The organism is Tranquillimonas alkanivorans, from assembly GCF_900115595.1.
GTDB classification, from domain to species: domain Bacteria; phylum Pseudomonadota; class Alphaproteobacteria; order Rhodobacterales; family Rhodobacteraceae; genus Tranquillimonas; species Tranquillimonas alkanivorans.
The window spans coordinates 51020-106614 of sequence record NZ_FOXA01000012.1 but is presented as its reverse complement, the minus strand read 5'-3'; the positions used below and the strand labels follow the sequence as shown (position 1 = coordinate 106614).

At 69.8% G+C, this 55595-nt stretch carries 52 protein-coding genes, 1 tRNA gene, 1 pseudogene and 1 riboswitch (2 of these 55 running past the window's edge); of the genes and pseudogenes, 27 read left to right on the top strand and 27 right to left on the bottom strand.

The features are described from left to right. Nucleotides 1-922, top strand: the final stretch of a protein-coding gene (locus BM162_RS14715; RefSeq protein ID WP_093423515.1) for an acyl-CoA synthetase. It extends 962 nt beyond the left edge of the window; only the last 922 of its 1884 coding nucleotides appear in the window; the start codon falls outside the window, past its left edge; it ends in the stop codon at nucleotides 920-922. Between the two features lie 57 nt (nucleotides 923-979). After that, nucleotides 980-1930: a YihY/virulence factor BrkB family protein gene (locus tag BM162_RS14710; protein ID WP_093423512.1), complete on the top strand. Its 951-nt coding sequence runs from the start codon at nucleotides 980-982 to the stop codon at nucleotides 1928-1930. Nucleotides 1931-1932: 2 nt separating this feature from the next. Here BM162_RS14710 and BM162_RS14705 read toward each other — a convergent pair whose 3' ends face one another. Beyond that, the gene (locus BM162_RS14705; protein ID WP_093423509.1) at nucleotides 1933-2703 is read right to left on the bottom strand and encodes a shikimate dehydrogenase family protein; all 771 of its coding nucleotides are present in this window, start codon (nucleotides 2701-2703) and stop codon (nucleotides 1933-1935) included. Between the two features lie 78 nt (nucleotides 2704-2781). Between BM162_RS14705 and BM162_RS14700 the strand changes: the two genes are divergently transcribed. From BM162_RS14700 to BM162_RS14680, 5 genes are read left to right on the top strand one after another with little or no spacing between them, the layout of a single operon-like run. Further along, entirely contained in the window at nucleotides 2782-3453 is a 672-nt protein-coding gene (locus BM162_RS14700) for a GntR family transcriptional regulator (protein ID WP_093423506.1), read from the top strand. 42 nt (nucleotides 3454-3495) lie between these two features. Next, on the top strand, nucleotides 3496-4512 hold the full coding sequence (locus BM162_RS14695; protein WP_093423504.1) for an ABC transporter substrate-binding protein: 1017 nt from the start codon (nucleotides 3496-3498) through the stop codon (nucleotides 4510-4512). 55 nt (nucleotides 4513-4567) lie between these two features. Beyond that, complete coding sequence (locus BM162_RS14690; protein WP_093423501.1) at nucleotides 4568-5335, top strand: ABC transporter ATP-binding protein; 768 nt, start codon at nucleotides 4568-4570, stop codon at nucleotides 5333-5335. Beyond that, the gene (locus BM162_RS14685; protein ID WP_093423498.1) at nucleotides 5328-6149 is read left to right on the top strand and encodes an ABC transporter permease; all 822 of its coding nucleotides are present in this window, start codon (nucleotides 5328-5330) and stop codon (nucleotides 6147-6149) included. The genes BM162_RS14690 and BM162_RS14685 overlap by 8 nt, the downstream gene beginning before the upstream one ends. Next, nucleotides 6146-7402, top strand: a complete 1257-nt coding sequence (locus BM162_RS14680; protein ID WP_093423605.1) for an FAD-dependent oxidoreductase — start codon at nucleotides 6146-6148, stop codon at nucleotides 7400-7402. The genes BM162_RS14685 and BM162_RS14680 overlap by 4 nt, the downstream gene beginning before the upstream one ends. 7 nt (nucleotides 7403-7409) lie before the next feature. Here the strand turns inward: BM162_RS14680 and BM162_RS14675 are convergent, their stop codons facing one another. Beyond that, nucleotides 7410-8018, bottom strand: coding sequence for an exopolysaccharide biosynthesis protein (locus BM162_RS14675; RefSeq protein WP_093423495.1), 609 nt, complete (start codon nucleotides 8016-8018; stop codon nucleotides 7410-7412). 84 nt (nucleotides 8019-8102) lie between these two features. After that, nucleotides 8103-8600 (bottom strand): MarR family winged helix-turn-helix transcriptional regulator, encoded by a 498-nt coding sequence (locus tag BM162_RS14670; RefSeq protein ID WP_218153100.1) that lies wholly within the window; start codon nucleotides 8598-8600, stop codon nucleotides 8103-8105. Between the two features lie 48 nt (nucleotides 8601-8648). Here BM162_RS14670 and BM162_RS14665 point away from each other — a divergent pair, with 48 nt between their 5' ends. The 3 genes from BM162_RS14665 (at nucleotide 8649) to BM162_RS14655 (ending at nucleotide 11469) form a co-directional block, all read left to right on the top strand. Continuing rightward, complete coding sequence (locus tag BM162_RS14665) at nucleotides 8649-9599, top strand: MBL fold metallo-hydrolase (RefSeq protein ID WP_093423492.1); 951 nt, start codon at nucleotides 8649-8651, stop codon at nucleotides 9597-9599. Nucleotides 9600-9673: 74 nt separating this feature from the next. After that, complete coding sequence (locus tag BM162_RS14660) at nucleotides 9674-11281, top strand: FAD-dependent oxidoreductase (protein ID WP_093423489.1); 1608 nt, start codon at nucleotides 9674-9676, stop codon at nucleotides 11279-11281. Further along, a complete protein-coding gene (locus tag BM162_RS14655; RefSeq protein ID WP_093423487.1) occupies nucleotides 11278-11469 on the top strand; it encodes a DUF2783 domain-containing protein in 192 nt (63 codons plus the stop codon). Before BM162_RS14660 ends, BM162_RS14655 begins: the two co-directional genes overlap by 4 nt. Nucleotides 11470-11477: 8 nt before the next feature. On the opposite strand, the gene BM162_RS22845 is transcribed toward BM162_RS14655, so the two are convergent. The 7 genes from BM162_RS22845 to gcvT all read right to left on the bottom strand — a co-directional run bounded on the left by BM162_RS22845 (nucleotide 11478) and on the right by gcvT (nucleotide 17350). Then, nucleotides 11478-11621: a hypothetical protein gene (locus tag BM162_RS22845; RefSeq protein ID WP_177215172.1), complete on the bottom strand. Its 144-nt coding sequence runs from the start codon at nucleotides 11619-11621 to the stop codon at nucleotides 11478-11480. A gap of 47 nt (nucleotides 11622-11668) precedes the next feature. Beyond that, on the bottom strand, nucleotides 11669-11827 hold the full coding sequence (locus BM162_RS22840; protein WP_177215171.1) for a hypothetical protein: 159 nt from the start codon (nucleotides 11825-11827) through the stop codon (nucleotides 11669-11671). A 139-nt stretch (nucleotides 11828-11966) separates the two neighbouring features. After that, nucleotides 11967-12042: transfer RNA gene (locus BM162_RS14650), tRNA-Ala, on the bottom strand. 35 nt (nucleotides 12043-12077) lie between these two features. Next, nucleotides 12078-12899, bottom strand: coding sequence for an EAL domain-containing protein (locus BM162_RS14645; RefSeq protein ID WP_093423484.1), 822 nt, complete (start codon nucleotides 12897-12899; stop codon nucleotides 12078-12080). Between the two features lie 86 nt (nucleotides 12900-12985). After that, on the bottom strand, nucleotides 12986-15835 hold the full coding sequence (gene gcvP / locus BM162_RS14640; RefSeq protein ID WP_093423482.1) for an aminomethyl-transferring glycine dehydrogenase: 2850 nt from the start codon (nucleotides 15833-15835) through the stop codon (nucleotides 12986-12988). A gap of 7 nt (nucleotides 15836-15842) precedes the next feature. Beyond that, nucleotides 15843-16202: a glycine cleavage system protein GcvH gene (gene gcvH, locus BM162_RS14635; RefSeq protein WP_093423479.1), complete on the bottom strand. Its 360-nt coding sequence runs from the start codon at nucleotides 16200-16202 to the stop codon at nucleotides 15843-15845. Between the two features lie 17 nt (nucleotides 16203-16219). Beyond that, the gene (gene gcvT / locus BM162_RS14630; RefSeq protein ID WP_093423476.1) at nucleotides 16220-17350 is read right to left on the bottom strand and encodes a glycine cleavage system aminomethyltransferase GcvT; all 1131 of its coding nucleotides are present in this window, start codon (nucleotides 17348-17350) and stop codon (nucleotides 16220-16222) included. 138 nt (nucleotides 17351-17488) lie between these two features. Next, nucleotides 17489-17577: riboswitch (glycine riboswitch) on the bottom strand. Nucleotides 17578-17652: 75 nt separating this feature from the next. On the opposite strand from gcvT, the gene BM162_RS14625 reads away from it, so the two are divergent. Both BM162_RS14625 and BM162_RS14620 read left to right on the top strand, forming a co-directional pair. Further along, complete coding sequence (locus BM162_RS14625; RefSeq protein ID WP_093423474.1) at nucleotides 17653-18213, top strand: gamma-glutamylcyclotransferase; 561 nt, start codon at nucleotides 17653-17655, stop codon at nucleotides 18211-18213. 153 nt (nucleotides 18214-18366) lie between these two features. Beyond that, nucleotides 18367-18570, top strand: a complete 204-nt coding sequence (locus BM162_RS14620; RefSeq protein ID WP_093423470.1) for a YgaP family membrane protein — start codon at nucleotides 18367-18369, stop codon at nucleotides 18568-18570. A 34-nt stretch (nucleotides 18571-18604) separates the two neighbouring features. Here BM162_RS14620 and gltX read toward each other — a convergent pair whose 3' ends face one another. Continuing rightward, nucleotides 18605-19927: a glutamate--tRNA ligase gene (gene gltX / locus BM162_RS14615; RefSeq protein ID WP_093423467.1), complete on the bottom strand. Its 1323-nt coding sequence runs from the start codon at nucleotides 19925-19927 to the stop codon at nucleotides 18605-18607. A gap of 61 nt (nucleotides 19928-19988) precedes the next feature. Here gltX and BM162_RS14610 point away from each other — a divergent pair, with 61 nt between their 5' ends. Beyond that, a complete protein-coding gene (locus tag BM162_RS14610; protein WP_093423465.1) occupies nucleotides 19989-20399 on the top strand; it encodes a metallopeptidase family protein in 411 nt (136 codons plus the stop codon). A gap of 80 nt (nucleotides 20400-20479) precedes the next feature. Continuing rightward, nucleotides 20480-21415 carry an MBL fold metallo-hydrolase gene (locus BM162_RS14605; protein ID WP_093423462.1) on the top strand — a complete coding sequence of 312 codons (936 nt, stop codon included), beginning with the start codon at nucleotides 20480-20482 and terminating at the stop codon, nucleotides 21413-21415. A 15-nt stretch (nucleotides 21416-21430) separates the two neighbouring features. Here BM162_RS14605 and BM162_RS14600 read toward each other — a convergent pair whose 3' ends face one another. Continuing rightward, on the bottom strand, nucleotides 21431-21982 hold the full coding sequence (locus BM162_RS14600) for a 2OG-Fe(II) oxygenase (protein WP_093423460.1): 552 nt from the start codon (nucleotides 21980-21982) through the stop codon (nucleotides 21431-21433). Nucleotides 21983-22146: 164 nt separating this feature from the next. Here BM162_RS14600 and BM162_RS14595 point away from each other — a divergent pair, with 164 nt between their 5' ends. Further along, nucleotides 22147-23097 (top strand): 1-phosphofructokinase family hexose kinase, encoded by a 951-nt coding sequence (locus BM162_RS14595; protein WP_093423457.1) that lies wholly within the window; start codon nucleotides 22147-22149, stop codon nucleotides 23095-23097. A gap of 36 nt (nucleotides 23098-23133) precedes the next feature. Here the strand turns inward: BM162_RS14595 and wrbA are convergent, their stop codons facing one another. Further along, nucleotides 23134-23727 (bottom strand): NAD(P)H:quinone oxidoreductase, encoded by a 594-nt coding sequence (gene wrbA / locus BM162_RS14590; protein ID WP_093423455.1) that lies wholly within the window; start codon nucleotides 23725-23727, stop codon nucleotides 23134-23136. A gap of 108 nt (nucleotides 23728-23835) precedes the next feature. On the opposite strand from wrbA, the gene BM162_RS14585 reads away from it, so the two are divergent. The 4 genes from BM162_RS14585 (at nucleotide 23836) to BM162_RS14570 (ending at nucleotide 27056) form a co-directional block, all read left to right on the top strand. Further along, complete coding sequence (locus BM162_RS14585; protein ID WP_177215170.1) at nucleotides 23836-24363, top strand: cupin; 528 nt, start codon at nucleotides 23836-23838, stop codon at nucleotides 24361-24363. A gap of 502 nt (nucleotides 24364-24865) precedes the next feature. Beyond that, nucleotides 24866-26281 carry an MORN repeat-containing protein gene (locus BM162_RS14580; RefSeq protein WP_093423598.1) on the top strand — a complete coding sequence of 472 codons (1416 nt, stop codon included), beginning with the start codon at nucleotides 24866-24868 and terminating at the stop codon, nucleotides 26279-26281. Nucleotides 26282-26286: 5 nt separating this feature from the next. Then, nucleotides 26287-26643, top strand: coding sequence for an antibiotic biosynthesis monooxygenase family protein (locus BM162_RS14575; RefSeq protein WP_093423452.1), 357 nt, complete (start codon nucleotides 26287-26289; stop codon nucleotides 26641-26643). Between the two features lie 146 nt (nucleotides 26644-26789). After that, complete coding sequence (locus BM162_RS14570) at nucleotides 26790-27056, top strand: hypothetical protein (protein ID WP_093423450.1); 267 nt, start codon at nucleotides 26790-26792, stop codon at nucleotides 27054-27056. Here the strand turns inward: BM162_RS14570 and BM162_RS14565 are convergent, their stop codons facing one another. From BM162_RS14565 to BM162_RS14555, 3 genes are read right to left on the bottom strand one after another with little or no spacing between them, the layout of a single operon-like run. Continuing rightward, the gene (locus tag BM162_RS14565; RefSeq protein WP_093423595.1) at nucleotides 27057-28583 is read right to left on the bottom strand and encodes a cryptochrome/photolyase family protein; all 1527 of its coding nucleotides are present in this window, start codon (nucleotides 28581-28583) and stop codon (nucleotides 27057-27059) included. Further along, a complete protein-coding gene (locus tag BM162_RS14560) occupies nucleotides 28577-29245 on the bottom strand; it encodes an SDR family NAD(P)-dependent oxidoreductase (RefSeq protein ID WP_093423447.1) in 669 nt (222 codons plus the stop codon). The genes BM162_RS14565 and BM162_RS14560 overlap by 7 nt, the downstream gene beginning before the upstream one ends. Then, nucleotides 29235-29939 carry an SDR family oxidoreductase gene (locus BM162_RS14555; RefSeq protein WP_093423443.1) on the bottom strand — a complete coding sequence of 235 codons (705 nt, stop codon included), beginning with the start codon at nucleotides 29937-29939 and terminating at the stop codon, nucleotides 29235-29237. Before BM162_RS14555 ends, BM162_RS14560 begins: the two co-directional genes overlap by 11 nt. A gap of 117 nt (nucleotides 29940-30056) precedes the next feature. On the opposite strand from BM162_RS14555, the gene BM162_RS14550 reads away from it, so the two are divergent. Continuing rightward, complete coding sequence (locus BM162_RS14550; RefSeq protein ID WP_093423440.1) at nucleotides 30057-30548, top strand: EF-hand domain-containing protein; 492 nt, start codon at nucleotides 30057-30059, stop codon at nucleotides 30546-30548. Nucleotides 30549-30660: 112 nt separating this feature from the next. Further along, entirely contained in the window at nucleotides 30661-31647 is a 987-nt protein-coding gene (locus BM162_RS14545; protein ID WP_093423438.1) for an NAD(P)-dependent alcohol dehydrogenase, read from the top strand. 4 nt (nucleotides 31648-31651) lie between these two features. Here the strand turns inward: BM162_RS14545 and BM162_RS14540 are convergent. From BM162_RS14540 to rpe, 4 genes and pseudogenes are all read right to left on the bottom strand, one after another. After that, nucleotides 31652-35220, bottom strand: a pseudogene (locus BM162_RS14540) (hydantoinase B/oxoprolinase family protein). A 138-nt stretch (nucleotides 35221-35358) separates the two neighbouring features. Continuing rightward, nucleotides 35359-35556: a hypothetical protein gene (locus BM162_RS14535; RefSeq protein ID WP_093423435.1), complete on the bottom strand. Its 198-nt coding sequence runs from the start codon at nucleotides 35554-35556 to the stop codon at nucleotides 35359-35361. A gap of 38 nt (nucleotides 35557-35594) precedes the next feature. Further along, on the bottom strand, nucleotides 35595-36854 hold the full coding sequence (locus tag BM162_RS14530; RefSeq protein WP_093423433.1) for a glycerate kinase type-2 family protein: 1260 nt from the start codon (nucleotides 36852-36854) through the stop codon (nucleotides 35595-35597). A gap of 39 nt (nucleotides 36855-36893) precedes the next feature. After that, nucleotides 36894-37586, bottom strand: a complete 693-nt coding sequence (gene rpe / locus BM162_RS14525; protein WP_093423430.1) for a ribulose-phosphate 3-epimerase — start codon at nucleotides 37584-37586, stop codon at nucleotides 36894-36896. Between the two features lie 200 nt (nucleotides 37587-37786). Here rpe and deoC point away from each other — a divergent pair, with 200 nt between their 5' ends. Genes deoC through BM162_RS14510 form a run of 3 tightly spaced genes read left to right on the top strand, consistent with a single transcriptional unit; the run spans nucleotide 37787 to nucleotide 42036 of the window. Beyond that, on the top strand, nucleotides 37787-38752 hold the full coding sequence (gene deoC / locus BM162_RS14520) for a deoxyribose-phosphate aldolase (RefSeq protein WP_245759280.1): 966 nt from the start codon (nucleotides 37787-37789) through the stop codon (nucleotides 38750-38752). Nucleotides 38753-38804: 52 nt separating this feature from the next. After that, the gene (locus tag BM162_RS14515) at nucleotides 38805-41153 is read left to right on the top strand and encodes an aldehyde dehydrogenase family protein (RefSeq protein ID WP_093423427.1); all 2349 of its coding nucleotides are present in this window, start codon (nucleotides 38805-38807) and stop codon (nucleotides 41151-41153) included. Nucleotides 41154-41190: 37 nt separating this feature from the next. Further along, a complete protein-coding gene (locus BM162_RS14510) occupies nucleotides 41191-42036 on the top strand; it encodes a class I SAM-dependent methyltransferase (protein ID WP_093423425.1) in 846 nt (281 codons plus the stop codon). On the opposite strand, the gene BM162_RS14505 is transcribed toward BM162_RS14510, so the two are convergent. Continuing rightward, nucleotides 42033-43448 (bottom strand): dihydrolipoyl dehydrogenase, encoded by a 1416-nt coding sequence (locus tag BM162_RS14505; protein WP_093423422.1) that lies wholly within the window; start codon nucleotides 43446-43448, stop codon nucleotides 42033-42035. The two genes, BM162_RS14510 and BM162_RS14505, sit on opposite strands and share 4 nt — an antisense overlap. Nucleotides 43449-43519: 71 nt before the next feature. Next, entirely contained in the window at nucleotides 43520-45907 is a 2388-nt protein-coding gene (ppsA, locus tag BM162_RS14500) for a phosphoenolpyruvate synthase (protein ID WP_093423420.1), read from the bottom strand. A gap of 131 nt (nucleotides 45908-46038) precedes the next feature. Between ppsA and BM162_RS14495 the strand changes: the two genes are divergently transcribed. The 3 genes from BM162_RS14495 to BM162_RS14485 all read left to right on the top strand — a co-directional run bounded on the left by BM162_RS14495 (nucleotide 46039) and on the right by BM162_RS14485 (nucleotide 50302). Continuing rightward, nucleotides 46039-46401 carry a hypothetical protein gene (locus BM162_RS14495; protein ID WP_093423417.1) on the top strand — a complete coding sequence of 121 codons (363 nt, stop codon included), beginning with the start codon at nucleotides 46039-46041 and terminating at the stop codon, nucleotides 46399-46401. 41 nt (nucleotides 46402-46442) lie between these two features. Next, on the top strand, nucleotides 46443-49184 hold the full coding sequence (locus BM162_RS14490; protein ID WP_093423414.1) for a cation-transporting P-type ATPase: 2742 nt from the start codon (nucleotides 46443-46445) through the stop codon (nucleotides 49182-49184). 101 nt (nucleotides 49185-49285) lie between these two features. Continuing rightward, nucleotides 49286-50302 (top strand): hypothetical protein, encoded by a 1017-nt coding sequence (locus BM162_RS14485; protein ID WP_093423412.1) that lies wholly within the window; start codon nucleotides 49286-49288, stop codon nucleotides 50300-50302. A 3-nt stretch (nucleotides 50303-50305) separates the two neighbouring features. Here the strand turns inward: BM162_RS14485 and BM162_RS14480 are convergent, their stop codons facing one another. The 5 genes from BM162_RS14480 to BM162_RS14460 all read right to left on the bottom strand — a co-directional run. Continuing rightward, complete coding sequence (locus BM162_RS14480; protein WP_093423409.1) at nucleotides 50306-51565, bottom strand: SPOR domain-containing protein; 1260 nt, start codon at nucleotides 51563-51565, stop codon at nucleotides 50306-50308. 69 nt (nucleotides 51566-51634) lie between these two features. Further along, nucleotides 51635-52267 carry a uracil phosphoribosyltransferase gene (upp, locus tag BM162_RS14475; RefSeq protein ID WP_093423406.1) on the bottom strand — a complete coding sequence of 211 codons (633 nt, stop codon included), beginning with the start codon at nucleotides 52265-52267 and terminating at the stop codon, nucleotides 51635-51637. Beyond that, nucleotides 52264-53253 (bottom strand): adenosine deaminase, encoded by a 990-nt coding sequence (locus BM162_RS14470; protein ID WP_093423404.1) that lies wholly within the window; start codon nucleotides 53251-53253, stop codon nucleotides 52264-52266. Before BM162_RS14470 ends, upp begins: the two co-directional genes overlap by 4 nt. Then, nucleotides 53250-54446 (bottom strand): phosphopentomutase, encoded by a 1197-nt coding sequence (locus BM162_RS23270; protein WP_093423401.1) that lies wholly within the window; start codon nucleotides 54444-54446, stop codon nucleotides 53250-53252. Before BM162_RS23270 ends, BM162_RS14470 begins: the two co-directional genes overlap by 4 nt. Then, nucleotides 54446-55595, bottom strand: the 3' portion of a protein-coding gene (locus BM162_RS14460) for a thymidine phosphorylase (RefSeq protein ID WP_093423399.1). 158 nt of this gene lie beyond the right edge of the window; 1150 of the gene's 1308 nt are visible here — the last part of the coding sequence; its start codon lies beyond the right edge, outside the window; the stop codon is at nucleotides 54446-54448. The genes BM162_RS23270 and BM162_RS14460 overlap by 1 nt, the downstream gene beginning before the upstream one ends.

Below are 55595 nucleotides of genomic sequence, written 5' to 3'. Positions count from 1 at the left end.
CGCGCTGATGCAGCGCAAGGTGGACGCCGACATCTCGTCGCTCAAGCTGGCGTTCTGCGGCTCGTCCCCGCTGCCGCTCGAGCTTTACAAGCGGTTCGAGTCCGCCGCCGGCGTCACCATCTGCGAGGGCTACGGCCTGACCGAGGCGACCTGCCTCGTCTCGATCAACCCGCCGGGCGGGACGAAGAAGGTCGGCTCGATCGGCATCCCGTTTCCGTACACGCACGTCAAGATCCTCAAGCACACGCCCGAGGGCCCGCAAGAGATGCCGGCCGACACCGTGGGCGAGATCTGCGTCGACAGCCCCGGCGTCTTCGAGGGCTCGACCTATACCGAGGCGGACAAGAACCACGACCTGTTCCACCACGATGTCTACCTGCGCACCGGCGATCTGGGCCGCATCGACGAGGACGGGTACCTGTGGATCACCGGCCGGGCGAAGGACCTGATCATCCGGGGCGGCCACAACATCGACCCTGCCGAGATCGAAGAGGCGCTGGCCGGCCACGACGCCGTCGCCTTCGTCGGCGCCATCGGCCAGCCCGACGCCTTCGCGGGCGAACTGCCCTGCGCCTATGTCGAACTCGTCGAGGGCGCCGAGGTGACCGAGGCCGACCTCCTGGCCTATGCCCGCGACCACATTCACGAGCGCGCGGCCTATCCCAAGCACCTCGAGATCCTGCCCGAACTGCCCAAGACCGCCGTAGGCAAGATCTTCAAGCCCGCGCTGCGCAAGCTCGCCATCGCGCGCATCTACGACCACGCGCTGGAACAGGCGGGCCACGCCGCGAAGGTCGAAGAGGTGTACGAAGACAAGAAGCGCGGCCTGGTCGCCCGCCTGCGCAAGACCGGCGAAGTCGACGTGAAGGCGGTCGAGAAGACGCTGGGCGAATTCACCCGCCCCTGGGAATGGGCGCAGTAAGCATCTGACGGAACCCGCGCCGCGTCCTCCCGGTTCTTCCGCCAAAGGAGGACCGAGATGACCGAGGCCACCGACCGGGGCCGCCACGCCGAGCGGCCCCGCGACATTCCCAAGCCGGGCTGGCGCGAGATCCTGAAGCGCACCATGAGCGAAGTGACCGCCGACCACGTCTTGATCGTGTCGGCGGGCGTCGCGTTCTTCGGCCTGCTCGCCATCTTCCCCGGCATCGCCGCGCTCGTGTCGATCGCGGGCATGATCCTCGACCCCGCCACGGTCGAGCAGCAGGTCGCCCAGCTGTCCGGCGTGCTGCCCGAAGACGCGGCAAGCATCCTTCAGGATCAGGCGGCCAAGGTCGCCTCGGGCCAGGGCGCCGCGGGGCTCGCGGCCGTCGTGGGGCTCCTGCTGACCCTCTATAGCGCGTCGAAGGGCACCAAGTCGCTGATGGAGGGGATGAACATCGCGTACGACGAGGACGAGAAGCGCAACCTCATCAAGCTCAACGTCGTGGCGCTGGTGTTGACGCTGGGCCTGATCCTGGGCTTCGCCGTGGCGCTGGCGGTCACCGTCGCGGCCCCGGCCCTGCTGGGGTCGATGGGCCTCTCCTCGGGCGTGCAGACGGCGGTGAACTGGCTGCGCTGGCCGCTTCTGGGGGTGTTCGCCATCCTCGGGCTCGCCGTCCTTTACCGCTATGGCCCCTCGCGCGCAGATCCGAAATGGCGCTGGGTCACGCCCGGCGCGGTGATCGCCACGATCCTGTGGGTCGCGGGCTCGATCCTGTTTTCAGTCTATGTGCGCAACTTCGGCAGCTACAACGCGACCTACGGCGCGCTCGGCGGGGTGATCATCCTGCTGATGTGGTTCTGGCTGTCGTCGTTCATCGTGCTTCTGGGAGCCGAGTTGAACTCCGAGATGGAGCATCAGACCGCCCGCGACAGCACCACCGGCAAGCCCCGGCCCCGCGGCGAACGCGGCGCGGTCAAGGCAGACACGCTGCCGCGAAAGGACTGACGTCACTCCAGCCCCAGGAACGCCCGCATCAGCGCCGCCTGGTGCGCCGCCATCTCGCGCCCGGGCACGGCGATGCAGCCGTGGGCACGGGCGAGGTGCAGCAAGGGCGTCTCCTCCGGCTCGGTCACGCAATCGGCCACGGCGGGGGCGGTCGCGACGATCTCTTCGGGGAATGGCGAGGCGCTGCCGGCAGGCGCGGCGTTGACCAGCACGTCGCCCGGCTGAGCGCGGCCCAGCTCGATCTCGACGCCCAGGTACCCCAGCCGCTCGGCCAGCCGCACCGCCGCCGGCGCGTGCAGGTCGAACAGCCGAAGCCGCCGCGCCCCTTGGCGGGCCGCCTGTACGGCGATCGAGGCGCCCGCCGCCCCCGCACCGCAAATCGCGACCGAGGCCGCGGCCAGATCGCAGCCCGCCGCCTTCAGCGCCGCCACCATGCCCCGCCCGTCGAACATCGCACAGGCGAGCGTGCCGTCGGGCCGTTTCGCCACCGTGTTCGCCACGCCCAGCACGTGCACCTCGTCGTCCAGATGATCGCACAGCCCGGGCAGCGCCGCCTTGTGCGGCACGGTAGTCAGGAAACCGGGCACGTTCCGGGCATGCCGCACCCATTCGACGAACGACACCAGCCCCGCCGCCGGCAGGTGCACCGGCACGCAGACCGCGTCGATCCCCTGCCCCTGGAAATGCGCATTCCACAGCGGCGGCGTGGCCGCCTGCGCCACCGGATCGCCGATCATCGGCACCACGACCTGCGTTGTCCGGCCTGATATCATGCGTATACGTCCCTTGACTTGTTTCGTTGCGCATTTCACAAAATGTGTAACGTTTTGGCAATGGGGTCACGCAGCGCCATGTTTTCGCGCAAGGGACAAGACGACCGCTCGATCGTGGCGCTCATCGCGGGCGCCGTGCGGCGCGACATCTCGTTCGGCGACCTGCCTCCCGACGCCAAGCTGAAGATCGAGGAGCTGCGCCGCCGCTACGGCGGCTCGAACCACTCGGTGCGCGAGGCGCTGACGCAGCTGACGGCCGAGGGGCTGGTCGAGGCGAACGCGCAGCGCGGCTTCCGCGTCTCCTCGGCGACCGAGGAGGACCTGCGCGACATCATCCGCATGCGCGCCGAGCTCGACCCGATCGGCCTGCGCTGGTCGATGGAGCGCGGCGACGTCGCGTGGGAAGGCCGGCTTATGGCCGCCGGACACGCCGCCGACCGCGCCACCGAGCAGGTACTGGCCGAGCCCGAGGTGTCGGCGCTGGCCTGGGACGAGGCCGGCCGCGCCTTCCACGCCGCGCTGATGGAGGCCTGCGGCTCGCCCCGGCTGATTGCCGTCACCGCCCGGCTCTACGACCAGTCGCGCCGCTTTCGCCTCGCCAACCTGCGCGAGGGGCTGTGTGACCCCCGCGCGGTGGCGCATCGGCAGAAGGCGCTGCTGACGGCGATCCTCGACCACGACCAACATGCGGCGACCGACCACCTCGTCGCCGACATCGAAAGCGATCTGGCGCGCGCCGGAGTTCGCTGAACCGCCCCCACCGGGGCCAATGCTCAGAAAGGGAGGACACCGATGAGCACCTTCACCAGACGCGGCGCCATGGCGCTGATGGGCGCAACGGCCGCAACGCCGTTCATCGCCCGCACCGCCCGGGCCCAGACCCCGATCAACGTGGGCGCGCTGCGCTTCACCAGCCACGCGCCGTCCTTCATCGCGGCCGAGCGCGGGTACTTCGCCGATGCCGGCCTCGACGTGAACTTCGAGTTCTTTCAGGCGGCCCAGCCCATGGCTATCGCCATTGCCTCGGGCGACGCGGATTACGGCGTGACCGCGGTCACCGGCGGCCTGATCTCGCTGGCCCAGAAGGGCGCGGCCAAGGTCATCGGCGGCGGCCTGTCGGAAGAGCCGGGCATCGACGGGCAGAAGATCCTCGCCTCGAACGACGCCTACGAGGCCGGGCTGACCGACCCCTCGAAGCTCGACGGCAAGACCTACGGCATCACGCAGGCGGGTTCCTCCTTCCACTACATGGGCTCGAAGATCGCCCAGGCCGAAGGCGCCGAGGTCTCGTTCAAGCCGCTCCAGAAGGTTCCCGCCGTCATCGGCGCGATCAAGACCGGCCAGATCGACGCCTGGTCCATCGTGCCCCACATCGCCAAGCCGCTGGCGAATGCGGGGGCGGTCAAGATCATCGGCGACGTCTCGGACTACCTGCCGAACTACCAGGTCACGACCGTCTTCACCTCGGCCGACAACGCGGCGAACAAGCGCGAGCAGACGGCGGCCTTCCTCGAGGCGTTTTCGCGCGGGGCGGCGGACTTCAACGCCGCGCTCGTGGACAACACCGCCGACGAGGCCGAGCGCGACGCGATCATCGAACTGATCGCCGGCTACGTCTATCCCGACCGCTCGGTCGAAGAGGCGCGCCCGTCCATCGTCAACGGCGCGATGCGCATAAACGCGAACGCGGCCCTCAACCGCGCCTCGGTGCAGGACCAGCTCGACTGGTTCAAGTCCGAGGGGCTGGTCGGCGGCGACGTGGCATATGACACGCTCGTGGACGAAAGCTACGTCGACGTCATCTCCTAAGACCGCAAGCTCCGGGGCGCGGCCCGTCCGCGCCCCGCCGACACCAAGGATTCCCATGGACCTCAGGCTCGAGTCGATCTCCCATCGCTATGACGATGTGGAGGTCCTGCGCGACATCTCGCTCGACATTCCGGCGGGGCGCATCGTCTGCATCGTCGGCCCGTCGGGCTGCGGCAAGTCCACGCTCCTGCGCTTCATCGGCGGGCTTGAGCGTCCGACCGAGGGGCAGGTCGTGCAGATCGGCGCGCCGCCCGCCGACAGCATCAACCCGCTGACCTATGTCTTCCAGGACTTCGCCCTGCTGCCCTGGCGGTCGGTCGAGGGGAACATCTCGCTCATCCTGTCCGACCACGGCATCCGCGGCAGGAAGGCCGAGAGCATCATCGCCGACGTGCTGGCCCGTACGAAGCTGTCCGAGTTCCGCAAGGCGTGGCCGCGCCAGCTGTCCGGCGGCATGAAGCAGCGCGTCGCCATCGCCCGAGCCCTCGCCGTGAACCCGGCGGTGCTGCTGATGGACGAACCGCTCTCGGCGCTCGACAGCCAGACGCGCGAACTGCTGATGGACGACCTGATCGCGCTGTGGACGCGCCAGCCCTTCACCGCCGTCTACGTCACGCACAACCTGGCCGAGGCCGTGCGGCTGGGCCACCGGATCGTCGTACTGTCGCGCCGTCCCGGCGCGGTCAACGAGATCGTCGAGATCGACATGCCGCTGGCGGACCGCGACCTGGCGAACCCCGAGCTCGACGCCAAGCAGAAGCACCTGTGGCACCTGATGCGGGCCGAGGCCGAGGCCGCCGACAAGGAACTGGTCCATGACTGACGCCACCTTCCCCCCCGCCGCCGAGGCCGAGGCCCGCCCCGTCCGCTTCCGCGGCGGCGGCTTCCGCCCCAGTTCGCCCCGCTGGGTGGGCGCGCTGGTCTTCGTGGTGCTGATCGCGTTCCTGGAATGGGGCACGCGGGCGGGCTTCATCTCGAACCTCACGATGCCGCGCCCCTCGGACGTGTTCGCCACGCTCGTCGACCTCGCGCGCAGCGGCATGCTGTGGACGCACCTCGTCCCCTCCCTCACCCGGCTGCTGGTCGGGGGGGCCATCGGCGCCTTCGTCGGCATCGCCGTGGGCGTGATGATCGGCCTCTTCTCGGTCGTCCGCGCCGGGCTCGTCCCGCTGGTCGCCGCGCTGTTCCCGATCCCCAAGATCGCGCTTTTGCCGCTCTTCGTGATCTGGTTCGGCATCGACGAGGCGTCGAAATACGCACTCATCGCCTTCGGGACCTTCACCCCGACCGTGGTCGCCACCTACGGCGCGGTGGACAACGTCGACCGCACGCTGATCCGCATGGGGCAAAGCTTCAGCCTGTCGTGGTCCACCATCGTCCTGCGCATCGTTCTGCCCGGCGCGATGCCCGGCATCCTGTCGGGCCTGCGCGTCAGCCTCGCCATCGCGATCATCCTGCTGGTCGCGGCCGAGATGCTGGGCGCGGAATACGGCATCGGCGCCTACATCCTTCAGGCCGGGTCGCTCTACGACCTGGAACGCCTGTTCGCGGGCGTCGCGATCCTGTCGCTTCTCGGCGTGCTGATGAGCGGCACCATCGGCGTGATCGAGAAACGCCTGCTGGGGTGGCGCGCATGAGCCGCAGGACCGAGGCAGAGTACGACGTCCTCGTCGCCGGCGGCGGCGCGGGCGGCGTGGGCGCGGCTCTGGGCGCCGCCCGCGCCGGGGCCAAGGTGTGCCTGGTCGAGAAGTACGGCTTCCTCGGCGGGGCCGCGACGACCTCGCAGGTGCTGGCCTATTGCGGCTTCTTTCAGCAGGGCGAGGCCCCCGCGCAGGCCGTGGGCGGCGCGGGCGAACTGGTGCTGGACGAACTGCGCCGGCTGGGTATGGACGGCAAGCCGCACATGTCCGAGACGACCGGCAACTGGATCATCCTGCTCAATCCCGAGGGGCTGAAGCTGGCGCTCGACCGCGTGCTCGAGGCGCACGGCGTCGACGTGCTCCTGCACACCCGCGTCGCCGCCGCCACCCGCACCGCCGACCGGATCGAGGCCGCGACGCTCGCCGGGATGGAGGGCCGCCGCCGCGTGGTGGCCGAAGGCTTCGTGGACGCCACCGGCGACGCGAACCTCTCGCTCGTCTCGGGCGTGCCGATGCGCGTGGGCGACGGCGAGGGCGCGCTCCAGGCGGTCTCGGCCCCCATCCGCGTGGGTGGCATCGACCCCGACCTGAAGATCGACCGCGAGGCGGTGAAGACCGCCATCGCCCGCTACAACGAAACCGGCGCGTTCCCCATCGCGCGGACCGACGGCGGCATCTACACCCGCGTGCCCGGCACGGGCGAGATGTGGTGGATGGTCATCGACCTGCCCCTGCCCGACCTGACCTCGGCCAGCTTCACCCATGCCGAGCGCACGGCGCGCAAGATGGCGCACGACTATGTCGAGATCCTGCAGGGCGGCGTGCCGGGGTTCGAGCGCGCCTTCCTCGCCCAGACCGGCCCGCAGATCGGCATCCGCGAAACGCGGCACCCGGCGGCCCGCTACGAAATGACGGCCGAGGACATCCTGTCCGGACGCCAGCGCGAAGACGGCGTGGCGCGGGCGGCTTGGCCGGTCGAGCTGCACGGCGCGGCCGGCAAGCCCGTCTATCATTCCATCGGCGGGCCCGGCTTCGCCTCGATCCCGCTCGACGCGCTCAGGGCGAAGGGGCTCGACAACCTCTACCTCGCCGGCCGCGTCATCGGCGCGGACCCGATCGCCTATGGCTCGACCCGCGTCATGGGCACCGCCTTCGCCACGGGCGAGGCGGCGGGCATCGCCGCCGCCGCCGGCCTGACCGACGGGGCCGAGGTCGCGGGCAGGGTGCGGGAGCTTGGCGGCCTGACCTGAGCGCCGCCTACTCCACCAACTGCCCCGCCACCAGCACCGGCACCCACGCGGCCAGCCCCAGCAGGATGTATCCCGCCAGCACGAACAGGCCGTCGCGCGACAGGAACCCGACGGTGATCAGCGTCACCGTCGCCCCCAGCAGCGACGACGAGAACGGCACCAGTTCCAGGAACGGCATCGCCAGCCCGCACAGCACGCAGGTCAGCTCGGGCACGATCACGAAAGGCGGCGAGACGAGGAGGCCCAGCCGGCCGCGCGTCTGCCCGTCCAGCCAGTCGGCCATCCGGCGCAGCCGCACCATGGCCCAATGCAGCCGCTCGCCCTTCACCCGGCGGCGCATCAGGAAACCCGGCAGCCAGACATGGTCGCGCCGCGCCAGCATCTGACCGGCGATCAGCGCGATGGTCAGGCCGCAGATGCTGGAAAACAGCGGAATGCCCGACAGGGGCGAGACGACCAGAAGCGCCGGCACCAAGAGCAGCGGCAGGAACGACGCCGGGCCGAACGCCTCGACCACGTCGCCCAGCGACGGGTTCGGATGACCGCCGAGCACGTCCAGCCGGTCCACGACGTCGCGGACGTAGTGCGGCACCTCGGGCGCGGTCTCAGGCGTCATTGCTGCGCCCCGCCTCTGCTTGCGATGCTGTGGCGCATCCTATCCTTTCGAGCGTCGTTCGACCAGCGTTCGGCGCGGGCGGTCTCAGCTCCGGCCGAACTCCGCCAGAGCGCGCAGCACGCGCTCGGCCTCGGCCATCCGCGCGGTGCCGATGTAATTGCGCAGCTCGCGGTCGTGCTTGCGCGCCGCCTCGCCCAGCCGCGCGAAGGCCGCTCGCCCCTCGTTTGTCAGCTCAAGCTGCTCGGCCCGCCGGTCGCCCGCCACCCGCTGACGCTTCAGCAGGCCCCGCCCCTCCAGCGCCTGCACCGCGCGCGAGACGGCGGTCTTCTCGATCCCGCCGCGGCGGCAGATTTCCGTCGCCGTCAGCGGGCCGAATGTGCCAAGATTGGCAAGCACGCGCCATTGCGGGCGGGTCATGCCGTATTCGGATTCATAGACCTCCTCGAACGCACGGCTCGTCGCCTCCGCCGCCTGGTTAAGCAGAAACGGCAGGAACGTGCCGAGGTCGAATTCCGGATCAGACATGGCGGGGATATAGACCGCGATGGTTGCACCCGCAACAATGTCCGTTGAAAGTTGCAAGTGCAACTGTTACATCCGCAACCAAATCGCGAACGAACAGGAGCAAACATGGCCAAGGCATTCGCATCGCAAGGCGACATGGAAGAGAAGCAGGTCAGCTTCACCGAGGTCGGCGACGGCCTGTGGGCCTTCACCGCCGAGGGTGACCCCAATACCGGCGTCATCATCGGCGACGACAGCGTGATGATCGTCGAGGCGCAGGCGACGCCGCGCCTGGCGCGCAAGGTGATCGAGAAAGTGCGCGAGGTCACGGACAAGCCGATCACCCACCTCGCCATGACGCACTACCACGCCGTGCGGGTTCTGGGCGCCTCGGCCTATGGCGCCGACACGATCATCATGGGCGAAAAGGCCCGCGCCATGGTCGTCGAGCGCGGGCAGGAAGACTGGGACAGCGAATTCGCCCGCTTCCCGCGCCTGTTCCAGGGCCACGAGGAGATCCCGGGCCTGACCTGGCCCACCACCACCTTCAACGACCGCATGACCGTCTATCTCGGCAACCGCCGGGTGGACCTGATGCACCTGGGCCGCGCCCACACCGCGGGCGACATCGTGGTCCACGTGCCCGACCAGAACGTGATGTTCACGGGTGACATCGTGGAATACAAGTCCGCCTGCTATTGCGGCGACGGGCATTTCGGCGACTGGCCGGAGACGCTTGAAGCGATCCGCGCCTTCGACCTCGACGCCATCGCGCCGGGCCGGGGCGACGCGCTGGTGGGCCGCGAGATGGTGAACGCCGCGCTCGATTCCACCGCCGATTTCGTCCGCTCGACCTATCGCCCCGCCGCCAAGGTGGCGCTGTCGGGCGGCACGCTGAAGGAAGCCTGGGACGCCGTGCGCGCCGAGTGCGACCCGAAGTTCTCGGACTACGCCATCTACGAGCACTGCCTGCCCTTCAACGTCGCCCGCGCCTATGACGAGGCGCGCGATATCGACACGCCGCGCGTCTGGACCGCCGAGCGCGACGCCGAGCTCTGGAACGCCCTGCAGGGCTGAGGCTCCCCGCTTCCTCCGGTCGCGTCCAATAAAGAACGCCCGGAGGAAGCGACACGCCCCAAGGGAGGAGACCGATGAACAAGATCTTCGAAACCCCGCTCTACCCCTATACCCACCACCCCGACGAGGACGCCGAGACGCCCGTCCGCCACAAGACGATCGTCGTCGGCGCCGGGCCCGTGGGGCTGGCCGTGGCCATCGACCTGGCGCAGCAGGGCGTGCCGGTGGTGGTGCTGGACGAGAACGACAAGGTGTCCTTCGGCTCGCGCGCGATCTGCTTTTCCAAGCGCACGCTGGAAATCGCCGACCGGCTGGGCATCGGCCAGAAGCTGGTGGACCGGGGCGTGGTCTGGAACCTGGGAAAGGTCTTCAAGGGCGACGAGAAGGTGTACGAGTTCAACCTTCTGCCCGAGCAGGGCCACAAGCGCCCGGCCTTCATAAACCTCCAGCAATACTACTTCGAGGACGACCTGGTCGCCCGTGTGCGCGAGCTGCAGGAGCAGGGCGCGCCGATCGAACTGCGCGGCGGCTGCAAGGTGACCGAGATCGACGATTGCGGCGACTATGTCGCGCTCGAGATCGAGACGCCGGACGACACCTATGACATCGAGGCCGAATGGCTGATCGCCTGCGACGGCGCGGGATCGCCCATCCGGTCGATGATGGGGCTGGATTTCGTGGGCCGGGTGTTCGAGGACAACTTCCTGATCGCCGACGTCATCATGCACGCCGACTTCCCGACCGAGCGCTGGTTCTGGTTCGACCCGCCGTTCAACCCGGGCCAATCGGCGCTCCTGCACAAGCAGCCCGATGGCGTGTGGCGCATCGACCTGCAACTGGGCTGGGACATCGACAAGGCAGAAGAGAAGAAGCCCGAGAACGTCATCCCCCGCCTGAAACAGATGCTGGGCGAGGACGCGAAGTTCGAGCTCGAGTGGGTGTCGATCTACACCTTCCAGTGCCGGCGGATGGAGAAGTTCCGCCACGGCCGCGTGCTGTTCGCCGGCGACGCCGCGCACCAGGTCTCGCCCTTCGGCGCGCGCGGCGCGAATTCCGGCATCCAGGACGCCGAGAACCTGGCGTGGAAGCTGGCGCTGGTGCTGGAGGACAAGGCGCCCGACAGCCTGCTCGACAGCTATTCCGACGAACGGGTGCACGGCGCGGACGAGAACATCCTGAACTCCACCCGCTCGACCGACTTCATCACGCCGAAATCCCAGATCAGCCGCACCTTCCGTGACGCCGCGCTGGCGCTGGCCGGGAAGGCCGAGTTCGCGCGCCCGCTGGTCAATTCCGGCCGCCTTTCGGTGCCCTGCGCCTATGACGGCTCGACGCTGAACGGCCCCGACACCGACGCGCTGCCCGCCCGCACCCGTGTCGGCGCGCCAGCGGTCGACACGCCGCTGGGCCAAGGCTGGCTGCTCGACCGGCTGGGCGGACGCTTCCAGTTGCTGACGGTGGATGCGGACGCGCCGGACCGGCTGGACGTCGGCGGCATCGAGGTCGAGCGCGTCGCGGTCAGCGCCGCGGGCAACGAGACCCTGCGCGAGCGCTACTTGGGCGACGCGGCCTCGGGCGTCTACCTTCTTCGCCCCGACCAGCACGTCGCCGCGCGCTGGACTTCCTTCGACGAAACCGCCGTCCGCGCGGCGGTGGCCAAAGCCACGGGACGCGATAAATGAGCCTGAACACCAAGCCCAACCTGCCCGACCCCGACGGCTTCTACGCCGACCTCCTGTCCGCGCACGAGGGGCTGAGCACCGAGGACAGCCACGCGCTAAACGCCCGGCTGGTGCTCATCCTCGCCAACCACGTGGGCAACCGGGCCGCGCTGAAAGAGGCGCTGGAGCTGGCGCGCGCGACGGTCTGAGCCGAGCCCTACTCGGAGCCCTGCTCATAAACGGTTTCGGAGCCTATCCCGCCGAAGCTGTCGACCATCAGCGTCGCGCCCGTGATCACGACCACGGCCGCGACGGCCAGAAACAGCCAGATGCCGCGCTTGCGGTGCGTCTTGTCCGGCATCGCTTTTCCTTCCATTCATCCCAGTGGCGCGCACCGGGCGGCGCGTCTCAGGCACCGCCGATGGGCGCCGTGATCTTGCCGGTGCCGCCGCATTCGGGGCAGGTCTCGCCGTCGATCTTGCCGGTGCCCTCGCACTTGCGGCAAATCTCCTCACCCGCGCCGGGCGTTCCGGGCGGCACCTTCTCGGGATTGTCGTTCTCGGCCATACCAGCCTCCGCAAAAATGTGCTTCGGCGACACAACCCCGCCCGGCGCAACGCGTTCCTGCGCGGGGGCGACGCACGGCGACGGTCGCAGGTCGGGCCGGTGGCACGTCCGCGAGGAACTTCTGATTGTGAGGGATGTCTGGTGGAGCCGAGGGGAATCGAACCCCTGACCTCGTCATTGCGAACGACGCGCTCTCCCAACTGAGCTACGGCCCCGACAGGCGCTCATTTGGCGTATGAGGCGCCGGGTGTCAAGCGGATCGGGCGACGAAATTTCCACGTTTTGCGCTACACCCACCGGCCCCGCCGCCATAGCCGCTGAGGTCGAGGTTCGAAACGTTTTGCAGCGCTTCGAACTGCGGGCGGGCGGTCAGGAAGCCCTGCACCAGCCGCACGCCCATGCCGGCCAACGTGTCGAGTTCGGCGGCCTCTTCCACGCCCTCGGCGACCACGGTGATGCCCAGGTCGTCGCACATGTTCAGCAGCGCCCGCAGGATCGTGCGGCGCGTCGCGCTTTCGTGGACGCCCCGCACGAGGTCGCGGTCGAGCTTGACGATATCGGGCACCACGTCGGCGATCAGCGACAGGCCGGAATAGCCCGAGCCGAAATCATCGATCGCCGTGCGGAAGCCGAAGTCGCGATAGGCGCGGACAATGTTCTGCAGGTGCGCCTTGTCGGCCACGCGCTCGACCTCGCTGAACTCGAAGATGATCCGCTCGACCGGGAAATCCAGCGCGTCGGCCACCATCAGCGTCAACTGCATGCAGGCGCGCGGCTCGTAGACGGCATTGGGCAGGAAGTTGATCGACAGCGCGTCGGACAGCCCAAGGGTCGCGGCCAGGCGGATTGCCGTGGTCCGGCAGGTCTGGTCGAAGCGATAGATCGCGCCCTCGTCGACCTCGGCCATGACCTCGCCCGCGCCGCGCCCGTCGCGGCCGCGCAGCAGCGCCTCCTGCGCGAAGACGCCGCCGGTGGACAGGTCGAAGATCGGCTGGAACGCCATCGTGATCTCGTCCTCGAACGGGAGCCGTGCCCCGTCGAGGCAATTTCCGCAGCCGAGAGCGTAGCCCATGGTCGTGCACCTCCGGTAACTCCGTGCCCCTCTAAGGGACAGGAGTTACCGGATCGTGACCGGGGCGGACGTTTCTCCGCCCCCGACTACTCCGCCGCCTCGGCGTAGGCTTCCAAGGGCGGGCAGGTGCAAACGAGGTTGCGGTCCCCGAAGACGTTGTCCACGCGATTGACCGGCGGCCAGTACTTGTCGACCCGGAACGCGCCCGCGGGGAAGCAGCCCTGTTCGCGGGTGTAGGGGCGGTCCCAGTCACCCACCAGATCCTCGACCGTGTGCGGCGCGCGCTTGAGCGGGTTGTTCTCGCCGTCGATCTTGCCGTCCTCGATGGCGCGGATCTCCTCGCGGATCGACAGCATGGCCTCGCAGAAGCGGTCGAGCTCGGCCTTGGTCTCGGATTCCGTGGGCTCGACCATCAGCGTGCCCGAGACCGGCCAGCTCATCGTCGGGGCGTGGAAGCCGTTGTCGACAAGCCGCTTGGCGATGTCGTCCACCGTGACCTTGGCCGACTTGTCGAACGGCCGCGTGTCCAGGATGCACTCGTGCGCGATGCGCCCGTTGCGCCCCTTGAACAGCACGTCGAACGCCCCGTCGAGCCGCGCGGCGATGTAGTTCGCGTTCAGGATCGCGACCTTGGTGGCCTGCGTCAGCCCCTCGCCACCCATCAGCAGGATGTAGGCCCAGCTGATCGGCAGGATCGAGGCCGAGCCGAACGGCGCCCCCGACACCGGCCCCTCGCGGCCGCCGGTGTCCGGGTGGCCCGGCAGGAACGGGGCGAGGTGCGCCTTGACGCCGATGGGGCCCATGCCGGGGCCGCCGCCGCCGTGCGGGATGCAGAAGGTCTTGTGCAGGTTCAGGTGGCTCACGTCCGACCCGATCTCGCCCGGCTTGGCGAGCCCCACCATCGCGTTCAGGTTCGCCCCGTCGAGGTACACCTGCCCGCCGTGCTGGTGAGTGATGTCGCACACTTCGCGCACCGTTTCCTCGAACACGCCGTGGGTCGAGGGATAGGTGATCATGCAGGCGGCCAGGTCGTCGCCCGCCGCCTCGGCCTTGGCGCGGAAGTCGTCGAGGTCGATGTCGCCGTTCTCGGCCGACTTCACCACCACGACCTTCATTCCGCACATATGGGCCGAGGCCGGGTTGGTTCCGTGCGCCGACATCGGGATCAGGCACACCTTGCGGTGCCCCTCTCCGCGCGCCTGGTGGTAGGCCATGATGGTCAGCAGGCCCGCATATTCCCCCTGCGCACCCGAGTTCGGCTGCATCGACATCGCGTCGTAGCCGGTGATCTCGCACAGCCGTTTGCTGAGGTCCTCCAGCATCTCGGCGTAGCCCTCGGTCTGGTCGGCCGGGGCGAAGGGGTGGATGCCGGAGAATTCGGGCCAGGTGATCGGCATCATCTCGACCGCGGCGTTCAGCTTCATGGTGCACGACCCCAGCGGGATCATCGCCCGGTCGAGCGCCAGGTCGCGGTCGGCGAGACGGCGCATGTAGCGCATCATCTCGGTCTCGGCGCGATTCATGTGGAACACCGGGTGCTCGAGATACGTCGAGCGCCGCAGCAGCGCGTCGGGGAAGATGTATTCCTCCTCGAGCCCCGCCTTGCGGTCCACGATGCCGAAGGCCGCCCACAGCCGCTCGACCGTCTCGGGGCGCGTCGTCTCGTCCACGCTGATGCCCAGCTTCGTGTCGCCCACGCGGCGCAGGTTGATCTGTTGGCGCGCGGCCTCGCGGAAGATGACCTCGCGCATGGCGCCGCACTCGACGGTGATGGTGTCGAAGTAGGTTTCCGGCTCGACGCCGTACCCGGCTTCTTCCAGCCCGCGGGCCAGGCGAACGGTCTTGCGGTGGATGCGCTGCGCGATGGCGCGCAGGCCCTCGGGCCCGTGGAACACGGCATAGAACGAGGCCATCACCGCCAGCAGCGCCTGCGCCGTGCAGACGTTCGAAGTCGCCTTCTCGCGCCGGATGTGCTGCTCGCGCGTCTGGAGGGCGAGGCGATAGGCCTTGTTCCCCCGCGCGTCGATGGACACGCCGACCAGCCGCCCGGGCATCGCGCGCTTGTAGGCGTCGCGGCAGGCCATGTAGGCGGCATGCGGCCCGCCATAGCCCATCGGCACGCCGAAGCGCTGGGTCGAGCCGACGGCGATGTCCGCGCCCATGGCGCCCGGTTCCTTCAGCAGCGTCAGCGCCAGCGGATCGGCGATGACGATGCCCAGCGCCTTGTGCTCGTGCAGCGCGGCGATCTGATCGGTGAAGTCGGTGACGTGGCCGTTGGTGCCGGGATACTGGAAGATCGCGGCGAAAACCTTGGACGCGTCCAGATCCTCGGGCGCGCCCACGATCACCTCGATCCCCAGCGGCGCGGCGCGGGTCTGCATGACGGCGATGTTCTGCGGATGGCAGTTCTCGTCCACGAAGAACGCCGTGGCCTTCGACTTCGCCACCCGCTGCGCCATGGTCATCGCCTCGGCCGCCGCCGTCGCCTCGTCCAGCAGCGAGGCGTTGGCGATGTCGAGCCCGGTAAGGTCCGACACCATCGTCTGATAGTTCAGCAGCGCCTCGAGCCGGCCCTGGCTGATCTCGGGCTGATACGGCGTATAGGCGGTGTACCAGGCCGGGTTCTCCAGGATATTCCGCTGGATTGCCGGGGGCGTGACCGTGCCGTAATAGCCCTGCCCGATCATCGAGTCGAAGACGCGGTTCTTCTTGGCGACCTGGGCCATGAACCACAGAAGCTCGCGCTCGGACTTCGGCTTGCCGAAGTTCAGCGGCTCGGCCTGCCGGATTGAGGACGGCACCGTCTGCTCGATCAGCTCGTCGAGAGAGGACACCCCCAGCACCTCCAGCATCTCGCTCATCTCGGAGGGAGACGGGCCGATGTGGCGGCGGTTGGCGAAGTCGTAGGGGAGGTAGTCGGTGGGGGTGAAACTCATCGCATCCTCACTCGATGAAGGCGTTGTACGCTTCTTCGTCCATGAACTCGTCGAGTACGCTCTTGTCCTCGATCTTGAGCTTGAAGAACCAGCCGTCGCCGGTCGGGTCCTCGTTGACGAGCTGCGGGTTCTCGGGCAGCGCCTCGTTCACCTCGACGATCTCGCCGTCGATGGGGGCGAGGATGTCCGAGGCGGCCTTGACCGACTCGATGACCACCACCTCGTCGTCCTTGGCCACGGTGGTGCCCACGTCGGGCAGTTCCACGAAGACAAGGTCGCCCAGCTGCTCGGCGGCGTGTTCGGTGATGCCGACGACGACGGTGTCGCCCTCAAGCCGCAGCCATTCGTGTTCTTCGGTATATTTCATGCTGATGATCCCTGTTTTCAGCGTTTGTAGGTTGCGGGGCGGAAGGGCATGTCGGCAACCGCCACGGGCAGCCGCTTGCCACGCACTTCGCCCCAGAGTTTCGTGCCGGCGTCGGAGAGCGGCGTGGGGACATAGCCCATCGACACCGGCCTCTCGAGGCTGGGACCGAATGCGCCGGATGTCACCTCTCCCACGGGTTCGGAGGCGTCCTCGGCGTCGAACAGCAGCGTGCCCGCCCGCATCGGCGCCCGTCCTTCGGGCAGAAGCCCGACGCGGCGGCGCGCCGTACCCTCGGCCAGGTCGTTCAGGATGCGCGTGTCGCCCGGAAAACCGCCCGCGCGCGCGCCTCCTGTGCGGCGGACCTTCTGGATCGCCCATTCCAGCGCCGCCTCGACCGGGGTGGTCGTCGTGTCGATGTCGGACCCGTACAGGCACAGCCCAGCCTCCAGCCGCAGCGAGTCGCGCGCCCCAAGGCCGATCGGCGCGACCTCCTCCATCTCGATCAGCGCCTCGGCGAAGCCCTGCGCGGCGTCGTTGGGGACCGAGATCTCGAACCCGTCCTCGCCGGTATAGCCCGAGCGCGAGACCCAGAGCTCCGCGCCCTCGTGGTCGAACTTCGCCACGTCCATGAAGCGCATCTCCGCTACGCCCGGCACCAGGCGCGCCAGCGCCGCCTCGGCCGCCGGGCCCTGAAGCGCCACGAGCGCGCGGTCGTTCACCGGCTCGACCGAGCACAGCTCGGACAGGTGCGTGGTCAGGTGGGTGATGTCGTCGTGCTTGGTGGCGGCGTTGACGACCAGCATAAGGTGGTCGCCGTAATGCGCCACCATCAGGTCGTCGAGGATGCCGCCCTTCTCGTTCGTGAACAGGGCATAGCGCTGGCGGCCTTCCTTCAGCCCCAGCACGCTGACCGGCACCAGCCGTTCGAGCGCGCGCTGCGCATCGGCCACGTCGCCGGATTTCGGGCGCAGGATCACCTGCCCCATGTGACTGACGTCGAACAACCCGGCGGCGGAGCGGGTGTGCAGGTGCTCCTTCATCACGCCGAGGGAATATTGCACGGGCATCTCGTAGCCCGCGAACGGGACCATCTTCGCCTTGAGCGAGACGTGCAGGTCGTAAAGCACGGTGCGGTTCAGTTCGGCCATCGTTCCTCCGACTCAAGCCGACACCAAGCCACGGGCACCGGCACGGGCGATTGCGCCCTGCTTCGATGCCCCCTCTGTCCTTTCGCCTGAGATCGCTATCCCTTCGGCGGACGCATGACGCGCCTCTCTCCAGAGTTTTGATTCGCGCGGGTCCTTTGGCCTGAGAGTTTACCGGGGCGGTTGCTCCTTCGGCACCGGGTCGCCCCGGATTCTCCCCTCGCGGATGCCCCTAGCGGTAGCCGGTTCCGCGCGCGCGGGCAAGGGCTTGCCTTCCGGCGCGCGTCACGGCACCTCTCGCCCCCATGCAGGATCCGTATTTCTTCGGCTACGGCTCGCTCGTGAACCGCGCGACGCATCTTTACACCTCGGCCTACCGCGCCACCCTGCCCGGCTGGCGGCGCATCTGGCGGCACACGGCGCTGCGCCCGGTGGCCTTCCTGACCGCCATCCCCGATGGCAACGGCGAGATCGACGGCCTGATGGCCCCGGTTCCCGGCGCCGACTGGGCCGCGCTGGACGAACGCGAACACGCCTATGACCGCGTGCCCGCCCACGGCCTGCGCCACCCCGTCCCCGACCCGGTCGAGGCGGTCGTCTACACCATCCCCGAGGGTAAGCACGAAAAGCCCGATGCCGCGCACCCGATCCTTCTGAGCTATCTCGACGTGGTCGTGCAGGGCTACCTGACCGAGTTCGGCGAGGACGGGGTCGAGCGGTTCTTCCGCACCACCGGCGGCTGGGACGCGCCGATCCTGAACGACCGGGCCGAGCCGATCTATCCGCGCCACCAGACCCTGTCCGCGCCCGAGCGCGAGCTGGTCGATTACTGGCTGGGCGAGGTGAAGGCCGTCGCGCACGGGTAGGCGTGCCTGCGCAGGCCCGCGTCTGCCTTCGGACGAGGCAGAGCCAGGGCGTCGCGCCCTCGCGCCTTTTCAACACGCGCGCGCCGTCTTTGCAGGTCGCGCGCGGTGGATTACCCTGCCCCTACGTCACTTTTCGATCGCAGGGGATTTTCAATGAGTCTGGAACGCACAATTCTTCTGGTCGTCGGCGTCGTCATCCTGGGCAGCCTGCTGCTCGGCGTGTTCGTCGCGCCCGGCTTTCTCTGGATAACGGCGCTGATGGGCGCGCACCTGGTGCAGGCGTCCTTCACCGGGTTCTGCCCGGTGGTCCGGCTGCTCAAGCGCATGGGCCTGCCAGAACGTTCGGGTTTCGCGTGAGACCCGCGCCGGCCGCCGGGCCGGCGCAACGCCGTCAGAGCCGCGGGGGCTGCTGAAGAAGCGACATGACCTCGGCCATCTCCGGCCCGCGGGCGCGGCCGGTGATCGCCTTGCGCAGCGGCATGAACAATTGCTTGCCCTTGCGCCCGGTGCGATCCTTCACAATCGCCGTCCACGCGCCCCACGTGCTGCCGTCATAGGGGTGCGGCGGAAGCATCCCGAACGCCTCCTGCACGAACTCCCGATCTTCGTCGTCGACCTCGGGCTGCGCGCCGTCCCGGAACACGGTCCACCACTGGGCGATGTCCTTCCGCGTGTCGATGTTCTCGCGCACGACGTCCCAGAAGCGGGGCGCGATCTCGTCCGGCACGCCGATTTCGCGCAGCTCGTCCGCCACGATCTCGTAGGGCAGCGCGGCGAGGCTGCGGGCGGTCAGCGGCTTGAGGTCCTCCGAGTCGAACTTCGTCGGCGCGGCACCGAAGCGGGTGATGTCGAAGCCCTCGACCAGTTCGTCGACCGAAGACCGCAGCTCCACCGGGTCGGCCGAGCCCAACCGCGCCATCAGGCTCAGCAGCGCCATCGGCTCGATCCCAGCCTCGCGCAGGTCGCGCAGCGACAGGGTGCCCAGACGTTTCGACAACGCCTCGCCCTGCGGGCCTGTCAGCAGCGAATGGTGGGCGAAGCGCGGCACGCTCCCGCCCAGCGCCTCGATGATCTGGATCTGGGTCGCGGTGTTGGTCACGTGATCCGACCCGCGAACCACGTCGGTCACGCCCATCTCGGTGTCGTCCACCACCGAGGCGAGCGTATAGAGCACCTGCCCGTCACCGCGGATCAGCACCGGGTCCGACACGCTCGCCGCGTCGATCGACACGGGGCCGAGGATGCCGTCCTCCCACTCGATCCGCTCGTGTTCGAGCTTGAAGCGCCAGTGGCCCTGCCCCCGCTCGGCGCGCAGCTTATCCTTATCGGCGTCCGACAAGTTCAGCGCGGCGCGGTCATAGACCGGCGGGCGACCCATGTTGAGCTGCTTCTTGCGCTTGAGGTCCAGTTCGCCCGGCGTCTCGAACGCCTCGTAGAAGCGCCCGATCTCGCGCAGCTTGTCTGCGGCCTCGGCATAGCGGTCCAGCCGCTGCGACTGCCGCTCGACCCGGTCCCAGGTCAGGCCCAGCCACTCGAGATCCTGCTTGATCCCGTCGACGTATTCCTCCTTCGAGCGCTCGGGATCGGTGTCGTCGAGCCGCAGGATGAAGGTGCCGCCCGCCTTCCGCGCGATCAGGAAGTTGAACAGCGCCGTGCGCAGGTTTCCGATGTGCAGGTATCCCGTGGGGGACGGGGCGAAACGTGTGACGGTCATGGGAGCTCTCCTTGCGCCGCGCTCTCTTTCACAAGGGCGCGGTTTTGTCCATATCGGGGGCATGAGCGACACGCTTCAGGACATGACCGCCCCCGACGCCGGAGAGATCGAGGCGCTGGCGCTCGCCGCCCGCGCCGCGCTGCCCGACGAATTCCGCCCCGCCGCCGAACAGGTGGCCCTGCGGGTCGAGGATTTCGCCCCCGACGCCATCCTCGACGAGATGGAGATCGACGACGCCTTCGACCTCAGCGGGCTCTACGACGGGGTGCCGCTGCCGCTGAAGTCCAGCTTCGACCAGCCGCTTCAGCCCGACACCATCTGGCTGTTCCGCCGCCCCATCCTGGACGAATGGATCGCGCGGGGCGACATCGCGCTGGGCGACCTGGTGGCGCATGTCTTCGTGCACGAACTGGCCCACCATTTCGGCTGGTCCGACGACGACATCGCGCAGATCGACCGCTGGTGGGAGTGACCGCACAAGACCTGTGCGCGCATGGACGACGGCGCGCGCCCCGCTAACTCCTCCTTCATTCCGACAGGAAGGAGGACCTGATGCCGCTCAAGACCCCGATGCTGACCCGTCGCGCCGCCCTGACCGCCGGCGCCGCCCTGCCCCTGGCCGCCGCCACCGGCGGCGCGGCGCACGCCGCCGCCCATGAAGGAGCCGGGCCCGTGATGCCGCAGAACACCTTCAAGCTCGGCGATTTCACCGTTTCGAACCTGCTGGCCGGGACCCGCCCGGTCGAGAACCCGCACTCGATCTTCGGCCTCAACGTCGAGGACGCCGAGTTCCAGGAAGTCAGTCGCCAGAACTTCATTCCCGCCGACGTGGCGCAGTTCTTCTTCACCCCCACGCTGGTCGATACCGGCTCCGAGGTCGTGCTGTTCGACACCGGGCTGGGAGCCGAGGGGCTGACCGACGCCATGGCGCGCGCCGGCTACACGCCCGAGCAGGTGATGACAGTCGTCATCACCCACATGCACCCCGACCATGTCGGCGGGCTGATGAACGCGGGCAATCCGACCTTCGAGAACGCGCGCCACGTCACCGGCCAGACCGAATTCGACTACTGGACCTCGAACCCCAGCGAAGCCGTGACCGCCAACGTCGTGCCGATCCAGGACCGGTTCGAGCTCATCGGCGACGGCGCGTCCGTCACGTCGGGCATCACCGGCATGAACGCCTTCGGCCACACGCCGGGGCACATGGTCTACATGCTGGAATCGAACGGCCAGCAACTCCTACTGATGGCCGACACCGCCAACCACTACGTCTGGTCGGTGGGCTACCCGGAATGGGAAGTCACCTTCGACATGGACAAGAGCCAGGCCGCCCGGACCCGCAAAGATGTCCTGGGCATGGTCGCGTCCGAGCGCATCCCGCTCGCCGGCTACCACATGCCCTTCCCCGGCATCGGCTTCATCGAGGCGCGCGACCAGGGCTTCCGCTACGTGCCCGAGACGTACCAGATGATGCTCAACAGCTGAGCGATCCGCGCGGCCCTACCGGAAGGCGGGGCCGTGCGCCCAGATCGTCAGCGAATGCCGCGCGCCGCGCGTCACCGGCGTGACGCGGTGCAGCAGGAAGCTGGGAAACAGCGTCGCCGTGCCCAGCGCGCGCCCGGCCTCGACCACGTGGGCCGACGGCATGACCTGCAGCGCACCGCCCTCGTAATCCGCGGGCTCGGACAGTTGCACCACCATCGTCAGCTTGCGCTTGGCCGCCAGCGCGCCCTCGCCCACGTCCGAGTGCCAGTCGAAATGCCCCTCGCGCTCGGCGCCATAGCGGGCGACCTGCGGGCTTTCGGCGAACTCGGTCAGGTCGAAGCCGAAGACGTCGCGGTTGGCCTCGCGCACCACGTCGATGATGCGGTCCATGACCCACGCCGCCTCGGGGATGTCGTCGAGCCAGACCAGATCGGCCCGCCGCTGGCCGTGGTCGCGCGTGGCGCCCACCAGCCGCGCGTCGGCGGCAGGCGCGGCGTCGGAATGCGCGACGATGCGGCGGCATTCGTCGGGCGTGAAGGCGGAGGCGATGGAGTGAACGTGGATCATGCGCAGGGGTGTCCGGAACGGGAAGCGCCTTGTGCCCGTTTCCACGCCGCGCCGCTGTCCCGTTCGCGACCTGCAACGCCGTTTTCCACCCGTGTGCGAAAGACGGTTGCATCCCGCCCTCCGGTGGCCAACCCTCGCCCCCGACCCATGACAGGAGACCGCCGATGCGCTCTCATATCCTGACGATCACACTGAACCCGACGGTCGACTTCTCGACCACCGCGCCCGAGGTCGTGCCCGAGGCCAAGCTGCGCTGCTCGGAACCCGACATCGATCCCGGCGGCGGCGGCATCAACGTGGCCCGCGCCATCCGCCAGCTTGGCGGACAGGCGGTGGCGCTGATCGCCATCGGCGGCTCCACGGGCGCCCAGCTTCTCCAGCGGCTCGCGGTCGAGGGCGTGCCGACCGTGGCCTTCCAGGGTCCGGGCGAGACGCGGCAGAGCGTGTCGGTCATCGACGAAAGCACCGGCGCGCAATACCGCTTCGTGATGCCGGGGCCGTCGTGGAAGGAAGACGACGTGACCCGCGCCTTGGAAAGTATCGACCAGGCGACGGGCGACGGCACGCTCGTGGTGCTCAGCGGCAGCCAGCCGCCGGGCGTGGCCAAGGATTTCCCGTCGATCCTGGCCGATCACGCGGCGGGCCGGCAGGCGCGGCTGATCGTCGACACCTCGGGCCCCGCCCTGCACCACCTCGTGGAAAAGCCGCACGAATGCCTGCACGTGCTGCGCATGGATGACGCCGAGGCCGAGGAACTCGCCGGGCGCAAGCTGCCTGAGCTCGAGGATACGGCCGGGTTTTCGCAGGAACTCGTGAAACGCGGCGTGGCGCGCATGATCATCGTGGCGCGTGGCGCCGACGGCTCGGTGCTCAGCACGGCCGACGAAAGCTGGCACGCGGTGGGTCCGAAGGTCGAGGTGCGTTCGAAGGTCGGCGCGGGCGACAGCTTCGTGGGCGCACTCACGCTGGCCATGGCCGAGGAGCGTCCGCCCGAGGAATGCCTGCGCCGCGGCGTGGCGGCGGCGTCGAATGCCGTGATGACCGAGGCCACGCGCCTGTGCGACCGGGCCACGACCCAGCGTCTGCTGGCCGACACGCAGGTGCGCCGGCTGTAAGGCGCGGCGGCGGCCCGCAGGCCGCCGCCCGGGTCGTCAGGCGACCAGCTTCTTCGTCACCTCGACCAGCCGGGTGGCCTGGAACTTCACCGAACGCTCGCCGGTCTCGTCCAGCCCGCCGGCGTCGAACGAATAGCCGTACGGGTTGCCGCCGTCCTCGAACTTCACCGGGTCGTTGTACCCCGGCGGCACCAGGATCGCGCCCCAGTGGATCGCGGTGGTGTAGAGGTTCATCAGCGTCGTCTCGTGCCCGCCATGCGGGTTCTGCGCGCTGGTGGTGGCGGTGAACGTCTTGTTCGCCAGCTTGCCCTCGGCCCAGAGCGGCCCCAGCGTGTCGATGAAGGCCCGCATCTGGCTCGAGACGTTGCCGTACCGTGTCGGGCTCGACAGGAAATAGCCGTCGGCCCACGCCATGTCGTCCGGCGTGACCTCGGGGATGTCCTGCATCTTCTCCAGTTGGGCCTTCCAGGCCTCCTGGCTCTCGACCACCTCTTTCGGAGCGGTCTCGGGGGCGCGACGCAGGCGGACCTCGGCCCCCGCGGCCTCGGCGGCCTCGGCGGCGAGCGTCGCGACCCGGTGGTTGTTGCCGTAGGTCGAATAGAACAGCACCGTGATCTTCGGCTGTGCCATGTGGCGTCCTTTCGTGTGTTTGTGCGTTGGCGTCCTAAGCCCAAGGTGGGGTCCTGCGCGACAGGTTCCCCATCACATGCCATGTGCGCAGACGCACGGAGGAGACCGATGACCGACCCGCACCCGACGCCCCCCGCCGAGCCGCGCGTGGAGCCGATCCGCACCCCGTTCAATAACGGCATCCCCAACCACCCCCGCTGGCCGGCCCTGGCCTGCCGCGGCGCGACCGGCGGCGGTGTCGACGCGCTCCGCACGCTCTTCGCCGAAAACGGCTGGAGCGGGATCTGGGACTGGTCGGTCTACGACTTCCACCATTACCACCCCGTCAACCACGAGGTTCTCGGCGTGGCCGCGGGCACCGCGACGCTGCACCTGGGCGGCCCGGACGGCCCGCAGGTCGAGGTGACCTCCGGCGACGTGCTGATCCTGCCCGCCGGGTTCGGGCACAAGCGCATCGCGGCCAGCGACGACTTCCGCGTCGTCGGCGCCTATCCGCCGGGGCAGGAGAGCCCCGAGATCGTGCGCGCCGACGACGAAACCGCCCGCGCCGCCCTCCCCCGGATCGAGGCTCTGCCGCGCCCCGACACCGACCCGATCCACGGCGACGGCGGCCCGATTTTCGAGCACTGGACCTGACCGCCGGCGGCGCCGGCCAAACGTACATTTTTGGCCGCGCTCCGTACCGAATGCACGCTTTCGCCGTCCGCCTGCCGTCCGCCTGCCGTCCGCCGATGCAGCCCCCGCCGACGCCGCTCCGGTCATCGGGGTCCGGACCTGACCGCTCCCGGCCGGGCAGAGGGAAACGTACATCTTTGCGCGCGTCCTGTACCGATTGCACGCTTTCGCCGTCCTGCCCTGCGACACCGCTCCGCACTCCGCGCTGGACCTGTCCCCTCCGGCCGGCGGGGCGAAACGTACATCTTTGGCCATTCATTGTACCGATTGTACGCTTTCGCCAGCCCCGCACCACGCCCGCCGCTCACCGAAGCGCGATCTTCCCGTGGGGGGAAAAGCGTTGCGGGGATCCGGCCCGCTGGTTAGGTTGACAGCCGATTATCCGGACACCGCCGCCCGGCGCGCAAGGGAGCATCAGGTGCAGTATTCCAAGGCCAGTCTCGCCACCGCGAAAGCCTTTCTTCTGGGCAGCGCCGCCGCGCTCGCCCTTGCCGGCGCGGCCGCCGCGCAGTCCGACGATGCGGTCGTGACCAAGCAGTACGACGACGGCGGCGTCTACGAGGGCACCTTCAAGGACGGCAAGCAGCACGGCACCGGCACCTACCGCCTGCCCAACGGCTACGAGTATTCGGGCGACTGGGTCGAGGGCGAGATCCGCGGCGAGGGCGTCGCGCGCTTCCCCAACGGCTCGGTCTACGAGGGCGAGTTCCTCAAGGGCAAGCCCGGCGGCATCGGCAAGATCACTTTCGCCGACGGCGGCACATTCGAGGGCGAGTGGGAAGACGGCAAGATCAACGGCCAGGGCGTCGCGATCTACGCCAACGGCGTGCGCTACGAAGGCGGCTTCCGCAACGCCCGCCACCACGGGCTGGGCCGGATGGAAAGCCCCAACGGCTATGTCTACGACGGCCAGTGGGTCGACGGCGTGAAAGAGGGACAGGGCAAGATCACCTATCCCGACGGCGCGGTCTACGAAGGCGACATGGTGCGCGGCCAGCGCGAAGGCGACGGCAAGCTCACCATGCCGGACGGGCTGGTCTACGAGGGCCAGTGGGCCGGCGGCCAGATCAACGGCACCGGCACGCTCACCCAGCCCAACGGCGACGTCTACTTGGGCGAGCTGGTCAACGGCGAACGGCACGGCCAGGGCAAGGTGACCTACGCCAACGGCGACGTCTACGAGGGCGCCTTCGTGGACGACCGGCGCGAGGGCCAGGGCACCTTCACCGGCGCGGACGGCTACACCTACACCGGAAGCTGGGTCGCCGGTCAGATCGAAGGCGAAGGCGAAGCCCGGTATCCCGACGGCTCGGTCTACGTGGGCTCGTTCCGCAACGACGTGGCCGACGGCACCGGCAAGATCACCTATGCCGACGGCAGCACCTATGAAGGTCAGTGGGCCAACGGCGTGATCGAGGGCGAGGGCGTGGCCACCTATGCCAACGGGCTGGTCTACGAGGGCGAGTTCAAGAACGCGCAGAACCACGGCTTCGGCGTGATGACCTATCCCGACGGGTACCGCTACGAGGGCCAGTGGGTCGAAGGCGAGCGCGAGGGCGAAGGCACCGCGACCTATGCGGACGGCACCGTCTACGAGGGCGAGTTCGCCGACGGCCAGCGCGAGGGCGCAGGCACCATCACCATGCCCGACGGCTTCACCTATTCCGGCCAGTGGGCGGATGGCGAGATCGAAGGCGAAGGCGTGGCGACCTACGCCAACGGCGACATCTACGAGGGCCAGTTCATCGCCGGCAAGCGCCAGGGCGAGGGCACCATCCGCTATGCCAGCGGCGAGGTGGCGACCGGCACGTGGGAGAACGGCGCGCTGACCGACGGCACCACCACCGGGCCCGACACCCCCGAGACGCAGGCCAACTGAGCGACATGATCGCCATCATCTTCGAGGTCGAGCCCGCCGAGGGCCGCACCGACGAATATCTCGACGTCGCCGCCACCATGCGGCCCTTGGCCGAGAGCGTCGAGGGCTTCATCTCGGTCGAGCGATTCCAGAGCCTGACCAATCCCGGTAAGCTGCTGTCGATCTCGTTCTGGGAGGACGAGGCGGCGGTGAAGCGCTGGCGCACGCTGGCCGCCCATCGCGGTGCGCAGCGCAAGGGGCGCGACATGCTCTTCGCCGACTACCGCCTGCGGGTCGCGCACGTGCTGCGCGACTACGGCATGACCGACCGCGCACAGGCACCAGAGGACAGCCTGAAGGCCCACGACGCGGTCGAAAGCTGAGCCGCAAGGCAGCGATTTTTCGTCGAAAAATCGCGGTGGCAATTCTTCGACGAAGAATTGCGTTCCTCCGCCCATCCCGGTGCGGCGGTGGAACCCTGCGGCCCCGCCACGCGCTTCATCGCCGAAGCCGAAACATCGGAGGCGACATGAGCGATCACGACAGCAAGACCACCACCGACCACGACACCATCCGCAAGTGGGTCGAAGAGCGCGACGGCCGCCCCGCCAAGGTCGAGGACGACCGCGAGGGCGGCATCCTGCGCATCGACTTCCAGGAGCCGGAAGAGAACCTGGAAGAAATCGAGTGGGACGAGTTCTTCCACATCTTCGAGGACCGCAAGCTCGCCTTCCTCTACCAGGAGAAGACGGCGGACGGCGGCACCAGCCGGTTCAACAAGTTCGTGGAGCGCTGATCACACTACCTCGCCCGCCGACATGCGGGCGAGGAAACCCTCGGCCTCGGCCAGCACGGTGTCGCGCCGGTCCTCGGCCATCCGGTCCCACGTCCGGTACATCTGCGCCATGCGGGGATTGTTTTCGAACCGCGCGCGGTGGCGGTTCAGGAAGTGCCAGAAGAGCAGGTTGAACGGGCACGCGCCCTCCCCCGTCTTCTTCTTCACGCTGTAATGGCATTGACCGCAATAGTCCGCCATCTTCGCGATGTAGTTGCCGGACGAAACATAGGGCTTCGACGCGAACACGCCCCCGTCCGCAAACTGGCTCATCCCGATGACGTTCGGCGCCTCGACCCATTCGTAGGCGTCGGCATAGACGGCCAGGTACCATTCGTGCACCTGCCACGGGTCGATCCCCGCCAGAAGCGCGAAATTGCCCGTCACCATCAGCCGCTGGATGTGGTGGGCGTAGGCCTCTTCCTTCGTCTGTTCGACCGTTTTGGCGATGCAGCGCATCTTCGTCTCGCCACCCCAATAGAACCACGGCAGGTCGCGGTCATGGCCCAGCACGTTTCGGCTGGTGTAATCGGGGCCGTGCAGGAAATAGATGCCGCGCATGAATTCGCGCCAGCCGATGATCTGGCGGACGAAACCCTCGACGGCGTTGAGCGGCGCATGCCCCTCGTGCCACGCTTCTTCGGCCGCGCGGCAGACCTCGAGCGGGTCGAGAAGGCCCGCGTTCATGTAGAACGAGATCAGCGCGTGATAGAGGAAGCGGTCGCCGTCGAGCATGGCGTCCTGGTAGTCGCCAAACTTCGGCAGGGCGTGCTTGACGAAATGCGCGAGCGCCCGGCGCGCCTGCCCTCGGTCGGTGGCGAAATGGAACGGGCGCAGGTCACCGAAGGAGTTGCCGAAGCGGCGTTCTACCAGCGCCAGCACTTCCTCGGTCGTCTCGTCCGGGGTAAAGCGCATGGGGCCGCCGTGGTCGATGCTGTCGGGGGCGGGCTTGCGGTTCTCGTGGTCGAAGTTCCACTGCCCGCCCGCGGGCTCTCCATCAACCATCAGCAGGCCCGTCTTGCGCCGCATCTCGCGATAGAAAAACTCCATCCGCAGGGTCTTGCGGTCCTCGGCCCAGCGCTCGAACTCGGGGATGGAACAGACGAAGCGGTCGTCGGGGCGTTGCCGGACGGTCAGCGGCAGTTCGTCCAGAAGCTGGATCAGCCGCCATTCGCCGGGCTGGGTCGCGATGACCTCCCGCGCGCCCACCTCCTCGGCCCGGCGCAGAAGCTCGCCGGGAATCGAGCCGGTGTTGTCGGGGTCGTCGAGACGGGTGTAGGCGACGCGGTAACCGTCGGCCTCCAGCCGGGCGGCGAACTTGCGCATCGCGGCGAAGAGGAACGCGATCTTCTTGGGGTGGTGCGGGACATAGGCCGCCTCGTCCGCGACCTCGGCCATTACGATCACGTCCCCCGCTTCGGCCTCGCGCAGGGCCGAGAGCGTCGGCGTGAGTTGGTCGCCGAGGACGAGGATCAGGCGGCTCACCAGGGGATCTCCCGCCCCGCATAGTCGAAGAAGCCGCCGGACTGGTCGGGGGCCAGCCCCTCGCACACCTCTATCAGGCGGGCGGCCGCCTGCTCGGGCGTGACCTTGTCGTGGTCGGGATAGCCGGCGGTGAAGCGGGTGGCGACGGTGCCGGGGTGCAGGCAGGCGAGGATGGCGTGGCGGTGGGTGCGCGCGACCTCGACCGCCGCGCCGTGGATCAACTGGTTCAGCGCGGCCTTCGCGGTGCGATAGGAGTACCAGCCGCCCAGCCGGTTGTCCCCGATGGAACCCACGCGCGCCGACAGCGCGGCGAACACGCCGCGCCGGTCGCGCGGCATCAGGCGCAGGGCGTGCTTGAGGACGAGCGCGGGACCGAGAGCGTTCAGGCGAAACTGGTCGGTCAGCGCCTGCGGGTCGAGCTGCTTCAGGGATTTCTCGGGACGGTTTCCGTCGATGACCAGCGCGCCGGTGGCGACGAAGACCAGGTCGAACGGCGCGTCGAGGGCGGCGAGGTGACGCTCCACGCTCGCCTCGTCCGTCACGTCCAGCCCGTCCGCGCTACGCGACAACCGCACGACCGCAGCGCCCCGCCCCTCCAGTTCGGCCGCAAGGGCCGCGCCGATGCCGCCCGATGCGCCTACGACCAGCGCGCGCTCAGTCGGCATAGATCATCTTCCGGGTCATGCCGCCGTCGATCACCACGGTCTGCCCGGTCACGAAGCCCGCGTCGGCGAGCCATTCCACCGCCTCGGCGATGTCCTGCGGGCGGCCCACGCGTCCGGCGGGGTGCTGGGCACGGTCCGTCTCGCTCAGCTCCTCTCCGCCGGGGTCGATCCAGCCGGGCGCGATGGCGTTCACCCGGATGTCGGGGCCCAGAGAGACCGCGAGCGCGTGCGTCAGCGCCGCCAGACCGCCCTTGGCGGCGGCGTAGGGTTCGCAGTCGGGCTCGGACTGGAGGGCGCGGGTCGAGGTGATGTTGACGATCGCGCCCCCGCCCTGCCGCAACAGCGGAACGGCGTGCTTGGCCATCAGGAACGCGCCGGTCAGGTTCACGTCGATCCAGCGCTGCCAGTCGGCCAGCGCCAGGTCTTCGACCGGCCCGGCCTCGGGGCCGGCGATGCCCGCGTTGTTCACCAGCAGGTCGAGCCGGTCGAGCGTTTCCACCGCCGCCTTCACCTGCGCCTCGTCCGCCACGTCGGCCCGCAGCCGCATGACACCCTCGGGCAGCCCCTCCAGCCCGGCGCCGTCGCGGTCGAGCGCGGCGACATGCCAGCCCGTCTTCAACAAATGCAGGACGATGCCCTGCCCGATCCCGTGCGCGCCCCCGGTGACAAGCGCCGTGCGTGTGTTCTTTGCCATGCCGGGCGAGCTAGCTGCGGCGGCGCGGCGGTCAACGGCGGCGCAGTCGTGATCACCCGCGCCGGAACGGGGCCACCGGGCGCACGTTGGCCCGGCAACACAACGAAGGAGGACCACATGCCGAAGTTCGGGCGCACGGCGCTGGCGCTGATCCTCGCCGCAGTCCCGGCGGTGGCGCAGGAGCTCGACACCGACGGCGACGGCCTGTTGTCGCGCGCCGAGTTCGACGCCGGGCTCCAGCAGGCCGGCCTCTTCGACCGCCTCGACAGCGACGCGAGCGGGAGGCTGGGCATCCACGAGTTCTACGGCGGCGTCCACGACGTGCTCGACCTGAACGACGGCGGTGTGCTGACCGAAGGCGAGTGGAGCGGCGCCAGCGGCTGGTTCGGCGGCGACAGCGCGTTCGGCGAGTGGGACGCCGATGCGGACGGCATCCTCGACAATGGCGAGGTCGCGGCGGCGGCGAAAGACGGCGGCCTGTACGCGGCGTGGGGCGGCGAGAATGGCATTGACCGCGGCGAGTGGTACGCGGGGCTTTACGACACCGCCGACTACGACGCGGACGGCTCGATCGACGAAGACGAGGACGGCTGGGCCGACTGGTTCTGACCCGCCTCCTCCCGGCCCGCCATCCGCTTGCCGTGAGGCTGCACATCCTCTACCGCGACGCGCCGATCTTACGTAAGGTAAAACTGCTCGGAGAAACGAGGGGGCGGTCGGGATGGACAGAATGCGCGCCGCGCTGTGCGAGGGCTATGGACCGCCCGATGTCGTCCACGTGCGCGAGATCCCAAGGCCCGCGCCGAAGGCGGGAGAGGTCCTGATCCGGGTCCACGGCGCGGCGCTCAACTCGGGCGACTGGCGCATCCGGAGCCTCGACCTGCCGCCGGGAATGAAGCTGGTGGCGCGGCCGATGCTCGGCTTGCGCCGCCCGCGCAATCCGATCCTTGGGATGGAGTGCTCAGGCACGGTGGCCGCGACGGGCGACGGCGTGACCGAGTGGCGCGAGGGCGACGAGGTCTTCGCCACGACCGGCCTTGGGATGGGCTGCCACGCCGAGTACCGGGCCGTCAAAGCCGACGCGCCGATCTTCCACCGCCCCGCCCCGCTGAGCCTGACGGAAGCGGCGGCGATCTGCTTCGGCGGGACCACGGCGCTTTTCTTCCTGCGCGACCGGGCGAAGATCCGGCCGGGCGAGCGGGTGCTGATCCTCGGCGGCTCGGGCGGCGTGGGCACGGCGGCGGTGCAGATCGCCAAGGATTTTGGCGCGCACGTCACGGCGACCTGCAGCGCGCGCAACGCCGAGCTGGTGCGCGGGCTCGGGGCGGACGAGGTCGTGGATTACGGCCAGAAGGACATCACGCGCTCGTCCCGCCGGTTCGACGTGGTGATGGATTGCGTCGGGGCCGCCCCCTGGCCCGCGACGCGGGACATCCTGAACGACGGCGGGCGGCACCTGATGCTGGTCGGCGGGCTGGGCGAGATGCTGTCGTTCGGCCTGCGCCCCCGGCGCGGCGCGCATACGGTTCTGGGCGGCACGGCGCCCGTCTCGCGCGCGGCGGTCGAAGACTTGGCTCGCCTGTGCGAAAGCGGCGCCTATCGCCCCGTGGTTAGCGAGACGTTCCCGCTGGCGCGCATCCGCGAGGCGCACGCCCTGCTCGACACCGGGCACAAGCGCGGCAGCGTGGTGATCCTGATGCAGGATTGAGAGATCACTCCGCCCGGCCCCAGCCGCCGCCGCCCGGCGTCTCCATCACGAACACACCGCCGCCCGGCAGCTCTATCTCGTCGTTGCCGCCCAGCTCGACCACCTGCCCGTCCGGCAGCTCGGCCCGGTTACGGCCCACCGCGCCGGGCGCGCCGCCGTCCACGCCGAAGGGCGGGATGCGGCGATGGCCCGACAGCACGGTGACGGTGACCGGCTCGAGAAAGCGCATCCGCCGCAGCACGCCGTCGCCGCCATGCCAGCGCCCCGCCCCGCCCGAGCCGCGTCGGATGCCGAACGTCTCAAGCCGCACGGGGAAGCGCTTTTCCAGGATCTCGGGGTCGGTCATGCGGGTGTTGGTCATGTGGCTTTGCACCGCGTCGCAGCCGTCGAAGCCGGGGCCTGCGCCGGTGCCGCCGGCGATGGTTTCGTAGTTCTGGTATCGGTCGTTGCCCCAGACGAAGTTGTTCATCGTCGCCTGGCTGCCCGCCACCACGCCCAGCGCGCCGTAAAGGGCATTGGCCACCGCCTGGCTGACCTCGGTGGTGCCGGCGATCACCGCCGCCGGCCAGCGCGGGTTCAGCATCGAGCCCTCGGGCGCGACGATCCTGAGCGGCTTCAGGCAGCCCTCGTTCAGGGGGATGTCCTTGCCCACCATCGTGCGGAACACGTAGAGCACCACCGCCCGGCAGATCGAGAACGGCGCGTTGTAGTTGCCGTCGTGCTGCGGCGAGGTGCCGGTGAAGTCGATCACCGCCTCGCGTGCCGCGCGGTCCACGGTGATCGCCACCTCGACCGTCGCGCCATGGTCCATCGGGTACGAGAAGCTGCCGTTCCTGAGCGTGCCGATCACCTGCCGCACGCTTTCCTCGGCGTTGTCCTGCACGTGGCCGGTATAGGCGCGCACGACATCGAGCCCGTAGGTGTTGACCACCTTCATCAGCGCCTGCCGCCCGGTTTCGTTGGCCGCCACCTGCGCCGTCAGGTCGGCGAGGTTCTGGTCCACGTTGCGCGCCGGATACCGGCCCGAGGTTAGCACGCGCCGCGCCGCGTCCTCGAGCAGGCGACCCCGGTCGACCAGGCGGACGTTGTCGATCAGCACGCCCTCTTCGTCGATGTGGCGGCTGTCGGGCGGTGTCGAGCCCGGCGTGCGCCCGCCGATATCGGCGTGGTGCCCCCGCGCGCCCAGCCAGAACGGGATCTCGTCGCCGACGAAGACCGGCGTGACAACGGTGACGTCGGGCAGATGCCTGCCGCCGTTGTAGGGCGAGTTCAGCATGAACGCGTCGCCGGGGCGGATATCGCTTGCGTTCTCGCGCATCACGGTGCGGATGGACTCGGACATCGAGCCCAGGTGCACCGGCACGTGCGGCGCATTGGCGACGAGGTCGCCGTTCGCGTCGAAGATTGCGCAGGAGAAGTCCAGCCGCTCCTTGATGTTCACCGACCACGAGGTGTTGGCCAGCGTCGCACCCATCTGATCGGCCACCGACATAAAGAGGTTGCCCATGACCTCGAGCGTGACGGGATCGACGTTGGTTCCCGCGGCGGGGGCGCGGATCGAAGCCCCGGTGCGTTCGAGCACCAGGTTGCCCAGGTCGTCCACCCGCGCGACCCAGCCCGGCTCGACCACGTTGGTGCCGGTGGGCTCGGTGACAATCAGCGGCCCCTCGGCCCGCCAGCCTGCCGGAAGCTCGGCCCGGTCGTAGAGCGGCGCCTCGACCCGTTCGCCGTCGGCCACCAGCCGAAGCCTCGCCTTTTCCTTCGGCGCTCCGCCCTCGGGCACCAGCGCCGCCGGGGCTTCGCCCGTCGCGCCGATGGCCTCGGCGCTCAGCATCTCGATGACCAGCGGCCGCCCGGGCAAGGCGAAGCCGAAGCGCTGGCGGTGCGCCTGCTCGAACGCGGCCTGCATGTCGGAGGCGGAGCCGAAGGGCACCTCGAGCGCCTGGTGCGAGCCATCGTAGCGTAGGTGAGCCGAGACGCGGCAGCTCAGCGCCGTCTCGGCCAGCCCCTGTTCGCGCAGCTTGGCCAGCGCCTTGCCCCGCAGCGCGGCCTCGGCCGCCTCGGCGCGCGCGGCCTCGGCCAGCGGCAGGTCGAGCTGCACCTCTGTCAGCTCGCGGATCTCGGCCAGCCCCATGCCATAGGCCGACAGCACGCCCGCGAAGGGATGCACGAGCACCCGCTCCATCCCCAAGGCATCGGCGACGAGGCAGGCGTGCTGCCCGCCCGCGCCGCCGAAGTATTGCAGGGTATAGCGGGTGACGTCGTGGCCGCGCTGCACGCTGATCTTCTTGATCGCGTTGGCCATGTTCTCGACCGCGATGCGCAGGAATCCCTCGGCCACGGTCTCGGGCGGCTGCGCGGGCTCGCCCGTCGCCTCGGCCACCTCGCGGGACAGGGCGGCGAACTTCTCGCGCACCACGTCCGCGTCGAGCGGCTGATCGCCGTTCGGGCCGAAGACCGGCGGGAGGTGGTCGGGGTGCAGCTTGCCCAGCATCACATTGCAATCGGTCACGGTCAGCGGCCCGCCCCGGCGATAGCAGGCGGGACCGGGATCGGCCCCGGCGCTGTCTGGGCCGACCTGGAAGCGGCCGTCGCGGAAGGTGCAGACCGAGCCACCGCCGGCGGCGACAGTGTGGATGTCCATCATCGGCGCGCGCATCCGTACGCCCGCGACCTCGGTCTCGAAGCTGCGCTCGTACGCGCCGGCATAGTGCGACACGTCGGTCGAGGTGCCGCCCATGTCAAAGCCGATCAGCCGGTCGAAGCCCGCCGCCTCCCCCGTCTTGACCATGCCGACGATGCCGCCCGCCGGCCCCGAGAGGATGGCGTCCTTGCCCTGGAACAGCCGCGCGTCGGTCAGGCCGCCGTTCGACTGCATGAACAACAGCCGCTCGACCGCGCGGCCCGCGTCGAGCGCCTCGGCCACCTGGTCGACGTAGCGGCGCAGGATCGGCGAGAGATAGGCATCGACCACCGTCGTGTCGCCGCGCCCGACCAGCTTGGCCAGCTTCGAGACTTCGTGGCTGGCCGAGACCTGCGTGAAGCCGATGTCGCGGGCCATCCGCGCAACCCGCGCCTCGTGCTCGGGGTTCAGGTAGGCATGCAGGAAGGCGATGGCGACCGAGCGGATGCCGCCTCGGCCGCCTGCGCGTCGAGCGGCGCGACGACGCCGCCCTCGGCGTCCAGCCGTTCGGCCACCTCGGCCACCCGTTCGTACAGCAGGTCGGGGCGGCGGATGTTCAGGTCGAACAGCCGCGGGCGGGTCTGGTAGCCGATGCGCAGCAGGTCGCCGAAGCCTTCGGTGATCAACAGAAGCGTGCGCGCGCCCTTGCGCTCGAGCAGGGCGTTGGTGGCGACGGTGGTGCCCATCTTCACCGCCCGGATCGCGGCGTCGGGGATGGGATCCCCCGCGCCCAGCCCCAGCATCTCGCGGATACCGGCCACTGCGGCGTCGCGGTAGCGCTCGGGGTTCTCGGACAGAAGCTTGTGGGTCAGCAGCGTACCGTCGGGTCGGCGGGCCACCACGTCGGTGAAGGTGCCGCCCCGGTCGATCCAGAATTCCCACGCGCTCATCGGGTGCCTTTCGTGCCTTCCGCCCCCGTTGCTTGTCCAGGCCGGGGCGGATGTCAACGCGCCGGGGGCTCGGCCCCGCCGCCGGTCCGGGGACCGCCGGCGACTCCCCGGGATATTTCGGGACCGAAGAGGGGCCGGTCAGCCCTTGCCGTCGGGGTCGAAAGTCACGAAAAAGCCCCAGGCGCAGTAGAGGCCCGAGGCCCCGAAGATCAGCGCCCAGAAATACGCGCCCTGCCCGATCTCGACCAGCGCCCAGCCAAGCAGAAGCGCGACGACGAGCAGGCGCACCCAAAGCGGGCGGAACATCGGGTGATCGAGGTTGAAGAAGTCCTTCATCCGCCCCTCCTGTCGCGGATCGGCCCGGCGCGCAAGGTTCAGCGCACGAGGATGGCGCGGAAGTCGTTGACGTTGGTCCCGGTGGGGCCCGTGACGAACAGCTCGTCCAGCGCGTCGAAAGCCGCCCACGCGTCGTTGGCCGACAGCAGCGCCGCCGGGTCCTGCCCCGCCGCGCGCAGGCGGGCGGCGGTGGTCCCCTCGGCGAAGGCGCCGGCGTTGTCCTCGGACCCGTCGATGCCGTCGGTGTCGGCGGCGAGGGCCGAGATGCCGGTCGCCCCGTCGAGCGCGAGCGCGAGGGACAGAAGGAACTCGGTATTGCGCCCGCCGCGGCCCTTCTGGCGCACCGTCACGGTGGTCTCGCCGCCCGACAGCAGGACACAGGGCTTGGCGAAGGGCCGGTCGCGGGCGGCGACCTCGCGCGCGATGGCGGCGTGAACCTTGGCGACCTCGCGCGCCTCGCCCTCGACGGCATCCGACAGGATCGCGGGGGTGACGCCGGCCTCGCGCGCCGCCTGCGCGGCGGCCTCGAGCGACAGGCGGGCCGAGGCGATCACGCGCACCTCGTTGCGGGCGTAGACCGGGTCGGACGGTCCGGGGGCAGGACACGCCTTCCGGAGCGCAGACAGAACGTTCGGCGGCAGGTCGATGCCGTGGTCGCGGATGGCGGCCAGCGCATCCGCGCGCGTGGTGGCGTCCGGCACGGTGGGACCGGAGGCGACCTGCGCCGGGTCGTCGCCCGGCACGTCCGAGACGATCAGGCTGACCACGCGCGCCGGGTGCGCGGCGGCGGCCAGCCGCCCGCCCTTGATCCGGCTGAGCTGCTTGCGGATCGCGTTCATCCGGCCGATGGGCGCGCCGGAGGACAGGAGCGCGCGGTTCAGCGCCTGCTCGTCCTCGAGCGTCAGGCCGTTGGGCGGCGCGGGCAGCAGCGCCGAGCCGCCGCCGCAGATCAGCGCGATCACCAGGTCCGCGGGTCCGAGGCCGGTGACCGCATCCAGCAGCGCCTGCGCGGCCTGCATCCCCGACTCGTCGGGCACCGGATGCGCGGCTTCCATGACGCGGATGCGCTCACACGGGACGGCATAGCCGTAGCGGGTAACGACGACGCCGTCGCAGGGGGCCGGCCAGAGCGTCTCGAACGCCCGAGCGAGCTGCGCTGCGCCCTTGCCCGCGCCGATGACCACGGTGCGGCCGGCCGGCGGCTGGGGAAGCTGGTCCCTCAGCGCCTCTTCGGGGTCGGCCGCGCGCACCGCGGCGTCGAAGAGGTCGGTCAGCAGGCGGCGGTCAGCATCTTCCATGACATATGGAAGGCACCAACCCGCCGCCTTGGCAAGTCCTCAGGTCCAGACGCCCTCGGCCGCGGCGCGGATCGCGCGGATGTTGTCGCCGTAGGGCGACGGATCCTCGACCGATCCGCCCTTGAACACGGCAGAGCCGGCAACCAGCACGTCGGCCCCGGCCTGCACGACCTTTGGCGCGGTGGCGGGGTCCACCCCGCCGTCGATCTCGATATGCACCGGGCGGTCGCCGATCAGGGCGCGCAGCTGGCGGACGCGCTCGGGCGTCGTCTCGATGAACTTCTGGCCGCCGAAGCCGGGGTTCACGCTCATCACGCAGACGAGGTCCACCATGTCGAGCACGGGGGCCACGGCCTCGACGGGGGTGCCGGGGTTCAGCGCGACGCCGGCCTTGGCGCCCGCGCCGCGGATGGCCTGGAGCGTGCGGTGGATGTGGGGCCCGGCCTCGACATGCGCGGTGATGATGTCGGCGCCGGCCTTGGCGAAGGCGTCGATATAGGGATCGACGGGCGCGATCATCAGGTGCACGTCCATCACCGTCTTGATGTGCGGACGGATGGCGGCGCAGGTCGCGGGGCCGAAGGTGATGTTGGGCACGAAGTGTCCGTCCATCACGTCCACATGGATCCAGTCGGCGCCCTGCGCCTCGACGGCGCGGCACTCGGCGCCGAAATTGGCGAAGTCGGCGGACAGGATGGAAGGGGCGATCTTGAGGGTGCGGTCGAAGCTCATCGGTTCCGGGTCCTTGCTGCGGGCGCGGGTGGATTACGCCGGTTCGGCGCGCTTGGCCAGCGCCGGGCGGCACGTTCCCGGTTCATGTGGTGACGCCGCGCCCCCGCTTGCATTCAACCGCGCGCGCGTGCGACCTTGTGACCCTGATCGACAAGGACCTTCCCGTGACCGCCGAGACGCAGACCCGCCCCGCGACGCAGATCGCGCCCGTGCCGCACACCGGCCTCGAGCGCAACCCCGGCATGGAGCTCGACCTCGACTGGGTCCGCGCCGTGCAGGCCAACACCTCGGCCATCGAACGCCGCGCCGCCACCCTGCCCGGCCGCCGGTCGGTGAAGAAGGAGTGGCAGGCCGCCTGGCTGCTCAAGGCGATCACGCTGATCGACCTGACGACGCTGTCGGGCGACGACACCCCGGGCCGCGTCCGCCGCCTGTGCGCCAAGGCGCGGCAGCCGGTGCGGGCCGACATCCTGGACGCGCTCGGGGTCTCGGGCATTACCACAGGAGCCGTCTGCGTGTACCACGAGATGGTGCCGACCGCCGTCGAGGCGCTGCGCGGCTCAGGGATCCCGGTCGCCGCCGTCTCGACCGGCTTTCCCGCGGGCCTGTCGCCCTTCCGGCTGCGGCTGGCCGAGATCGAAGAGAGCGTGAAGGCCGGCGCGGACGAGATCGACATCGTGATCTCGCGCCGCCACGTGCTGACCGGCGACTGGCAGGCGCTCTATGACGAGATGCGCGCCTTCCGCGACGCCTGCGGCGAGGCGCACGTGAAGGCGATCCTGGCCACCGGAGAGCTGGGCACGCTGCGCAACGTGGCGCGCGCGTCGCTCGTCTGCATGATGGCGGGCGCGGACTTCATCAAGACCTCGACCGGGAAGGAAAGCGTGAACGCCACCCTGCCCGTCTCGCTGACCATGGTGCGGGCGATCCGCGCCTATGAAGAGCGGACGGGGATCAAGGTCGGCTACAAGCCCGCCGGCGGCATCTCCAAGGCGAAGGACGCGCTGCTGTACCTGGCGCTGATGAAGGACGAGCTGGGCGACCGCTGGCTGCAGCCCGACCTGTTCCGCTTCGGCGCGTCGTCGCTGCTGGGCGACATCGAGCGGCAGCTCGAGCACTTCGTGACTGGGCGCTACTCGGCCTCCTACCGCCACCCGCTCGCCTGACGGCGCCAGGTTGCGCTCGTCGGATTTGAGTATTTTTACGAAGAAGAAGCACATGAACGTCTCGGAGATCTTCGACAGCATGGAATACGGGCCCGCGCCGGAGAGCGCTGCCGAGGTGAACGCCTGGCTCGACTCCCACGAGCGCCGCTTCGGGCTGTTCGTCGGCGGGGCCTTCACCAGGCCGGGCGAGACGTTCGAAAGCCGCAACCCGGCGACGGGCGAGGTGCTGGCGCAGGTAACGCAGGCCACGCCCGACGACGTGGCGTCGGCGGTCGCGGCGGCGCGGAAGGCGCAGGGGCCTTGGGCGAAGGCGGGAGGCAAGGCGCGGGCGCGGGTGCTCTATGCGCTGGCGCGGCTGGTGCAGAAGCATTCGCGAATGTTCGCGGTGCTTGAAACCCTCGACAACGGCAAGCCCATTCGCGAGAGCCGGGACATCGACATCCCGCTTGTCGCGCGGCACTTCTATTACCACGCCGGGATGGCGCAACTGCAGGACGCCGAGCTCGCCGGGCGCGAGCCGCTGGGCGTCTGCGGGCAGATCATCCCGTGGAACTTCCCGCTGCTGATGCTGGCCTGGAAGATCGCGCCGGCCATCGCCATGGGCAACACGGTGGTGCTGAAGCCGGCCGAGTATACCTCGCTCACCGCGCTGCTCTTCGCCGAGGTCTGCCGCGAGGCGGGCGTGCCGAAGGGCGTGGTCAACATCGTCACAGGCGACGGGCGCACCGGCGAGGCCATCGTGGGCGCCGAGGTCGACAAGATCGCTTTCACCGGCTCGACCGAGGTGGGCCGCCGCATCCGCGAGGCGACGGCGGGCACGGGCAAATCCCTGACGCTCGAGTTGGGCGGCAAGTCGCCCTACATCGTCTTTGACGACGCCGACATCGACAGCGCCATCGAGGGGCTGGTGGACGCGATCTGGTTCAACCAGGGCCAGGTGTGCTGCGCCGGCTCGCGCCTGCTGGTGCAGGAGGGCATCGCCGAGACGTTCCACGCCCGCCTGAAGCGCCGGATGGACGGGCTGCGGCTGGGCGATCCGCTGGACAAGTGCATCGACGTGGGCGCCATCGTGGACCCGGTTCAGCTGAAGACGATCACCGAGATGGTCGAGGGCGCGTCAGGCGACGTCTATCGCGCCGCAACGGCCGTGCCCGAGCACGGCTGCTTTTATCCGCCGACACTCATCACCGGCCTCTCTCCCTCGGACCAGCTGATGCAGGAGGAGATCTTCGGCCCCGTCCTCGTCGGCACCACCTTCCGCACCCCGGCCGAGGCGGTCGAGCTGGCCAACAACACGCGCTACGGCCTTGCCGCGACGCTTTGGACCGAGAACGTCAACCTCGCGCTCGACATCGCGCCCAAGCTGGTCTCGGGCGTGGTGTGGGTAAACGGCACCAACATGTTCGACGCGGCCGCAGGCTTCGGCGGCGTGCGCGAGTCGGGCTTCGGGCGCGAGGGCGGCTGGGAGGGGCTTCTGGCCTACACCAGGCCCAAGGGCAGCCCGAAGACGCTCAAGCCGATGCCGGCGCAGGCCGCGCCGCAGGAATTTGGCGCGCCGCCGCTCGACCGGACGGCGAAGCTTTACATCGGCGGCAAGCAGGCGCGACCGGACGGCGGCTATTCGCGCCCCGTCTTCTCGCCCAAGGGGGCGCTGGTCGGGCATGCGGGCGTCGCCAATCGCAAGGACATCCGCAACGCGGTCGAGGCCGCGCAGGCGGCCAAGGGGTGGTCGAAGAGCACCGGGCACCTGCGGGCGCAGATCCTGTACTACATCGCCGAGAACCTGTCGGCGCGGGGCGACGAGTTCGCCCGCCGCATCTCGGACCTGACCGGGGCGAAGGCGTCCGAGGCAGAGGCCGAGGTCGCGGCGTCCGTGGACCGGCTGTTCACCTGGGCGGCCTGGGCCGACAAGTTCGACGGCGCGGCCAAGGGCGTGCCGATCCGGGGCGTGGCGCTGGCAATGAACGAACCCGTCGGCGTCATCGGTCAGTTCGCGCCGGACGAGGCGCCGCTCTTGGGCCTGGTCTCGGTCATCGCGCCGGCGCTTGCCATGGGCAACCGGGTGGTCACGGTGGCGTCCGAGCCCTTCCCGCTGGCGGCGACGGACTTCTATCAGGTGCTCGACACCTCGGACGTGCCGGCAGGCGTGGTGAACATCCTCACCGGGTCGCACGCCGAACTCGCGCCGCAGATGGCCGGGCACATGGACATCGACGCGGTCTGGAGCTTCTCGTCCTCCGACATCTCGGGCATCATCGAGAAGGAGAGCGCGCGCAACCTCAAGCGCACGTGGGTCAACCACGGCCGCGCCCGCGACTGGGCCGGAACGGCGGGCGAGGAGCGCGCGTTCCTGACCGAGGCGACCGAGGTCAAGACGATCTGGGTGCCCTACGGGGAGTGAGCGCATCGCTCCCCACGTTCAAGCGGAGGGGAGCGACATGACCGATCAGGCACAACTCGAATTCTGGAACGGGGCGCCGGGCCAGGCCTGGGTCGAACTTCAGCCCGACCTCGACGCGCTGCACGCCGGCGTTACCGAGCTTCTGATCGAAGCGGCCGAGTTGACGCCGGGCGAGCGGGTGCTCCACGTGGGCTGCGGCGCGGGCGCGCTGACCTTCGCCGCCGCGCACGAGGTGTCGCCCGGCGGGCACGTCACCGGGCTCGACATCTCGGAGCCGCTCTTGCGCGAGGCGCGGGCGCTGGCCGAGCGCGCCGAGTTGTCGAATGTCGACTTCATGCACGGCGACGCCGAGACGCGCACCTTCACGCCCGACGGCTACCACGCCGTGCTGTCGCGCTTCGGCATGATGTTCTTCGAGGACACGACGGCGGGCCTTCGCAACGTGCTGCACGCGCTGAAGAAAGACGGCCGGATCGCCTTCGCCGCCTGGGCCGGGATCGACGAGAACCCGTGGTTCGACATCCCCGCCCGCGCCGCCGAAGAGCGGCTGGGCCCCGCCGGCCCGGCGCAGGCCGACGCGCCCGGGCCTCTGCGATTCGCCGACGTGAAGAGAGTCGAGAAGATGCTGGTCGAGGCCGGGTTCCAGGACGTTTCGGGCGACGCCTTCAAGGTCGACCTGCACCACCCCGGCGGGCTGGACGCGGTCCGGCGCGTGGCGGCGCGTATCGGTCCGGTCGCCCGGCACCTGCGCGACAAGGGCGGCACCGACGCCGACCGCGAGGCCATCGTCGAGGACGTGGTCGAGCGCTTCCGCCGCTACGAGACCGGCGACGGCGTGCGCATCCCGGCGAAGATCACGCTGTTCCGGGGACGGCGGCGCTAGTCCAGCGCCTCGATCCCGATGTCCGGGCACTCGGCCAGGTCCGAGCCGCCGAGGCCCGGCAACTGGCGCGACAGGGCGCGCAGTGCCGTCCGCACCCCCTCCTCCAGCGTGGGATGGTAAAACGGCATCGACAGCATGCAGCCAACGGTCTGCCCGGCCTCGATGGCCAGCGCGAGAAGGTGTGCCATGTGCTCGGCGCCGGGGCAGCACATCTCGGCCCCGACCAGCCGTCCGCTCTCGGGCTCGGCATAGAGGCGCAGGACGCCGGCATCACGGCAGGCGGTGCGGGCGCGGCCCTGGCGCGGGAAGTCGGCTGCGCCGACGATCAGCCCCTCGCCGCCATGGTCGCGCCACGTCCGGCCGACCTGCGCGATGTTGGGCTCGGTGAACACGATGGAGAGGTTCGTGCGCCGCTGGAACCCGCTTTCGCGGGCCGAGCTGGCCAGCCGCCCGGCGATATGCCCGTCATCCGCCGCCTCGTGCAGGATCGGCCGAGCACCATTGGCGTCGCCCACCAGCCACACCGGCAGGTCGCCAATGCGCAGGGTCGCGGGCGAGACCTCGGGCAGCCCGTGATCGTCGAGCGGCACGCCCAGCGTCTCGAGCCCCAGCCCTTCGACGTTCGGCGCCCGGCCCAGCGCGGCCAGCACGGCATGGGTGGTGAAGCTGGCGTCGCCGGCGGTGACGCGCAGGGCGTCACCGTCCTCGGTGACCTCGGCGTCCTGGCCCAGGTGCAGGGGGAATTCGGCGCCGATGGTGCGCGCCGCCGCCTTCTGCACCTCAGGGTCGCCAACGCCGCCGATGCTGTCGTTGCCGTCGAAACCCGCGACCTCGACCCCCAGTCGCGCGACGGCCTGCGCCAGCTCGATTCCCAGCGGACCAAGGCCGATGACGGCCAGCCGTTTCGGCAGGTCGCGTTGCTCGAAGATGGTGTCCGAGGTCAGGATGCGGTCGCCGAAGCGCTGCCACGGCTTCGGCACGATCGGGTGACTGCCGGTGGCCAGGATGATGCGGCGGGCGCGGATCTGACGGCCGTCGACCTCGACCCGGTCGGGGCCCAGCAGGCGGGCGAAGCCGCTGATGGCGCGGTCGCGCAGTTCCGTGCGCACCGACTCGGGGCCCTTCACGAAGTCGTCGCGAAGACGGCGCACCCGTTCCAGCACCGCCGGGATATCGGCGCGCAGGGCGTCGCCGCCGCGGATGCCGAACTCTTCGAAACAGGTGCGGCGGTGGAAGGCGTCGGCGGCCTCGATCAGCGCTTTCGACGGCATGCAGCCCACGGCGGCGCAGGTGGTGCCCCAGCCGCCGTGGTTAATCAGCAGGACGTCGTCGGTGTGGCGGCGCACCTCGCGCAGGGCAGACAGGCCCGCCGTGCCCGAGCCGACGATCACGATCTCCGCGCTCTCCTTCATCGCGCCCTCCCCAACCGTCGCGTCACAGGTTCAACCCGTCACGACGTGGCCGGGTCCGGCGCGATGTCAAATCAGGCGCCGCGCTCGGCCTCGGCCACGTGCCGCTTGACCTGCACGAAGCTGTCCGGCGTGACCGAGATCGTATCGATCCCCGCCTTGACCAGAAGCCGCGCGAAGGCCGGGTCGTTACTGGGCGCCTGCCCGCACAGACCAACCTTGCGCCCGGCCTCGTGTGCGCGGGCGATCAGCGTCTCGATCATCCACAGGACGGCGGGGTTCGATTCCTGGAACAGCTCCGCCAGCGCCTCGGAATCCCGGTCCACGCCCAGCGTGAGCTGCGTCAGGTCGTTCGAGCCGATCGAGAAGCCGTCGAACCGCTCGGCAAACGCGTGCGCCAGGATCACGTTCGACGGCACCTCGCCCATGACATAGACCTGAAGCCCGTCCCTACCCCGCTCGAGCCCGTTCTCGCGCATGACCTCCAGCACGCGGTCGGCCTCGTCCGGGGTGCGGCAGAAGGGGATCATGACGATGACGTTGTCGAAGCCCATCTCCTCGCGCAGCTTGCGGATGGCGCGACACTCCAGCGCGAAGCCGTCGCGGTAGGCGGGCGAGTAATAGCGCGACGCGCCGCGGAAGCCGATCATCGGGTTCTCTTCCTTCGGCTCGAAGGCGCGGCCGCCCAGAAGCTCGGCGTACTCGTTGGTCTTGAAGTCGCTCATCCGTACGATGACGGGCTTCGGGTAGTAGACGGCGGCAATGCGCGACAGGCCGCGGGCAAGCTCGTCGACGAAGTATTTCGGCTTGTCCTCGTAGCCGCGGGTCAGCTCGGCGATCTGCGCCTTCGCCTCTTCGTCGCGCAGCTGATCATAGCCGATCAGCGCCATCGGGTGGACCTTGACGGCGTTGTTCACCACGAACTCCATCCGCGCCAGTCCCACGCCCTCGGCCGGAAGGCGCCACCAGCGGAAGGCGGCCGTCGGGTTGGCGAGGTTGAGCATGATGCGCGTCTTCGTCTGCGGGATGTCGTCGAGCCGTAGTTCCTCGACCTCGTACTCGGCCACGCCCTCGTGCACGATGCCGGTATCCCCGCCCGAGCAGTTGACCGTCACCTCCTGCTCGTCATGCAACACGTGCGTGGCGTTCCCGGTGCCGACGATGGCCGGAAGGCCGAGTTCGCGGCTGACGATGGCGGCGTGGCTGGTGCGCCCGCCGTGGTCGGTGATGATCGCCGAGGCGCGCTTCATGATCGGCACCCAGTCGGGGTCGGTGGTCGAGGTCACCAGGATCGCGCCGTCCACGAAGCGGTCGATGTCCTTGGCGCTCTCGATCAGGCAGACGCGGCCCGCCGCCACGGCGTCGCCAACGCTCAGCCCGCGCGTGATCTCTTTCCCCGCCTTGCCAACGGAGTAGGATTTCAGCGCCCCCGCGTCGGCGCGCGATTGCACGGTCTCGGGCCGGGCCTGCACGATGAACAACTCTCCGGTCTCGCCGTCCCTGGCCCATTCCATGTCCATCGCCTGGCCGTAATGGTCCTCGATGGTGGCGGCCATGCGGGCAAGCTCGACGATCTCGTCGTCCTCAAGCACGAAGGACCCGCGCTCGGCCTTCGAGGTGGGGACGTTCTTCGTCTCGCCGCCCTCGGCCCCGGCATAGATCATCTTGATCTCTTTCGCGCCGCGCGTCTTCTCGAGGATCGGCGACAGTTCGCGGCGGTCGAGGAAGGGCTTGTAGACCTCGTATTCATCCGGGCTGACCGCGCCCTGCACGACGTTTTCGCCAAGACCCCAGGCGGCGTTGATCAGCACCACCTTGTCGAAGCCCGACTCGGTGTCGATCGAGAACATCACGCCCGAGCCGCCGATGTCCGAGCGCACCATGCGCTGCACGCCGATCGACAGCGCGACCTTCTCGTGCTCGAATCCCTTGGCCTGCCGATAGCTGATCGCCCGGTCGGTATAGAGCGAGGCATAGCAGCGGCGGCAGGCCGCCAGCAGCGCCTTTTCGCCCCGTACGTTCAGGAACGTTTCCTGCTGGCCCGCGAAGCTCGCATCCGGCAGATCCTCGGCCGTGGCGCTGGAGCGGACGGCCACGGATACGTCGTCCACCCCCGCCCGGCGGCAGAGTTCGCGATAGCTGTCGCGGATCGCCTCTTCGATCTCGTCGGGCCAGTCGCCCTGCTCGATTGCCTCGCGGATGCGGGTGCCGGCCTGGTGCAGCGTGATCTTGTGGTCGTCCAGCCGGCCCAGCGTCTCGCGCATCGTGTCGTTCAGCCTGTTGGCCCGAAGATAGGCGCGGAACGCGTCCGAGGTGGTGGCGAAGCCGTCGGGCACGCGGATGCCCTTCGCCCCGAGCTGCTGGACCATCTCGCCCAGCGAACTGTTCTTGCCGCCCACCAGTGCGACGTCGCCGCGGGCTAGGTTTTCGAACCAGATGACGCTTAGTGTCGACTCGGACATGATCGCTCCATTTCCGCCGGGTTGGCTTTGCAGCGTTATGCGCCCAAGCTGCCGCAAGGGAATTGATCCGAGTCAAGGTGACCGAACATGCGCCCGCCTAGCGTGCGCCGTGTAAACCGGGAAGGACCAAGATGACTGTCGAAACGCTGGAAAGCCTGCTGGACCGCGCCACGTCGGCGCAGGACTTGGACGTCACGCTGCTGCACGAGGCCGCGGTCGCGCTGAAGGACGTGTATCCCGACGCCCCGGCCCACCCCGAGGCGCTGGACGACGCGACCGAGGGCGTGCTGCGGCTGGTCGACCGCTGCCTGCCGGGCTGGTCCATCCACCTGGCCGGGCAGGCGACCGAGCCGGACGGCCACTGGCGCGCCTTCCTGCGGGAAAGCGACTCGCGCGACAGCGACGAGGACATCGGCTCGGGCCGCGCCCCGACCGTGTCGCTGGCACTGCTGATCGCGCTTCTCAAGCTCGGCGCGCACAAGGCGCGGCGATAGGCGTCGCCGCTCCCGTGTCGTTGTTGCGCATGAGAAACTGGATGGCCGAAGCGGCCCCCGCGCAGGCGGTCCGGGACGCCGCGCCCGCCGAGGCGCGGACGGCGGACTGGCACGCGCTGCCGGCAGACGAGACGCTGCGCCGGCTGGAAACCGACGGCCACGGCCTGACCGCCGAGGAGGCCGCGCGGCGGCTGGCCGAACATGGCCCCAACGCCCTGCCCGAGCCGCCGCGCCGGACGTGGCTCGCCCGGCTGCTGGGCCAGTTCAACAACCTGCTGATCCAGGTGCTGATCGCATCGGGCGCAATCACCGCGCTTCTCGGCCACTGGGTGGACGCGGCGGTGATCATCGCCGTGGTCATCCTGAACGCCATCATCGGCTTCTGGCAGGAAGGCCGGGCCGAGGATGCGCTGGCCGCCGTCCGCTCGATGCTGTCGCCCGACGCCTCGGCGGTGCGCGACGGCACGCGCCAGACGGTGCCGGCGGAAGAGCTGGTGCCCGGCGACATCGTGCTGCTCGAGGCCGGCGACCGCGTGCCCGCCGACCTTCGCCTGATCGACGCGCGCGGGCTCAGGGCGCAGGAGGCCGCGCTGACGGGCGAGTCGGTGTCGGTGGTCAAGGAGGTCGCGCCGGTCGACGCCGACGCCGCACTCGGCGACCGCACCTCGCTTGCCTTCTCCGGCACGCTCGTCGCCTCGGGGCGCGGCACGGGCGTCGTGGTGGCGACCGGCGCGGACGCGCAGATCGGCCGCATCGGCGCGATGCTGGGCGGGATCGAAGAGACGACGACGCCCCTTCTGCGGCAGATAGACCGCTTCGCCCGGCTGCTGACCTTCGTGATCCTAGCCGTCTGCGTCGCCGTCTTCGCCTATGCCGTCTGGATCGCCGGCTATGCCGTCGAGGACGCCTTCCTCGCCATGGTCGGCATGGCCGTCGCCGCCATCCCCGAGGGGCTGCCGGCGGTCATCACCATCACGCTCGCGCTCGGCGTTCAGCGCATGGCCGGGCGGCACGCCATCGTGCGCCGGCTTCCGGCGGTCGAGACGCTGGGCGCGGTCTCGGTCATCTGCACCGACAAGACCGGCACGCTGACCTTGAACGAGATGGTCGTGCGCACCGTCGTCACCGGCCACGGGTCCGAGCCGGTCGAGGTCTCGGGCGAAGGCTACATGCCTCACGGCGAGGTTCACCAGAACGGCGACGCGCTGCACGCGGACGCGCACTCGGCCGTCCAGCGCCTGGCGCACACGGCGCTTCTGTGCAGCGACGCCCTGCTGGTGCAGTCCGACGACGGCTGGCGGGTCGAGGGCGATCCGATGGAGGGCGCGCTGCTGGCACTGGCGCGCAAGACCGGGCTCGACCCGAAGGAAGAGCGGCGCACGCACCGGCGGCTCGACGACATTCCGTTCGATGCCGCCCACCGCTTCATGGCGACGCTGAACCACGGGCCGGACGGCCGGACCATCCACGTGAAGGGCGCGCCCGACCGGCTGCTGAAGCTGTGCGCGACCCAGATGGGCGACGACGGACCCGAGCCGATCGACCGCGACGCTTGGGCCGCCCGGCTAGAGGAATTGGCGAAGGGCGGCCACCGCGTCCTGGCCTTCGCCACGAAGACGACATCGCGCAAGGCGATCGGCATGGACGACGTCGCGGACCTGACACTGCTGGGTCTCGGCGGCTTCATCGACCCCGCCCGCCCCGAGGCGATCGAGGCAATGGCCGACTGCCTGCGCGCCGGGATCGAGGTGAAGATGATCACCGGCGATCACGCCCTCACCGCCATGGCCGTCGCCGAGGAGCTGGGCCTGAGCACCCACGGCGAAGCCGTGACCGGCGCCGAGGTCGAGGCCATGAGCGACGAGGAGCTGCGCCGCCGCGCCCCCGATGTCGACGTGTTCGCCCGCGCCGCGCCCGAGCACAAGCTGCGGCTGGTCGAGGCGCTTCAGGCCACCGACAACGTCGTTGCGATGACGGGCGACGGCGTGAACGACGCCCCGGCCCTCAAGCGCGCCGACGTGGGCATCGCGATGGGCATCCGCGGCACCGAAGCCGCGAAGGACGCCGCGCGCGTGGTGCTGGCCGACGACAACTTCGCCTCGATCGTCGCCGCCGTGCGCGAGGGGCGCACGATCTACGACAACATCAAGAAGGTGATCGCCTGGAACCTGCCCACGAACGGCGGCGAGTCTCTGGTCATCATCTCGGCCATCCTCTTCGGCATCGCGCTGCCGATGACGCCCGTGCAGATCCTGTGGATCAACATGGTCACCGCCGTCGCGCTTGGCCTCACGCTGGCGTTCGAGCCGGCGGAGCCGGGCGTGATGGACCGCCGTCCCCGCCGCATGAACGCGCCGCTGCTGGACGCAGAGATGGTGTGGCGCGTGGTGCTGGTCTCGGCGCTGTTCGCGGCGGCGGTCTTCGGCGTGTTCTTCTGGGCCCAGGCGCAGGGGCGCGATCTGTCCTACGCGCGCACGCTGGTGGTGAACCTGATCGTGGTGCTCGAGATCTTCTACCTCTTCTCCGTCCGCTACCTGCACTTGCCCACCCTCAGCCTCCGTGCCGCCGTGGGTACCCGCGCCGTATGGACAGGTATCGCCATCGCGCTGGCGGCACAGGCGGCGTTCACCTACGCCCCGCCACTTCAGTCGGTGTTCGAGACGCAGGCCGTCTCGCCAGCCGACGGGCTGCTTGTCCTGGCGCTGGGGGTAATCCTTCTGGTGCTGCTCGAGGTCGAGAAGTGGGTGCGCCGCTGGGGGGGCCTGTCGACACGCACAGGGTGAAGAACGCGCGCGTGGCCGTTGTGAAGCGGCGGCCTTTCGCCTAGGGTCCGGCTTCACGAAGGCAGGTCATCGCCCGGACGAAGAGCCGGCGCAGCAGGTACATGACGGCGCTCACCGAGTATTCACGGCTGGAAGCTCCCGGCATCTGGCGGCCCGCGCCCGGTGAACAGCGCCGCGACGTCGTCGTCTCGGTCGGGGACACAAGCCTTGTCATCTTCGACATGAAGGACGTGGCGCTGGCGCACTGGTCGCTGCCGGCGGTCGAGCGGCTCAACCCAAGCGTGCGCCCCGCTCTCTATGCCCCCGGCTTCGACGCCGACGACGAGCTCGAGATCGACGACGATACGATGATCGAGGCGATCGAGCGGGTTCGCAACGCCATCGCCCGCAGCCGCCCGCGTGAGGGCCGGCTGAGATACGGCCTCATGGCCGCCGCGACGGCCGCCGTGGCCGCGCTCGCCGTCTTCTGGCTGCCCGACGCGCTGATCCGGCATACCGTCTCGGTCGTACCCGACGCGGGCCGGGCCGAGATCGGCCGCCGCCTGCTGTCCGAGATCGAGCGCGTCGCCGGCCCGCCCTGCCGCTCGCCCGGCGGCAGCGCCGCGCTCGACACGCTGGAGCGGCGGCTGTTCGGGGGGCGCGGCAGCGACATTCTGGTCCTGCCCGGCGTCATCGCCGACAGCATGCACCTGCCCGGCCGGCTGATCCTGCTCAACCGCAAGCTGGTCGAGGATTTCGAGGGGCCGGAGCCGCTGGCCGGCTACGTCCTGGCCGAGCAGCTGCGGGCCGAAAGGCTGGACCCGCTGGAGCGCCTGCTTCGCTTCGGCGGGATGGGCACGGCGCTGCGGCTGTTGACCACCGGCACCGTACCGCAGGAGACGCTGCGCCGGCACGCCGAGGCGTTGATGATCGCAGCCCCCGACCCGGTGCCCGACGCCGAGCTTCTGGCCCAGCTCGAGGCGGTGGAGGTCGGCGCGCAGCCCTATGCGCTGGCGCTTGATATCACGGGCGAAAGCACGCTGACGCTGATCGAGGCCGACCCCCACCCCGATGGCGAAGCGCCGCCGCTTCTGAGCGACGGCGCCTGGGTCACGCTTCAGGGCATCTGCGGCGGCTGAGGGTCAGAACCCGCGCACGAATGCGTCGGCGAACCCGGCCTCGCGCACCCGCCGCAGCACGTCGCGCACCTGTTCGCCCGAAGTCAGGGGCCCGGCCAGCACCTCCTGGTACCCCCTGCCACCGTCGCGCACCGCGCGCAGGCGCACGGGCATCCCGGCCTTGCGCAGGCGCAGTGCCAGCCGCTCGGCGTTCGCGGTCACGGCGAACGTTCCCACCTGCACGAAGGTCGCGGCCTGCGCGGCGGGCGCGGGCGGCGGATCCAGCAGGACCATGAGTCCGTTCCTCTCGCCCAGCCGGTCGCGGCGCACGATCAGGCGCTGGCCGGACCGGGTGCGGACGGCGACATGCGTACCGGCGGACAGGTCCCGCGCCTGTCGCGCCGGGTCGGTGTAGGGATAGATCAGGTCATACGCCCCGCTGACATCCCGCCCCGTGCGCCGGTCGATCAGCAGGCGCGGAGTGGTGGCCGTCCAGGCAAGCTGCGGCGCCGGCGGCACGCGCCGCCGGGCGCGGGGCGCGGGATCGGCGGCCGGCAGACCGGCCGCCCCTTTGCTGCCCGCCTCTTCGTCGACGGCGGCCGTGCGCGGCAGCGCCTCGGGCTCGGGCGCGGCGGGCATGGCGGGGGTGCCGGCAACTGGCGCCTCGGGCGTAGCCTCCTCTGCCATCACCGGGGCCTCGCGGTCCTCGTCGCTGTCGGCAAGTGCGGGAGCTTCCTCTCCGGCTTCGTCCTCGTTCGCGTCTGCGCGTGCGGGAGCTTCCTCTGCCGCGTCGGCAGGCTCCAGGTCTCTGGGCGTCTCTGCCAGCACCGGCGCGTCGCCGCTTTCGCCCCCGTCGGCCACGGCAGGTGCGTCCTCTCGATCCGCACGCTCCACGTCCTCCGGCGTCTCGGCCAGCACCGGAGCCTCGACGTCCTCGGCGGGTGTCCCGGCCACGTCGGGCGCGTCGCCCTCCTCCGCCTGCTCCGCATCCTCGGGCGTCTCGGCCAGAACCGGGGCCGCGTCATCCTCATCGCGGCGCGTGGGATCGAAGCCGCAGAGAAGCTCTCGCTCCGCCGTCAGGCGGGGGACCCAGCTCACCTCATCGTTGATCGTCGCGCGGACGAAGACGCAGCCGCGGCTGTCGACGAACTGCCGGCCTTCGAACCCGGCCGGCGGCGCCTCCAGCGGCGCGTCCAGGGGACCGGCGGGCTGGGCCTGGACCGGGCCGAGCTGGGCGAACGCGGCGACGAAAGCCGCGAGGGCAAGCGTTTTTCTGGGTCTCATTCCTGTCCCCGACACATCATCTGGTGGCAGGATGCAGAAACCGGGCGCGGGGGTAAAGCGGCAAGCGCCTCACTTCGTGCCGAACATCCGGTCGCCCGCATCGCCGAGGCCCGGAACGATGTACCCCTTCTCGTTCAACCGCTCGTCCAGCGCGGCGGTCACGATGGGCACGTCCGGATGCGCCTCCTTCATGCGGGCGACGCCCTCGGGCGCGGCGAGCAGGCAGAGGAAACGGATGTCCTTGGCCCCCTGCGCCTTGAGCAGGTCGATGGCCGCGACCGAGGAATTGCCGGTCGCCAGCATTGGGTCCACGGCGATGACCAGCCGCTCGCCCAGCTCGGTCGGCAGCTTGCAGTAGTACTGCACCGGCTTCAGCGTCTCCTCGTCGCGATACAGGCCGACAAAGCCGACGCGGGCGGAGGGCATCAGTTCCAGCATCCCGTCGAGCATGCCGTTGCCCGCGCGCAGGATCGACACCAGCGCCAGCTTGCGCCCGTCGAGCACCGGGGCGTCCATCGCCTGAAGCGGCGTCTCGATCCGCTTGGTGGTCATGGCGAGGTTGGTGGTGATCTCATAGGCCAGAAGCTGGCTGATCTCGCGCAGGAGCTGGCGGAACACCGCCGTCGAGGTTTCCTTCTCCCGCATGATGGTCAGCTTGTGCTGCACCAGCGGGTGCTTGACGACGTTCAGATGCTCGGTCACGGGCGGCGCTCCAGTCTCTTCTCGATCCGCGAGCGGGTTTCCCCGTCGCAGAAGGCCGCGTCAAGGCTTGTGCGGGTGATTTCGTCGAACACGCCCTCGTCCCAGTCGAAGGTGTCGTGCAGCATCTGGAACTCGCGCTCCATCGAAGTGTGGAAGAACGGCGGGTCGTCGGTCGAGACGGTGACCTTCACGCCGCGCGCGCGCAGCTTCTCGATCGGGTGGCTGCGCCAGTCCGGATAGACGCCCAGGACGACGTTCGACCCCGGGCAGACCTCGAGCACGATGCCGTCCTCGGCCAGCCGGTCCACCAGCGCCAGGTCCTCGATGGCGCGGACGCCGTGGCCGATGCGCTCGCAGTGCAGCACGTCCACCGCCTCGCGCACGCTTTCTGGGCCGGTCCACTCGCCCGCGTGCGCGGTCAGGCGCAGCCCCGCCTCGCGTGCGCAGTCGAAGGCCCAGGAGAAGTCCGACAGTTCGCCTGCCCGCTCGTCTCCGCCGATGCCGAAGCCGGTCAGCCAGTCGCCCGCAGTCTCGGCAGCGCAGATTGCCGTCTCTTTCGCCTTCTCGGGGCCGAAGTGGCGGATGCAGGTGACGATGCCGCGCATCGTGATGCCGTCCTGCCGCTCGGCCTCGTCCGCGGCCTCGATCATGGCGGCAAGGTATTCGCGCCATGCACCCACATCCCGCCCGCCGCAGAAGTCGGGCGACAGGAACGCCTCGGTATAGACCACGCCCGAGGCCGCGCTTTCGGCCAACACGGCGCGGGTCAGGCGGCGGAAGTCCTCGGGCGACTGCAGGGTCGAGGTCGCGGCTTCGTAGATCTCGAGAAAGTGCCAGAAGTCGGTGTACTTGTACTCGCCCCGCTCGTTGAAGATGCCCGAGATGTCGATCTTCTTCTCAGCGGCAAGTCCCCGGATGAAGGACGGCGGCGCCGCCCCCTCGATATGCAGGTGCAGCTCGACCTTCGGCAGTGTCGTGACGCTCACAGAAAGCTCCTTCCCGGTCCTTGCGGGGCGACGCCCAGATGCGCGGCGACGGTGACGCCGACATCCGCGAACGCTCGCAGGCCGATCTGGTGCGCGCCGACGCCGTGGCCCAGCACCGGCACGCGTTCGCGCGTGTGGTCGGTGCCGCGCCAGGTTGGATCGTTGCCGTGGTCGGCGGTGATGATCAGCAGATCGCCCTGGTGCAGCTTCGTCATCAGCTTGGGCAGGTGCGCGTCGAACCATTCCAGGTGCCGGGCATAGCCCGACACGTCGCGGCGGTGGCCCCAGTTGGTGTCGAACTCGACGAAGTTGGCGAAGGTCAGGCTGCCGTCCTCGGCGTCCGAGGCCGCCTGCATCAGGTGCTCCATCAGCCGGTCGTCGGGGCCCTTCGCGACCGTGTCGATCCCCTGCATCGAGAAGATGTCGCCGATCTTGCCGATGGCGTGGACCTTGCGCCCCGCATCGCTGACCCAGTCGCACAGCGTGGGCGACGGCGGCGCGATGGCGAAGTCGCGGCGGTTCGAGGTGCGGGTGAAGCCGGTGGCCTCATCGCCCACGAAGGGCCGGGCGATGACACGGCCCACCTTCATCTCGTGCAGCATGGGCGCGAGGTCGCGGCAGAGCTTCAGCAGCCACTCCAGCCCGAACGCCTCTTCATGCGCGGCGATCTGGAACACGCTGTCGACCGAGGTATAGCAGATGGGCCAGCCGGTGCGCAGGTGCTCGCCCCCCAGTTCGTCGATGATCGCCGTGCCCGAGGCGTGGCGGTCGCCGAGGATGCCCTCGGTCCCGGCGAGCCTCGCGGCGGCGGCCGAAACCTCCTGGGGGAACGTGGGCCGCGTGTCCGGGAAATAGTGCCAGTCCCACGGCACGGGCACGCCGGCCAGTTCCCAGTGACCCGACGGCGTGTCCTTGCCGCGCGAGACCTCGGTCGCAGCACCCCAGAGGCCGGTGGGCGTGGCGTCGAGCCCCGGCGCGGCCTCGCCCGAGGCGAGCCGGATCGCCGCCCCCAGCCCCAGCGCGTCCATGTGGGGCACGTTCAGCGGGCCGCTGCGCCCGTCCTCGGCCCCGCCCTCGGCGCAGACCTTCGCGATGTGGCCCAGCGTGTTGGCGCCGGCGTCGCCGAAGGCATCGGCGTCGGGGGCACCGCCGCAGCCGACGGAATCGAGCACGACGAGGAAAGCACGTGGCATCAGGACACCTCTCCCTGGATCAGTTTCGGTGGCGTGACGTCGTGATCGGAAATCTCGACCGCGCGGCGCAGTTCCCCCTCGGCCCGCTCCGCCGCCGCCTCGTCCGCCGCGTGAATGGTGGCGAGCGGCGTGTCGGCGTCCAGCCGGTCGCCCAGCCTTGCGACGCCGGTCAGCCCGACGGAGGGATCGACCACGTCGCCCTCCCGCGCGCGGCCGCCGCCCAGGCGCACGACGCTCAGGCCAAGCGCGATGCCGTCGATGCGCGACAGCACGCCAATCCGCCCCGCCGTCACCACGCGGCGCACGGGGGCGACCGGCAGACGTGCCTCCCAGTGTTCGACGAAGTCCGCCGGGCCGCCCATCGCCGCGACCATGCGCCCGAAGCGCTCGGCCGCCACGCCGCTGCCGATCACCTCGCGCACCCGCGCAGCCCCCGCCTCGGCACTCTCGGCCTGCCCCGCAAGTGCCAGCAGCGCGCCGCCCAGCGCCTCGGTCAGCCCGGCCAGTCGCGTATCGCCCTGCCCGGTCAGCACGCGCATCACCTCGGCCACCTCGACCGCGTTGCCGATGGCGGGGGCGAGCGGCTGGTCCATGTCCGTCAACAGTGCGCTGCACTTGCAGCCCGCGCCGTTGGCGGTGTCGACCAGCGTCTCGGCCAGCGTCTGCGCGTGCTCGCGGTCGGTCATGAAGGCGCCCGAGCCGACCTTGACGTCCAGCACCAGCGCATCGGTGCCGGCGGCGAGCTTCTTCGACAGGATCGACGCGGTGATCAGGTCGACGCTGTCCACCGTCGCCGTCACGTCGCGCACCGCGTATAGCCGCTTGTCCGCCGGCGCGATCTGGCCGGAGGCCGAGACGATGGCGCAGCCGACCTCGGCCACGACATGCCGGAAGCGGTCCTCGGCCAGCTCGGTCAACAGTCCCGGGATCGCCTCGAGCTTGTCGAGCGTGCCGCCCGTGTGCCCCAGCCCCCGGCCCGAGATCATCGGCACGTAGCAGTCCAGCGCCGCCAGCGCGGGCGCGAGAACCAGCGAGACGCAATCCCCGATCCCGCCGGTGGAATGCTTGTCGATCACCGGACCCGGCAGGTCCCACGCCAGCGTGTCGCCGCTGTCGCGCATCGCCTCGGTCAGCGCCACGCGCCCCGCG

Bases quoted from the DNA above. Each gene is read 5' to 3' on its own strand.
- BM162_RS14710 (WP_093423512.1), top strand. From the start codon at position 980: ATGACCGAGGCCACCGACCGGGGCCGCCACGCCGAGCGGCCCCGCGAC.
- BM162_RS14705 (WP_093423509.1), bottom strand. From the start codon at position 2,703: ATGATATCAGGCCGGACAACGCAGGTCGTGGTGCCGATGATCGGCGAT.
- BM162_RS14700 (WP_093423506.1), top strand. From the start codon at position 2,782: ATGTTTTCGCGCAAGGGACAAGACGACCGCTCGATCGTGGCGCTCATC.
- BM162_RS14695 (WP_093423504.1), top strand. From the start codon at position 3,496: ATGAGCACCTTCACCAGACGCGGCGCCATGGCGCTGATGGGCGCAACG.
- BM162_RS14690 (WP_093423501.1), top strand. From the start codon at position 4,568: ATGGACCTCAGGCTCGAGTCGATCTCCCATCGCTATGACGATGTGGAG.
- BM162_RS14685 (WP_093423498.1), top strand. From the start codon at position 5,328: ATGACTGACGCCACCTTCCCCCCCGCCGCCGAGGCCGAGGCCCGCCCC.
- BM162_RS14680 (WP_093423605.1), top strand. From the start codon at position 6,146: ATGAGCCGCAGGACCGAGGCAGAGTACGACGTCCTCGTCGCCGGCGGC.
- BM162_RS14675 (WP_093423495.1), bottom strand. From the start codon at position 8,018: ATGACGCCTGAGACCGCGCCCGAGGTGCCGCACTACGTCCGCGACGTC.
- BM162_RS14665 (WP_093423492.1), top strand. From the start codon at position 8,649: ATGGCCAAGGCATTCGCATCGCAAGGCGACATGGAAGAGAAGCAGGTC.
- BM162_RS14660 (WP_093423489.1), top strand. From the start codon at position 9,674: ATGAACAAGATCTTCGAAACCCCGCTCTACCCCTATACCCACCACCCC.
- BM162_RS14655 (WP_093423487.1), top strand. From the start codon at position 11,278: ATGAGCCTGAACACCAAGCCCAACCTGCCCGACCCCGACGGCTTCTAC.
- BM162_RS22845 (WP_177215172.1), bottom strand. From the start codon at position 11,621: ATGCCGGACAAGACGCACCGCAAGCGCGGCATCTGGCTGTTTCTGGCC.
- BM162_RS22840 (WP_177215171.1), bottom strand. From the start codon at position 11,827: ATGGCCGAGAACGACAATCCCGAGAAGGTGCCGCCCGGAACGCCCGGC.
- BM162_RS14645 (WP_093423484.1), bottom strand. From the start codon at position 12,899: ATGGGCTACGCTCTCGGCTGCGGAAATTGCCTCGACGGGGCACGGCTC.
- gcvP (WP_093423482.1), bottom strand. From the start codon at position 15,835: ATGAGTTTCACCCCCACCGACTACCTCCCCTACGACTTCGCCAACCGC.
- gcvH (WP_093423479.1), bottom strand. From the start codon at position 16,202: ATGAAATATACCGAAGAACACGAATGGCTGCGGCTTGAGGGCGACACC.
- gcvT (WP_093423476.1), bottom strand. From the start codon at position 17,350: ATGGCCGAACTGAACCGCACCGTGCTTTACGACCTGCACGTCTCGCTC.
- BM162_RS14625 (WP_093423474.1), top strand. From the start codon at position 17,653: ATGCAGGATCCGTATTTCTTCGGCTACGGCTCGCTCGTGAACCGCGCG.
- BM162_RS14620 (WP_093423470.1), top strand. From the start codon at position 18,367: ATGAGTCTGGAACGCACAATTCTTCTGGTCGTCGGCGTCGTCATCCTG.
- gltX (WP_093423467.1), bottom strand. From the start codon at position 19,927: ATGACCGTCACACGTTTCGCCCCGTCCCCCACGGGATACCTGCACATC.
- BM162_RS14610 (WP_093423465.1), top strand. From the start codon at position 19,989: ATGAGCGACACGCTTCAGGACATGACCGCCCCCGACGCCGGAGAGATC.
- BM162_RS14605 (WP_093423462.1), top strand. From the start codon at position 20,480: ATGCCGCTCAAGACCCCGATGCTGACCCGTCGCGCCGCCCTGACCGCC.
- BM162_RS14600 (WP_093423460.1), bottom strand. From the start codon at position 21,982: ATGATCCACGTTCACTCCATCGCCTCCGCCTTCACGCCCGACGAATGC.
- BM162_RS14595 (WP_093423457.1), top strand. From the start codon at position 22,147: ATGCGCTCTCATATCCTGACGATCACACTGAACCCGACGGTCGACTTC.
- wrbA (WP_093423455.1), bottom strand. From the start codon at position 23,727: ATGGCACAGCCGAAGATCACGGTGCTGTTCTATTCGACCTACGGCAAC.
- BM162_RS14585 (WP_177215170.1), top strand. From the start codon at position 23,836: ATGACCGACCCGCACCCGACGCCCCCCGCCGAGCCGCGCGTGGAGCCG.
- BM162_RS14575 (WP_093423452.1), top strand. From the start codon at position 26,287: ATGATCGCCATCATCTTCGAGGTCGAGCCCGCCGAGGGCCGCACCGAC.
- BM162_RS14570 (WP_093423450.1), top strand. From the start codon at position 26,790: ATGAGCGATCACGACAGCAAGACCACCACCGACCACGACACCATCCGC.
- BM162_RS14560 (WP_093423447.1), bottom strand. From the start codon at position 29,245: ATGCCGACTGAGCGCGCGCTGGTCGTAGGCGCATCGGGCGGCATCGGC.
- BM162_RS14555 (WP_093423443.1), bottom strand. From the start codon at position 29,939: ATGGCAAAGAACACACGCACGGCGCTTGTCACCGGGGGCGCGCACGGG.
- BM162_RS14550 (WP_093423440.1), top strand. From the start codon at position 30,057: ATGCCGAAGTTCGGGCGCACGGCGCTGGCGCTGATCCTCGCCGCAGTC.
- BM162_RS14545 (WP_093423438.1), top strand. From the start codon at position 30,661: ATGGACAGAATGCGCGCCGCGCTGTGCGAGGGCTATGGACCGCCCGAT.
- BM162_RS14535 (WP_093423435.1), bottom strand. From the start codon at position 35,556: ATGAAGGACTTCTTCAACCTCGATCACCCGATGTTCCGCCCGCTTTGG.
- BM162_RS14530 (WP_093423433.1), bottom strand. From the start codon at position 36,854: ATGGAAGATGCTGACCGCCGCCTGCTGACCGACCTCTTCGACGCCGCG.
- rpe (WP_093423430.1), bottom strand. From the start codon at position 37,586: ATGAGCTTCGACCGCACCCTCAAGATCGCCCCTTCCATCCTGTCCGCC.
- BM162_RS14515 (WP_093423427.1), top strand. From the start codon at position 38,805: ATGAACGTCTCGGAGATCTTCGACAGCATGGAATACGGGCCCGCGCCG.
- BM162_RS14510 (WP_093423425.1), top strand. From the start codon at position 41,191: ATGACCGATCAGGCACAACTCGAATTCTGGAACGGGGCGCCGGGCCAG.
- BM162_RS14505 (WP_093423422.1), bottom strand. From the start codon at position 43,448: ATGAAGGAGAGCGCGGAGATCGTGATCGTCGGCTCGGGCACGGCGGGC.
- ppsA (WP_093423420.1), bottom strand. From the start codon at position 45,907: ATGTCCGAGTCGACACTAAGCGTCATCTGGTTCGAAAACCTAGCCCGC.
- BM162_RS14495 (WP_093423417.1), top strand. From the start codon at position 46,039: ATGACTGTCGAAACGCTGGAAAGCCTGCTGGACCGCGCCACGTCGGCG.
- BM162_RS14490 (WP_093423414.1), top strand. From the start codon at position 46,443: ATGGCCGAAGCGGCCCCCGCGCAGGCGGTCCGGGACGCCGCGCCCGCC.
- BM162_RS14485 (WP_093423412.1), top strand. From the start codon at position 49,286: ATGACGGCGCTCACCGAGTATTCACGGCTGGAAGCTCCCGGCATCTGG.
- BM162_RS14480 (WP_093423409.1), bottom strand. From the start codon at position 51,565: ATGAGACCCAGAAAAACGCTTGCCCTCGCGGCTTTCGTCGCCGCGTTC.
- BM162_RS23270 (WP_093423401.1), bottom strand. From the start codon at position 54,446: ATGCCACGTGCTTTCCTCGTCGTGCTCGATTCCGTCGGCTGCGGCGGT.